This window comes from Alteromonas sp. BZK5 (genome assembly GCF_014349115.1).
Lineage (GTDB): Bacteria > Pseudomonadota > Gammaproteobacteria > Enterobacterales > Alteromonadaceae > Alteromonas > Alteromonas macleodii.
Genome location: NZ_JACSOE010000029.1, coordinates 1 through 48654, shown reverse-complemented (window position 1 = coordinate 48654; position 48654 = coordinate 1). Strand labels below are relative to the sequence as shown.

43 protein-coding genes are annotated in these 48654 nt (G+C 45.4%); 20 read left to right on the top strand and 23 right to left on the bottom strand.

What is annotated here, in order from left to right; all coding sequences use genetic code 11:
- Nucleotides 1–31: 31 nt before the first annotated feature.
- From BIZ39_RS10585 to BIZ39_RS10575, 3 genes are all read left to right on the top strand, one after another.
- Nucleotides 32–553 carry a DUF1566 domain-containing protein gene (locus BIZ39_RS10585; protein ID WP_262385749.1) on the top strand — a complete coding sequence of 174 codons (522 nt, stop codon included), beginning with the start codon at nucleotides 32–34 and terminating at the stop codon, nucleotides 551–553.
- 2 nt (nucleotides 554–555) lie between these two features.
- Nucleotides 556–1128, top strand: a complete 573-nt coding sequence (locus BIZ39_RS10580; protein WP_014948472.1) for a DUF1566 domain-containing protein — start codon at nucleotides 556–558, stop codon at nucleotides 1126–1128.
- A 310-nt stretch (nucleotides 1129–1438) separates the two neighbouring features.
- Nucleotides 1439–2233 carry a YggN family protein gene (locus tag BIZ39_RS10575; protein ID WP_014975812.1) on the top strand — a complete coding sequence of 265 codons (795 nt, stop codon included), beginning with the start codon at nucleotides 1439–1441 and terminating at the stop codon, nucleotides 2231–2233.
- Nucleotides 2234–2344: 111 nt separating this feature from the next.
- Here the strand turns inward: BIZ39_RS10575 and hemW are convergent, their stop codons facing one another.
- From hemW to BIZ39_RS10555, 4 genes are all read right to left on the bottom strand, one after another.
- The gene (gene hemW / locus BIZ39_RS10570; protein WP_168462620.1) at nucleotides 2345–3484 is read right to left on the bottom strand and encodes a radical SAM family heme chaperone HemW; all 1140 of its coding nucleotides are present in this window, start codon (nucleotides 3482–3484) and stop codon (nucleotides 2345–2347) included.
- The gene (locus BIZ39_RS10565) at nucleotides 3477–4079 is read right to left on the bottom strand and encodes an XTP/dITP diphosphatase (RefSeq protein ID WP_168462619.1); all 603 of its coding nucleotides are present in this window, start codon (nucleotides 4077–4079) and stop codon (nucleotides 3477–3479) included. Before BIZ39_RS10565 ends, hemW begins: the two co-directional genes overlap by 8 nt.
- Before the next feature lie 220 nt (nucleotides 4080–4299).
- On the bottom strand, nucleotides 4300–5526 hold the full coding sequence (srmB, locus tag BIZ39_RS10560; protein WP_014948476.1) for an ATP-dependent RNA helicase SrmB: 1227 nt from the start codon (nucleotides 5524–5526) through the stop codon (nucleotides 4300–4302).
- Nucleotides 5527–5675: 149 nt separating this feature from the next.
- Nucleotides 5676–6854, bottom strand: coding sequence for a CCA tRNA nucleotidyltransferase (locus tag BIZ39_RS10555; RefSeq protein ID WP_187446937.1), 1179 nt, complete (start codon nucleotides 6852–6854; stop codon nucleotides 5676–5678).
- Between the two features lie 219 nt (nucleotides 6855–7073).
- On the opposite strand from BIZ39_RS10555, the gene BIZ39_RS10550 reads away from it, so the two are divergent.
- Both BIZ39_RS10550 and BIZ39_RS10545 read left to right on the top strand, forming a co-directional pair.
- Entirely contained in the window at nucleotides 7074–7985 is a 912-nt protein-coding gene (locus tag BIZ39_RS10550; protein ID WP_014948480.1) for an ExeA family protein, read from the top strand.
- Nucleotides 7978–9261 (top strand): general secretion pathway protein GspB, encoded by a 1284-nt coding sequence (locus BIZ39_RS10545; protein ID WP_187446936.1) that lies wholly within the window; start codon nucleotides 7978–7980, stop codon nucleotides 9259–9261. The genes BIZ39_RS10550 and BIZ39_RS10545 overlap by 8 nt, the downstream gene beginning before the upstream one ends.
- Before the next feature lie 90 nt (nucleotides 9262–9351).
- Here the strand turns inward: BIZ39_RS10545 and BIZ39_RS10540 are convergent, their stop codons facing one another.
- The 9 genes from BIZ39_RS10540 to mutS form a co-directional block, all read right to left on the bottom strand.
- Complete coding sequence (locus BIZ39_RS10540; protein ID WP_014975819.1) at nucleotides 9352–10548, bottom strand: HD-GYP domain-containing protein; 1197 nt, start codon at nucleotides 10546–10548, stop codon at nucleotides 9352–9354.
- Nucleotides 10549–10894: 346 nt separating this feature from the next.
- Nucleotides 10895–11500 (bottom strand): 3-isopropylmalate dehydratase small subunit, encoded by a 606-nt coding sequence (gene leuD, locus BIZ39_RS10535; protein ID WP_014948483.1) that lies wholly within the window; start codon nucleotides 11498–11500, stop codon nucleotides 10895–10897.
- 3 nt (nucleotides 11501–11503) lie between these two features.
- Nucleotides 11504–12904 (bottom strand): 3-isopropylmalate dehydratase large subunit, encoded by a 1401-nt coding sequence (gene leuC / locus BIZ39_RS10530; RefSeq protein WP_187446935.1) that lies wholly within the window; start codon nucleotides 12902–12904, stop codon nucleotides 11504–11506.
- Nucleotides 12905–12913: 9 nt separating this feature from the next.
- Complete coding sequence (gene leuB, locus BIZ39_RS10525; RefSeq protein WP_187446934.1) at nucleotides 12914–14011, bottom strand: 3-isopropylmalate dehydrogenase; 1098 nt, start codon at nucleotides 14009–14011, stop codon at nucleotides 12914–12916.
- Nucleotides 14012–15571, bottom strand: a complete 1560-nt coding sequence (leuA, locus tag BIZ39_RS10520; protein WP_187446933.1) for a 2-isopropylmalate synthase — start codon at nucleotides 15569–15571, stop codon at nucleotides 14012–14014.
- A 447-nt stretch (nucleotides 15572–16018) separates the two neighbouring features.
- Nucleotides 16019–16753 carry a hypothetical protein gene (locus BIZ39_RS10515; RefSeq protein ID WP_187446932.1) on the bottom strand — a complete coding sequence of 245 codons (735 nt, stop codon included), beginning with the start codon at nucleotides 16751–16753 and terminating at the stop codon, nucleotides 16019–16021.
- Between the two features lie 145 nt (nucleotides 16754–16898).
- Nucleotides 16899–18191, bottom strand: a complete 1293-nt coding sequence (gene eno / locus BIZ39_RS10510) for a phosphopyruvate hydratase (RefSeq protein ID WP_014975823.1) — start codon at nucleotides 18189–18191, stop codon at nucleotides 16899–16901.
- Between the two features lie 59 nt (nucleotides 18192–18250).
- Nucleotides 18251–19882: a CTP synthase gene (locus tag BIZ39_RS10505; protein WP_061094373.1), complete on the bottom strand. Its 1632-nt coding sequence runs from the start codon at nucleotides 19880–19882 to the stop codon at nucleotides 18251–18253.
- Between the two features lie 156 nt (nucleotides 19883–20038).
- Nucleotides 20039–22660 (bottom strand): DNA mismatch repair protein MutS, encoded by a 2622-nt coding sequence (gene mutS, locus BIZ39_RS10500; protein WP_187446938.1) that lies wholly within the window; start codon nucleotides 22658–22660, stop codon nucleotides 20039–20041.
- 143 nt (nucleotides 22661–22803) lie between these two features.
- On the opposite strand from mutS, the gene BIZ39_RS10495 reads away from it, so the two are divergent.
- The 4 genes from BIZ39_RS10495 (at nucleotide 22804) to BIZ39_RS10480 (ending at nucleotide 26829) form a co-directional block, all read left to right on the top strand.
- Nucleotides 22804–23343, top strand: coding sequence for a CinA family protein (locus BIZ39_RS10495; protein WP_014978518.1), 540 nt, complete (start codon nucleotides 22804–22806; stop codon nucleotides 23341–23343).
- A gap of 120 nt (nucleotides 23344–23463) precedes the next feature.
- Nucleotides 23464–24510, top strand: coding sequence for a recombinase RecA (recA, locus tag BIZ39_RS10490; protein WP_187446931.1), 1047 nt, complete (start codon nucleotides 23464–23466; stop codon nucleotides 24508–24510).
- Nucleotides 24511–24827: 317 nt separating this feature from the next.
- Nucleotides 24828–25649 carry an ABC transporter ATP-binding protein gene (locus tag BIZ39_RS10485; RefSeq protein WP_187446930.1) on the top strand — a complete coding sequence of 274 codons (822 nt, stop codon included), beginning with the start codon at nucleotides 24828–24830 and terminating at the stop codon, nucleotides 25647–25649.
- The gene (locus BIZ39_RS10480) at nucleotides 25633–26829 is read left to right on the top strand and encodes an ABC transporter permease (protein WP_187446929.1); all 1197 of its coding nucleotides are present in this window, start codon (nucleotides 25633–25635) and stop codon (nucleotides 26827–26829) included. The genes BIZ39_RS10485 and BIZ39_RS10480 overlap by 17 nt, the downstream gene beginning before the upstream one ends.
- Nucleotides 26830–26981: 152 nt before the next feature.
- Here BIZ39_RS10480 and BIZ39_RS10475 read toward each other — a convergent pair whose 3' ends face one another.
- Nucleotides 26982–27299, bottom strand: a complete 318-nt coding sequence (locus tag BIZ39_RS10475; RefSeq protein ID WP_187446928.1) for an EscU/YscU/HrcU family type III secretion system export apparatus switch protein — start codon at nucleotides 27297–27299, stop codon at nucleotides 26982–26984.
- A 10-nt stretch (nucleotides 27300–27309) separates the two neighbouring features.
- Complete coding sequence (locus tag BIZ39_RS10470; RefSeq protein WP_187446927.1) at nucleotides 27310–29895, bottom strand: flagellar hook-length control protein FliK; 2586 nt, start codon at nucleotides 29893–29895, stop codon at nucleotides 27310–27312.
- A 323-nt stretch (nucleotides 29896–30218) separates the two neighbouring features.
- On the opposite strand from BIZ39_RS10470, the gene ccmA reads away from it, so the two are divergent.
- The 10 genes from ccmA (at nucleotide 30219) to BIZ39_RS10420 (ending at nucleotide 38579) form a co-directional block, all read left to right on the top strand.
- Nucleotides 30219–30842: a cytochrome c biogenesis heme-transporting ATPase CcmA gene (gene ccmA, locus BIZ39_RS10465; protein ID WP_043959982.1), complete on the top strand. Its 624-nt coding sequence runs from the start codon at nucleotides 30219–30221 to the stop codon at nucleotides 30840–30842.
- Nucleotides 30842–31507 (top strand): heme exporter protein CcmB, encoded by a 666-nt coding sequence (gene ccmB, locus BIZ39_RS10460; RefSeq protein WP_012517453.1) that lies wholly within the window; start codon nucleotides 30842–30844, stop codon nucleotides 31505–31507. Before ccmA ends, ccmB begins: the two co-directional genes overlap by 1 nt.
- A complete protein-coding gene (locus BIZ39_RS10455) occupies nucleotides 31507–32289 on the top strand; it encodes a heme ABC transporter permease (protein WP_020742985.1) in 783 nt (260 codons plus the stop codon). The genes ccmB and BIZ39_RS10455 overlap by 1 nt, the downstream gene beginning before the upstream one ends.
- Nucleotide 32290: 1 nt before the next feature.
- Nucleotides 32291–32500 (top strand): heme exporter protein CcmD, encoded by a 210-nt coding sequence (gene ccmD, locus BIZ39_RS10450; RefSeq protein ID WP_020742986.1) that lies wholly within the window; start codon nucleotides 32291–32293, stop codon nucleotides 32498–32500.
- Nucleotides 32501–32574: 74 nt separating this feature from the next.
- Nucleotides 32575–33069, top strand: a complete 495-nt coding sequence (gene ccmE, locus BIZ39_RS10445; RefSeq protein WP_015066378.1) for a cytochrome c maturation protein CcmE — start codon at nucleotides 32575–32577, stop codon at nucleotides 33067–33069.
- A gap of 3 nt (nucleotides 33070–33072) precedes the next feature.
- On the top strand, nucleotides 33073–35130 hold the full coding sequence (locus BIZ39_RS10440; RefSeq protein WP_061484957.1) for a heme lyase CcmF/NrfE family subunit: 2058 nt from the start codon (nucleotides 33073–33075) through the stop codon (nucleotides 35128–35130).
- Nucleotides 35130–35831, top strand: coding sequence for a redoxin family protein (locus BIZ39_RS10435; RefSeq protein WP_049585963.1), 702 nt, complete (start codon nucleotides 35130–35132; stop codon nucleotides 35829–35831). The genes BIZ39_RS10440 and BIZ39_RS10435 overlap by 1 nt, the downstream gene beginning before the upstream one ends.
- Nucleotides 35828–36325 carry a cytochrome c-type biogenesis protein CcmH gene (locus BIZ39_RS10430; protein ID WP_049585964.1) on the top strand — a complete coding sequence of 166 codons (498 nt, stop codon included), beginning with the start codon at nucleotides 35828–35830 and terminating at the stop codon, nucleotides 36323–36325. Before BIZ39_RS10435 ends, BIZ39_RS10430 begins: the two co-directional genes overlap by 4 nt.
- The gene (gene ccmI, locus BIZ39_RS10425; RefSeq protein WP_187446926.1) at nucleotides 36322–37632 is read left to right on the top strand and encodes a c-type cytochrome biogenesis protein CcmI; all 1311 of its coding nucleotides are present in this window, start codon (nucleotides 36322–36324) and stop codon (nucleotides 37630–37632) included. The genes BIZ39_RS10430 and ccmI overlap by 4 nt, the downstream gene beginning before the upstream one ends.
- A 2-nt stretch (nucleotides 37633–37634) precedes the next feature.
- Entirely contained in the window at nucleotides 37635–38579 is a 945-nt protein-coding gene (locus BIZ39_RS10420) for a VacJ family lipoprotein (protein ID WP_187446925.1), read from the top strand.
- 179 nt (nucleotides 38580–38758) lie between these two features.
- On the opposite strand, the gene galE is transcribed toward BIZ39_RS10420, so the two are convergent.
- The 8 genes from galE to BIZ39_RS10380 form a co-directional block, all read right to left on the bottom strand.
- Entirely contained in the window at nucleotides 38759–39781 is a 1023-nt protein-coding gene (galE, locus tag BIZ39_RS10415; protein ID WP_187446924.1) for a UDP-glucose 4-epimerase GalE, read from the bottom strand.
- Nucleotides 39778–40080: a DUF6170 family protein gene (locus BIZ39_RS10410; protein ID WP_014975838.1), complete on the bottom strand. Its 303-nt coding sequence runs from the start codon at nucleotides 40078–40080 to the stop codon at nucleotides 39778–39780. The genes galE and BIZ39_RS10410 overlap by 4 nt, the downstream gene beginning before the upstream one ends.
- 100 nt (nucleotides 40081–40180) lie before the next feature.
- Entirely contained in the window at nucleotides 40181–41701 is a 1521-nt protein-coding gene (locus BIZ39_RS10405) for a peptide MFS transporter (protein ID WP_061094386.1), read from the bottom strand.
- A 217-nt stretch (nucleotides 41702–41918) separates the two neighbouring features.
- The gene (locus BIZ39_RS10400; RefSeq protein ID WP_061094387.1) at nucleotides 41919–43037 is read right to left on the bottom strand and encodes a hypothetical protein; all 1119 of its coding nucleotides are present in this window, start codon (nucleotides 43035–43037) and stop codon (nucleotides 41919–41921) included.
- A 12-nt stretch (nucleotides 43038–43049) separates the two neighbouring features.
- The gene (locus BIZ39_RS10395) at nucleotides 43050–43724 is read right to left on the bottom strand and encodes an ABC transporter ATP-binding protein (protein ID WP_131135918.1); all 675 of its coding nucleotides are present in this window, start codon (nucleotides 43722–43724) and stop codon (nucleotides 43050–43052) included.
- Complete coding sequence (locus BIZ39_RS10390; protein ID WP_014978534.1) at nucleotides 43721–44500, bottom strand: ABC transporter permease; 780 nt, start codon at nucleotides 44498–44500, stop codon at nucleotides 43721–43723. The genes BIZ39_RS10395 and BIZ39_RS10390 overlap by 4 nt, the downstream gene beginning before the upstream one ends.
- A gap of 2 nt (nucleotides 44501–44502) precedes the next feature.
- Nucleotides 44503–46335 carry a polysaccharide biosynthesis/export family protein gene (locus BIZ39_RS10385; protein WP_014948527.1) on the bottom strand — a complete coding sequence of 611 codons (1833 nt, stop codon included), beginning with the start codon at nucleotides 46333–46335 and terminating at the stop codon, nucleotides 44503–44505.
- A gap of 4 nt (nucleotides 46336–46339) precedes the next feature.
- On the bottom strand, nucleotides 46340–46738 hold the full coding sequence (locus tag BIZ39_RS10380; protein ID WP_187446923.1) for a hypothetical protein: 399 nt from the start codon (nucleotides 46736–46738) through the stop codon (nucleotides 46340–46342).
- Between the two features lie 562 nt (nucleotides 46739–47300).
- Here BIZ39_RS10380 and wecA point away from each other — a divergent pair.
- On the top strand, nucleotides 47301–48362 hold the full coding sequence (gene wecA, locus BIZ39_RS10375; RefSeq protein ID WP_187446922.1) for a UDP-N-acetylglucosamine--undecaprenyl-phosphate N-acetylglucosaminephosphotransferase: 1062 nt from the start codon (nucleotides 47301–47303) through the stop codon (nucleotides 48360–48362).
- Nucleotides 48363–48654 lie beyond the last annotated feature (292 nt).

The following is a 48654-nucleotide window of genomic DNA, read 5'->3' as shown; positions in this document are numbered from 1 at the left end:
AGTCAATTGACTTCACGAAAAAGCCGAATATATGGCAGCAATGAATCACGTTATTAAATCAACACGGTGTCTTGCAATCGGAGAGGGTCCATATATGGTGTGGGAAGTTAAAACTGACGATGGAGCATTTCAAGATAAAGACTACACCTATTCTTGGTACAGCGAAGAGGTAAATGGCGGTTTTGAAGGCGACCAGACAGGCGCGAATGCAACGTGCTTATTAACCAGCTGTAATACCTCTGCATATGTACAGGCGGTTAACGCACAGGGGCTGTGTGGTTTTTACGACTGGCGGCTACCTACTCACCATGAACTCTTTTCGTTAATGCATTTAGGCATTGCCGACGACGTGGCCATTGATGAAGATTACTTTCCTAACACCGGTGCAGTCTCTACCGAGCCCCTATGGTATTGGACCTCAGTGCCAAGTGCTGATGGGGTAAACAGTGATGATGCACAAAATGCATGGGCATTGGATTTTGATTCAGGTGTCGATAACTTTCTTAATAAGTCATCAGAGGCGCGTGTTCGTCTTGTAAGAGCAGGGAGATAGTCATGAGCAATAAAGTTAATAAATCCGCTCAACGCGTACTGAAAAGCGCAGTGCTAACTACACTCAAAATGGTTGCAGCCTCGACGTTGCTTGCTAGTGCATCGCTTTCAGCTTTCGCCCAAGAGTGTCTGTCTGACGGACTAGAAACCACGCCCAACGATAATTTTGAAGCAGTGACTACCAGTACTTTGTTGGATACCACCACAGATTTAGTATGGAGACGATGTTCCGAAGGGCAAACTTGGGACGGCTCAACATGCAGTGGTGAAGCGGTGAAGTATACGTGGCAGCAGGCGCTACAACTTGCGCAGCAGGCGAGTAACGAAGACTTGCTAGGATGGCGCTTGCCCAACGTTAAAGAGTTGGCCACCTTAACGGAACGCGACTGCGTACGCCCGGCGATTAATAGCTCCCTTTTCCCAGCTACGCCTCCGGATGATTTTTGGACTTCTACCCCTTCGGCAGATGATCCAGACAGAGCCTGGGTTGTCGCGTTCTTTAATGCGAGCCATTCGATTAAAGAGAAAGACCGTTTCATTTACGTTCGACTGGTGCGCACCTACACCAACGAATAGGTGTAGATAAAGATCTACACCGCTTCGTATTAGTCTTTCGTCTAGTATCTGACCCTTAGACTTTTTATCAACAAAGCACGCTCTATAATGCGTGCTTTGTTTTTTGGTTTGAACGTCAATTTTAAAGAAAATCGACACTCTTGCTTAGAGCCTGTTGACCTTTGGTGAATAACAAAAGTCTACAGGCCCTAGTATCAAGCTGCGTTTTGAGTAGATTGATAATATCGACATGTTCAACCTGATTTTTAGCACGTTAGACTCATGATGGCTTTTTATTTCCCAGTAAGCTAGCCACAATGTTGGTATGAAAATGATATCGAGCCTTAAGGCTGCCCTTTTTACAATTTGTTTATTCGCTGGACTTAGCACATCGGCGCAGGCTGAATATACCTGTAATATCGATTTTGCTTACGGTATTGCCGTTAATAACGAACAGCTTCGCGTAATGGATAAAACCCGCACCGTAGTTCAGATTAATGACCAAAACCAGCTTTTTGTAGGTGGACGTTGGCAAACCTTGAATGAGCAAGAACGGCAGTGGCTAGAAGAGTATTCTTCAGGGTTACACTATGTAGTACCAAAAATGATTATTTTGGCCACCGAAGGTGTAGATTTAGCTATTGATACCATTGAGCATGTTTACCTAGGCTTAGTAGGCAGTGATCACGACAGCTACGAGCGTTTGAATGCTGCTATGAAGCGTGTTCAAAACCGCGTGAAAGATAAATTCAGGCATGCGAGTAATCATTATTTTATCGGCCCTGGATCACTGGAAAGCGTTGATGAATTCGTGGATAGTGAAATTGAAGCACAGCTTGAGGAAGCAATTTCTACCTCAGTAGGCGGTATATTATCGGCGATCAGTGGTATCAACACTGGAAGTGGCGAAGTAAATCAAGAGAAAGTAGCGGAAATTACTCGTCAGCTTAATAATGTGGGTGAGCATCTTGATGTGGGTGATAAAGCTACGACATTGCGTAAAAAGGCAGAGTGGTTTTGTGAAAAGCTTAAGCGCCTAGACGTAGCGGAAGAAAACCTTCGAGCAAGTGTGCCTGCTTTCAAGCCTTACAATATCATTACGCGACATGATAAGAGTGAGAACTAGTTGAAATAAGTAATACGTGTACTAATTTTGGTTAAAGACAGATTAAGACAGAAAAGCCTGCGTGAGCAGGCTTTTTTGATCTAGCTTTTTGGTTGGCTCAAATGGGCAAGATTATACGAAGCACGACAGCAGAGAGTTGAGATATCTACGTCCTTTAGCAGTTACCTGCCAGTGACTATCTGAAATAGAAAGCAGCCCTTGGTGATGAGCATCAGACAGTGCGCGTTTAACGTCATCCGTTAACTCAGTACCTGTGAAGTCACTAAAATCACTCATCGGGCAAGGCTCAACTAAACGAAACCTATTCATAAAAAACTCAAACGGTAGGTCGTCTGCACTAACCAGCGTTTGCGTATCTAAATACGGGCGGCTCATTTCCATATAGCCTCTTGGATGCTTCACTTTAACGGTACGATGAATTGTGCCGTTAGCGGCATCGGTAATCTTCCCGTGCGCACCGCATCCAATACCTAAGTAATCGCCAAAACGCCAGTAATTCAGGTTATGGCGGCATTGGTGCCCAGCTTTGGCGTAGCCTGAAATTTCGTACTGGTGATAGCCTGCACGCTCTAAGAGGATGTGGCCTTTTTCCTGTATTTCCCACAGGATGTCGTCGTCTGGCAGTTCTGGCGGCTTTGAATAGAAAGGCGTGTTTGGCTCGATGGTAAGCTGGTACCACGACAAGTGGTAAGGCGTGAGCTCAATGCCTTGCTTCAAATCTGCCATAGCATTCTCTACGCTTTGTTCAGGTAGACCATGCATGAGATCTAAATTAAACGTAGGTAGCCCTGCGCTGTGTGCTTGTTTTACCGCATTTTCAGCTTGGCTTTCATCGTGGATACGGCCTAGCACTTTTAAATGCTTCGGCTGAAAGCTTTGAATGCCCACCGATATTCGATTTACGCCTGCCTGATAAAAGCCCGCAAACTTACCTGCCTCGACGGTGCCTGGGTTGGCCTCCATGGTTATTTCAGCAGTGTCGCTTAAGTTAACCCGCTGTTTGACGCCGTTTAAGATGTCAGCCATGGCCTCGCTTGAAAACAAACTGGGCGTGCCACCGCCTATAAAGATTGTCTCGACAGGGCGGTCGCCAATGCGTTTGGCATCAATGGCTAAATCGTCCAGCAGGTGCGCCACATATTCTTTCTCGGGTAAATCAGATTTAAGCCCGTGAGAGTTAAAATCACAGTACGGACACTTTTGAACACACCAAGGAATGTGGATATAAAGGCTAAGCGGTGGATTACGCAAAAGTCGCTCTCATATTATCAAGCAAAATCGCTAAGGCGTTGCCGCGATGGCTAATACGGTTCTTTTCGGCTTTCTCCAATTCTGCAGCTGTGCAGCCATGAGTTGGCACGTGAAATACCGGGTCGTAACCAAAACCGTCGTTACCAGAGCGAGCGGTTAAAATTTCGCCTTGCCATTTACCTTGGCTAACTAATGGTACTGGGTCGTCAGTATGGCGCATAAACACTAATGTACAGAAGAAATGCGCTTTACGCTGGGTTTCGCCATCTAGGGCAGCTAATAGCTTGTCGATATTGGTATCGTCAGTTGCATCAGCGCCAGCATAGCGGGCTGAATAGATACCGGGTGCACCGCCAAGGGCGTCAACCACTAAGCCTGAGTCGTCAGCAATAGCAGGAAGGCCTGTTACTTGTGCCGCATGACGCGCTTTAATAATGGCATTTTCAACGAATGTTGTACCTGTTTCAGGCACATCAGATACACCTAATTCTTTTTGCGCCACAACGTCTACGCCGTAATCTGCAAATAAGGATGCAAACTCTCGCACCTTGCCTTGATTACCTGTGGCTAAAACAATTTTTTCTGGGAATTTCATTGTGCCAGACTCCTCGTTTTTTCTTTGCTCCTGAAATAAGCTCGAGCACATTCATCGGGTTACTTTAGGTTATTCAGGACGAAGGTCGGGAGTGGTTTGAGCAAACCCTCTGCCGCAGGGATGCGGCAGCGGAGCGCACATGGATGTGTTTACCGCGTGTTTGCGAAAGCCACTCCCAACCTTCGGCCATCGCATCGCTCACCCTCTACGTGCTCGAGTTTTACTTTTTCTTTTTAGGCTTAGCTTTTGCCTTGGCTTTGTCTTTGGCCTTTACTTTTTTCTTTTTCGGGCCAATTTTAGGCGTTTTGTTTTTGGGGCGTAGCTCGTCAATAACGCGAGCTTTAAGTGGTTCGCCCATGTAACGTGCGGTTTTGGCTACCATGTCAAAATCGTGGGCCTCAACCAAAGATATTGCAGTACCTTTGGCGCCAGCGCGGCCGGTTCTGCCAATGCGGTGAACATAAACGTCGGCTTTGCGCGGCATGTCGAAGTTAATAACATGGCTCACGTTAGGCACATCAATACCGCGGGCAGCAACATCCGTTGCCAGCAAGATAGGTACTTCACCACTTTTGAAACGGGCTAGCGCTGCAATACGTTTGTCTTGTGGCATTTCACCCTGTAGCCAGCACACTGGAATATCTTTCGAGGCTAAGAAGTCCTTAAGCATTTGCAGGCGTTCGCGGGTTTTCACAAACACAACCGCTGACGTCGTTGTTTCTTGCTTCAAAATATTCACCAGCAATGCTTGCTTGTGATTCATGTCGTCAGCAAGGTGATACCACTGATGAATTTTGTTCTTCTCTTTGCGCGATGGGTTCGCTTCAATCACTTCAGGATTGTTAAGAATATCATGAGCGAAAGTCTTAACGCCTTTGCCTTCAAGCGTGGCAGAGAACAATAGGTTTTGCTTGCGCCAGCGCGCTTCGGCAGCAATTTGGTTAACTACCGTTGAGAAACCCATATCCAACATGCGGTCAGCTTCATCAAGAATTAAACACTCGATATCACGGCAATCTGCGGCTTCTTTTTCGATATGCTCAAGCAAACGACCTGGCGTGGCCACAAGAATATCGAGATTCTTGCTTAAGGTTTCTTTATCGGTACCGTAGTTAATACCACCGGTTATTACCCCGCACACAATTTGTGTATGCTTTGTTATGGCCAGGGCTTGTTCATAAACCTGTAGCGCTAACTCGCGGGTAGGCGTTAGAATCAAAATACGTGTAGCACCAGGCTGTCTGCGCGGATAATCAAGTAAAAACTGGCATGCAGGCAATAAGAAAGCGGCTGTTTTACCCGTACCTGTAGGAGCAGAGGCCAAGATATCTCGTCCATCCAACGCATGCGGGATAACCAGTTCTTGAATGCTAGTTGGGGTTTCAAACCCCATATCGGCAGCTGCGTGACACAGTGCTTCGTCTAATTCGAGTTCTTCGAAAGTCATAGTATAAAATTGCTCTAAATGAATGGTGCGTATTGTAGCATTGCTATACCAAAACATTGAGAAAAACTGGCGTTAAATTCGCACACCGTAGGTAAATATACATTGTGGTTTGAGGTTACCTACAATATCAGGGAAAGAGGACATCTAATCTAATCAGTAATCGAGGCAACAGCGGATAGCTTTGCTCGGTTAAGCGCGTCTTTTATTTCAGGGCCTTTAACGCCGGTGGCAATGATATCTTGCACGTTCACTTGGTTGGCGGCTGCTAATGCATTTTCAATGCGCTTTTGTTGGTGTTGCCAATCTACGCCCTTGTTATGAGCATAAGGCGCAAAAGCGCTAAGTAATAATGTGAAACGTTCCTCTCTACGCCACGCATCACAGCTATTGAACAAGGCAAGTAAATCGGCGGGCGAGTTTTGCGCGTTCAAAAGAAAGCCTTTGAATTTGCAGGCAAGGCTGACGATTTCACTAACTTGGTTTTGCACTTTAAGCCGACTGCATAACTGTTTCGCTTCTTCCTCACTGAGGTGAGTGAGCAGGGCAGTAAACCTTGTTATCAGCCTAGCGGTTTCTGAATCGCTACTTTCAGGTAATGGGGTTTCTGAACCCGTGTATTTAACAACGCTTTCGTTTTCAGCCTTTTCTAGTGCTACCGCCGTTTTTAACGTTTCCAGAGCAGTATCTACGTTTCTTTCAAGCTCAGTAAACCAGTCATTAAGACCGTGGGCTTGGTTTAATACAGTGAAAAAAACATGCGGTGTTTTCTCTAAAAGACTACGCTTTGTTTCTTGCCATACCCGCTCAGCACTTAGCGTGCTTAACTCGCCGCTTTGCGCCATAGACTGCATAAGAGCCATGGTTTCAGTGGCGATAGTAAACCCTAAATAAGCATAGCGGGTTGCAAACCGAGCAACGCGAAATACGCGTAGAGGGTCTTCACTAAAGGCTTCAGATACGTGGCGAAGTAGGCGGTTTTCTAAATCTTTTTTACCACCATAGGGGTCGATGAGTTTTCCATAGTTGTCTTGCGCTATCGCATTAACGGTAAGGTCCCGGCGTAACAAATCTTCTTCTAACGTCACCGAGCTTGACGCATCGCATACAAAACCGGTGTAACCTTTTCCTGACTTACGTTCTGTACGTGCAAGTGCGTATTCTTCCTGTGTTTTAGGGTGTAAAAAAACAGGGAAGTCTTTGCCTACTTGGGTAAAACCCTGGCTGAGCATTTCTTCTGGCGTGGCGCCCACCACGACATAGTCGCGTTCAACAACTTTTCTGTTTAACAGTGCGTCACGTACTGCGCCACCAACGAGATATACTTGCATGCTCTTCCATCGATTTTTTAGTCAGTAATACTTTTTAGATTAGGGATGTGCCGACTTTTGGCGTGTCGCAAAACTCAACACTCCCCACGTCTTAGTGGCGCAGTATAGCAATGTTACAATTAAAATTCGTAGCCACATCGTTATGCGCTTTCACTTCAAGGTTGCGTCTGGTAGTTTATTCGTCGTTAAAAATTAAAACAGATAGGCGCTTCAGCAACCATGTATTTGAACTACTTCGGGTTAAATGACAATCCTTTTTCGATTGCGCCTAACCCCGATTATTTGTATATGAGCCCTAGGCACAAAGAGGCTTTGGCCCATTTGACCTTTGGCCTCAGAGAAAGCGGTGGTTTTGTAATGCTCACCGGAGAAGTGGGCACGGGAAAAACAACGGTATCGAGAAAACTGTTGCAGCAGCTACCCGATAATACTCAGGTAGCCATGATTTTGAATCCTACCTTATCCGCCCTTGAGCTATTAGCAACGGTTTGTGATGAGCTAGGCTTGGCTTATACACCTGAAAAAGCAAGCCTTAAGTATTTCACCGATTTGATTTTGTCTAAGTTAGCAGAGAATCATCAGTCAGGCATGAATACGGTACTAATGGTTGATGAAGCGCAGCATCTGTTGCCCGAAGTACTAGAACAACTTCGTTTATTGACCAACCTAGAAACGAATCGTGAAAAACTGTTAAAGGTTGTATTGATAGGTCAGCCTGAGTTACAGCAGTTGCTAAAGCGTAACGAATTACGTCAGCTGGCTCAACGCATTACCGCTCGTTATCATCTGCTGCCCTTAACTGCGCCTGAAGTTAGTGCTTACATAGCACACCGCTTAAGCGTGGCTGAAGGTGATATCAGTATTTTCAGTAAGTCTACATTGCGCGCGGTGCATCAAATTACTGGTGGGATTCCAAGGGTAATTAATTTGCTGTGCGACCGAGCGTTAACCTTATCTTTTACTAAGCAGCATGCGGTTGTGCAAAAGCCTATATTCTTGGCCGCGGCAGAGCAAATTCTAGGTGAAGATGTTGTCAGTCAGCGCGTGCAAAGCCAGCGTAAATGGTATCTCGCATCGGCGTTTGTTTTGGCCATCATATTCGGCTACGGGTTAGGGAGTTTGTATGTCTAATATCGTCGCCATTGACCATTTAAAACCCGGTATGGTGATTGTTCAAATTACCAAGCAAAATGGGCCAGTTAAAATTAGAAAGTCGGGTTTAGTGACAAGCGATGCTATGGTGCAGGGCTTGTCTGAAATGGGCGTGCAAGAGGTAGAAATAGACCCTGAGCAAACCGTGGAAATAGCGCCGGCAGTTCATCATAGAACACAGACCCAAGCTTTGCTTCGGGGCGAGCACGACACTACCGCCAAATTTGATAAATCCCTCAACGAGCAGTTTAATCGAAGCTTGTTCTTACCCACAGTGGAAGGGCTTCCGTCAGCATGGAAGCTTTACACCAAGCAAGTTGCGCTTTTTGCCGTCGTTATTCTTGGTGGTTTATGCATTGGCTTTTCCGCCGCTACGGCAAAACGCTGGTGGCCAATGCTAACTGCACCCGCTTCTGTACCGGTGGCAGACTCTGAAAGCTCAGTTTCACAGGTTGAAGCAAGCGGAGACGCTTCAGCGCTTACGGCCACGCAAAGTAGTAATGAAGCACCAGGCACTTCAAGCAACAAAAGTGAACAGGTATCTTCTAACACTCAGGAAAGTGGGCAAAGCGCAGGTTCAAATGAAACTGCTAACACGGCGGTAAATGCAAACATGAGTAACGGCGGTGCAGCTCAGCAAGGCACGCAAGCGAACGCTATGGTAAATAACCAGTCTGCTGGAAACTTAGCTGCAACGCAAAATACTGATTTAGGTGCAGTTCCAAATAAAAACCCAATCACAACAGGTACTCAGAATCGTTACAATAACGACGTGTCCCAACGTTCTGGCGCCGAGCCAAGTAGTGGATATGAGCGTAGCTCCTCAACAGATTCAAGACAAACTGATACTTCAGGGAATTATGAAGGGAAAGTATTAAATGAAGCTGCGTCTCAATCTGACGTATCCGTGTCACCAGAGCTTATGGCCCGTTTTAATGCTGCCGTTGAAGCGCTAGACTCAAAGGCACAAGATAATACACCCTCTGAAGAGCAAACAAGGGTGACGGTTAAAGACGAACTACCCCGTGTAGATCAGTTACCCGTTCGCTTGTTAACACGACTTCCTACCATGAACTTTAGCGCGCATATGTATGCGTCTCGTCCTGCCGATAGGTGGGTGAGAGTCAATGGCCGTCAAATAGGTGAGGGCGACTGGATTGCTGATAGAGTGCAAATCGTCAATATTGAAGCGCAACGTGTGGTGCTTGCTTTCGAAGATGAGATTTTTACTATGGCAGCATTAACCGATTGGTAATTACTATCTGTTAGTTACAAAAAACACTAACAAGAAATACAAAAAAGGCCCTTTGAAAAAAGGGCCTTTTCGCTGCTTATACTTTGTGTTCTACAGCGGCATCTGATTGATGAAAACGTCTTTAAAGAATTTTGGTAAGTTCAAACTAAACTCTTCGGGGCGAACGCCTGACACAATCTCATCGTCGTACTGACTTAAATCAACGCGTTTCACTTCATTGAAATGCTGCGACGTCACGCTGTAAAAGGTCATAACGTGAGGGCTTACGGGGTCTTTAGGGTTGATTTTGCTAACAATACCTAATTTACCGCTCTTTAACCTCACCAAGGAGCCAACAGGGTGCACGCCAATACACTGGATAAATTGTTTTACCAATTCTTGGTCTAAGTTCTCTGTCGCAGTTAGTCGCTTTAGCGCCTGAGTAGGCGTGATACTGTTTTTGTGCGTACGATTAGATGTCATGGCATCGTATGCATCCACAATGGCAGCAATACGCGCGAACTCTGAGATTTCGTCACCAACCAATCCTCTCGGGTAGCCGCTTCCATCAACGCGCTCGTGGTGCTCTTCAATGATGCGTAGCGATAGGTCAGAAATATCGCCACACTGTTCAACTAGGTCAGCACCAATTTCAACGTGAGTTTTCATCACTTCCCAATCATCACTGGAAAATTCGCCTGTATTATTGCGAATTTCATCTGGCAGGGAAGACATGCCGATATCCATCAATAGGGCACCTAAACTCACTTGCTCTGTGGTATCTCTGTCATAGCCAAGAAACTCACAGAAAATGCCGCTTAGTACACTGCAATTAATACTGTGCTCAAGAAGGTACTGGTCGGTATCCTTGATCATAGTCAGGCAGCTCAGCGCATCTTTATTATCAAATACACTTTCGATCAGGCTTTGCGACAGCGACTCCATGGGAGACAAATCTTTTACCGCCCCATTTTTAAGCGACTTTAAAAAGCTGCTTTGAATGGCAATTGCGCTGCTGTAAAGCTCGTTGGCTTCGTTAATTGAATCACGACCCACTGGCTTAACAACCGGTTTAGTCACTTCAGGCTCTTTTTCTTTAGCTGGCTCGGGTGGCACAGCGGGCTCGGGCAGCTTAGATTTCGCAAGATCTACTTCGACGCTTAAAATACCTTTCGATTTTAGACTATCAATAATGGCTTGGGTTTTCACAATGCCTTTAGAGCGCATTTTAAGTGAACCTGTTTGTTCAAGTACTTGATTGACGTACATTCCTGGCTGCAAATCATCAATGGGTACCTGTTCTAGCATTATCTCTCCTGTGAGGCACAACGTTGCCATAGCCTTCAATTACAATAGAAACGAATAGTACGATATTCCAGTGAAAAAAGTGAGGAGTTTATTAGTCTTTAGTATAGCTAGAGTCGGCGAATGTAGGATTACCGAATTCGTGAGAAAACGCGTGACGTGTAAATGTGCCGAGAAGTTGCTTATGGCTCAAATCAGGTGAACTGATATTTTTATTGCGGATTGGTATTAGGCGTCTTGATGCGAAGTTAAGGTAGAGGCATAGATGAGAGAAACAAACAGGGTGCCATCTCGCGACAGCACCCATGTGTCATGCTAGGGCGTTGTTAAGCGCTAAAGCCCCACGCTTTCACAACCACGCGGGCTGTTTATCTTCGAAGGCTTCTATAGCACTTGTGAGTTCAAGGGTTTGACCGATAGCATCTAAGCCTTTAATAAGGTTGTTTTTGTGATGCTCAGCAATATCGAAGCTGAAGCTTGTATCGTTAAAACTTACTGTTTGCGCTGGAAGATCAACGGTGATCTTAGTTGCTGGGTCTGCCTTCACTGCAGCAAACAAAGCGTCCATTTGCTCGCTTGATAATGCCACAGGCACTAGCTGATTATTAATGCAGTTGCCGTAAAAAATATCAGCAAAGCTGGTGGCAATAACCGTTTTAAATCCAAAGTCGGCAAGTGCCCACGGCGCGTGTTCTCGGCTTGAGCCACAACCAAAGTTTTCGCGAGCTAGCAACAGACTCGCACCTTTGTGCTCAGGCTTATTCAGCGCGAACGCTGGGTTTGGCTCTTTCTCTTCTAAATCCAAATAACGCCAGTCGTGAAACAAATGTTTGCCGTAGCCAGCACGTGTTACGCCAGTTAGAAACTGTTTTGGAATAATTTGGTCGGTATCGACATTGGCCTGATCAAGCGGCGCAGCAATGCCTGTGTGTTGTGTAAAACCTTGTTCAGACATAAGTTACTCCTGATAATCTCTAACGTCAGCAAAGCGACCGGTAATTGCAGCAGCGGCAGCCATTGCTGGGCTTACCAAGTGAGTGCGCGCCCCACGGCCTTGACGGCCTTCAAAGTTACGGTTACTGGTAGAGGCACATCTATCGCCTGCCACTAGCTTGTCGTCATTCATACCAAGGCACATAGAGCAACCTGGCAAACGCCACTCAAAGCCAGCATCGATAAAGATTTTATCTAAGCCTTCTGCTTCAGCTTGGCGTTTAACGTTACCCGACCCTGGAACGACAATCGCAGTCACTGAATCGGCGACTTTACCGCGCTTGGCGATTTGTGCCGCTGCGCGCATATCTTCAATACGACCGTTGGTACATGAGCCGATAAATACGTGGTTTACTGCAACGTCAGCAAGCTTTTCACCGGGTTTTAACCCCATATACTCAAGCGCTTTTACTGCGCTCTCTTTTTCAATCGGGTCACTGAAGTCTTCAGGGGCAGGTACCGGTGTGTTTACGCCAATAACCTGGCCTGGGTTAGTGCCCCACGTAACCTGAGGAGCGATATCTGCCGCTTCAAGTTCAACCACAGTGTCAAAGGTTGCGCCCTCTTCGGTATAAAGGGTTTTCCAATAAGCGACAGCGTCTTCCCAGTCTTGACCCTTAGGTGCGTATTCGCGGCCTTCAAGGTAGGCGAAGGTTTTCTCGTCTGGTGCAACAAGGCCAGCTTTCGCGCCAGCTTCAATACTCATGTTGCACACCGTCATGCGCTCTTCCATGCTCAAACCGCGGATAGCTTCACCTGCGTATTCGATAACATGGCCAGTAGCGCCAGCGTGGCCAATTTTGCCGATAATGGCAAGAATAATGTCTTTTGCCGTAATACCGACAGGAAGCTTGCCATTTACGTTGATAAGCATGCTTTTCGCGCGGCTTTGTTTCAACGTTTGCGTGGCCAATACATGCTCTACCTGAGAGGTACCAATACCAAATGCCAGCGCACCAAATGCACCGTGGGTTGCAGTGTGTGAGTCACCACACACCACCGTCATGCCTGGCTGAATTAAACCTAATTCCGGGCCCATTACGTGCACAATACCTTGCTTCTGGTGGCCCACTGGAAATAGCTGAATGCCGTGATCTTCACAGTTTTTTGCCAAGGTTTGTAGCTGAAGCGCATTCGCCGGACCACAGGCATCGATTGCCAATGAACGGGTTGAAATGCTGTGATCCATAGTACCAACGGTGCGATCAGGACGTCGTACTTTACGGCCTTTTTCATTAAGGCCTGCAAATGCCTGAGGTGACGTTACTTCATGAATTAAGTGACGGTCGATATAAATTAAGCTGTCTTCACCGATTTGGTCAATAATGTGGGCTTGCCACACTTTGTCATATAAGGTCTTGGCCATGAGGTTGTTTTACTCCTGCGCCATTAATTGTTTAACGATTTCATCGCCTACTTGCGACGTGCTTGCCGCTTGGCTGCGTTTGTCAGAAGGAAGTAACTCGCCTGTAAGTACACCTGCTTCTAGCGTTGCCACTACTGCCTTTTCAATTGCGTCGGCAGCATCATTCAAGTTCATGCTGAAACGCAGCATCATGGCGGCCGATAAAATTTGTGCGATAGGGTTAGCAATGCCTTGGCCTGCAATATCTGGAGCCGAACCGCCTGCTGGCTCATAAAGGCCAAAGCCTTCCTCGTTCATGCTTGCCGATGGCAACAAGCCCATAGAGCCCGTCATCATAGCGCATTCATCAGAAACGATATCGCCAAAAAGGTTTGAACACAGCATCACATCGAACTGCGCTGGGTTCTTCATTATTTGCATAGTGGCATTGTCGATGTAGATATGGTCAAGTTCTACATTTGGATAGTCTTTTGCGACTTCTTCAGCAATTTCACGCCATAAACGACTGGTTACCAGTACGTTAGCTTTGTCTACTGAAGTCACTTTGCCGCGACGCTTCTGTGCTGCTTCAAACGCTGCAATAGCAATACGGCGAATTTCACGTTTACTGTAGCGCATAGTGTCATACGCGAATTCTTCTTCGCCTTCACCTTCTCGGCCCTTCGGCTGACCAAAGTAGATACCGCTGGTTAACTCGCGCACTACCAAAACATCTACGCCTGATTTAGCAATGTCTTCACGAAGGGGAGACAGGCTTTCAAGGCCCGGATAAATTCGAGCTGGGCGCAAGTTGCTGAACAGGTCAAAATGACTGCGAAGGGTAAGTAGTGCGGCACGCTCAGGACGTTGCTCTAACGGCAAGGTGTCCCACTTAGGGCCACCGATACTGCCAAACAAGATCGCATCGGCTTGCTCACAGCCCAAAAGCGTTTTTGAGGGTAGCGCTTCGCCTTCAGTATCAATGGCATAGCCACCTACAGGATATGCAGTACGGTTGAGGGTGACGTTAAACTTCTTTTCAACAGCATCTAAAACCTTATTGGCTTCCTGCATAACTTCTGGGCCGATACCGTCTCCGGCTAATACGGCAATTGAATACTGGCTCATTTATACTCCTGCAACGCGTTCTTGTTGATTTTTTTGCTGATCAATTTGATCGGCTAAATATGTGTTGTTTAATACAAAGATAAGGGCTTTAACGCCGGCTTCCACAATATCTGTAGCCAAGCCGATTCCATGGAAACGACGGCCTTTATATGTAGCGATAACGCTCACTTGCGCCAAAGCGTCGGCACCTTCACCTTTTGAATCTAATTTAAAGTCGACAACTTCTAAATCTTCGTGACCTAGTATAGACATGATGGCCTTATAAGCCGCATCTACCGGGCCGTTTCCAATACTAGACTGGGTAATCTCTTCAGTGCCCACTTTCATTTTAACGGTAGCACTTGGAATGATTTCACGGCCTGAATTAGCTTGAAGATAAAGCAACTGGAAGTGTGCTTGGTCGTGCTTTTGCTTATCGAAGAACAACAAGGCTTCAAGGTCGTAATCGTATACTTGGCCTTTTTTATCCGCTAACTTTAAGAATGCGTCATACACCGCTTCTAAGTCATAGTCTTCGGTTTTATAGCCAAGTTCGGTTAAGCGATGTTTAATCACATGACGGCCAGAGCGAGACGTTAAGTTTAGGTTGTTCTTATTAATACCCACACTTTCTGGGGTCATAATTTCATAGGTATTTTGCGCTTTTAAGACACCGTCTTGGTGAATACCAGATGAATGGCTAAACGCATTCGCGCCAACAATGGCCTTGTTTGATTGAACTGGCATGTTACAAAGCTGGCTGACTAGCTTAGATGTGCGCGATATTTCGGTAGAATTAATGTTAGTTTCAAAGCCCAACATGTTCTTACGGGTTTGTAAGATCATGGCAATTTCTTCAAGTGAAGCATTACCAGCACGCTCGCCAATACCGTTTATAGTACATTCAACCTGTCTGGCACCTTGCTCAACAGCTGCTAATGAATTTGCTACCGCTAAGCCCAAGTCGTTGTGACAATGCACTGAAATGGTTGCTTTATCGATATTAGGAACGCGATTAAACAATTGCTGAATAATAGCGCCAAACTCTGTAGGTGTTGTGTAGCCTACGGTGTCCGGAATATTTACCGTGGTCGCGCCAGCGCTAATAGCGGCTTCAACCATTCGGCATAGGTAATCAATATGGGTACGCCCCGCATCTTCACAGGAAAACTCTACATCGTCAGTATACTTACGTGCATGTTTCACCGCGGCTACGGCCATATCTACAATTTCATCTTGTGATTTGCGAAGCTTGGCACCTACGTGAATCTCTGACGTTGCGATGAAGGTGTGAATTCTGAATTGCTCAGCAACGCTTAATGCTTGTCCGCATGCATCAATATCACCCGGCAATGCGCGAGATAGGCCACAAACGATAGAGTTCTTAACTTCTTTGGCAATCATTTGTACAGAGCGAAAATCGCCGGGTGAAGAGACAGGAAAGCCTGCCTCAATGATATCAACGCCTAACCGTTCGAGCGCCAGGGCGATCTGCAGTTTCTCTTTGGCACTTAGACTTGCAGGTAAAGCCTGCTCGCCGTCTCGCAATGTGGTATCAAAGATCTTCACTTGATTTGTCATGACGCTCTCTCTGTTGAATAGTTAAAAAAAAACCCGTGCTTGGCACGGGTTTCTGTGAAATTAAATCGCTGGTCGCAATCTACCCGTGCAGTCTGGCTGCCATAAGGAGTAGAGATAGAAGAAGGAAACGAATACGCATTTGTTGTTTCTTTGCTAACCAAGTTGATAGCGACAATGTACCCATGTGGCTTGAAGAGGTCAACCATTGTTTACAATAATGAGTATATTTTTCGTGTATAAATGCTTTCTTTTACTTATTTAGGATATGTGTCCTAGCGATCTTGGTCTGAGAGCAACGAAACCAGTAGCTACAACCATTTATGAGGGGGGAATTTACTATAGATGATGTTGGTTAGGATGTTTGTACTAAATTTGGCTGTAGATATGCAAAAGATATTGTGGTTTTTTATGCGGGTATACTGGGTTTTTATTCTTTCCGAGGCTTTGTTACCTATTAAGCAGCGTAAAGTTCTTCCAGTTGATTTGAGTAGATAAGCGCATTTCGCGAAGGGATAAGGCACGTGGTGAACGCTTGGATTTAAAGCTCCATGCGTGGCCACAGCATGCAGCGGTCATTATCGCCTTTGAAGGCCGCAGCAGTATTTTGTTTTGAACTGAAAGTGCCGTGGCCGCTTCCATTTCATCGCGTAGTGGAGTTGAAGAAATGCACTCCCCTGTATTGGCAAACCATCCATTTTTGTTCAGATGGAGCTGGGTATTGTCTTGGTTTACCATATCAATGGAATCAAGCTCAATGTGAGAGCCTTCCATGTTTAAAATTAAAACAGGTACAACAAGACCATACCTAGCGTTTTTTCTATACCACGCTTCTCGCTTTTCTACATCGTCTAAATGATTAATGCCGGGGCACTTTGCAGATTGCTTGGCATACCAACTTCCATTATGGGTATCTGTTTTTAGCGGGGATGGATTGTTTGAGTTGCCATTATTTATCATATATCGAGAAATAGCTTTCACGTGATAAGGAAGCCCGCCCATTCGACGCTTAATCAGCGATAGGTTTTTTATCTCGCTATGAGCTAGAGAGACGATTTCTCTTTCATACAGAGCGGTACATATTTCATTGAATTGAGGGTGGCTTCCGCCGAGTTCACCAGCTTCACTGAAAAAGCCAACTTGGGAGTTGGGTATAGAGTGGGAAAGTTTGTCGCTTGAAGCCATCGGGATTATCAAATTCCTGTCTAAAGTCTTTTAACCCTAGCAAGATTAGGCGCTTGTTGCTACATGGTTTCATTAAACAAGGCGAAAAATAGACATAAAAAAGCCGCTATATAAAGCGGCTTTTCATCATTGTCTCAAGCTTAAATTATTGACCTTTAATTTCGCTGCGGCCTTTGTAAGTTGCAGCGTCACCTAGTGCTTCTTCGATACGAAGTAATTGGTTGTACTTAGCAACGCGGTCAGAACGGCATAGTGAACCCGTCTTGATTTGGCCCGCTGCTGTACCTACTGCTAGGTCGGCAATAGTGGCGTCTTCAGTTTCACCAGAACGATGAGAGATAACTGCCGTAAAGCCTGCATCTTTTGCCATTTTAATAGCGTTAAGGGTTTCAGTTAGTGAACCGATTTGGTTGAACTTGATAAGGATTGAGTTACCAATACCGTTATCAATACCGCGCTTAAGAATTTTAGTGTTAGTTACAAACAAGTCGTCACCAACTAGCTGTACTTTGTCGCCAATCTTCTTAGTTAGGCTTGCCCAGCCGTCCCAGTCGCTTTCGTCTAGGCCGTCTTCAATTGATACAATTGGGTATTGTGAAGAAAGGTCAGCAAGGTAATCGCCAAACGCTTCTGAATCGAAGCTCTTGTCTTCACCAGATAGTACGTATTTGCCTTCTTTATAGAATTCAGACGCCGCGCAGTCTAGTGCAAGGGTGATGTCTTCATTCATTTTATAGCCAGCGTTTTCAACGGCTTCTACGATTACTGCAAGCGCTTCAGCGTTTGAGCTAAGGTTAGGGGCAAAACCACCTTCGTCGCCAACTGCCGTGTTAAGGCCTTTAGCAGAAAGTACTTTCTTAAGTGCGTGGAAGATTTCAGCACCCATACGTAGTGCTTCTTTGAAGCTCTTCGCGCCAACAGGCTGTACCATGAACTCTTGAATGTCTACGTTGTTGTCAGCGTGCTCACCACCGTTGATGATGTTCATCATAGGTACTGGCATAGAGTATTGGCCAGATGTACCGTTTAGGTCTGCAATGTGCTCGTAAAGCGCTACGCCTTTTTCCGCTGCAGCCGCTTTAGCTACAGCAAGAGAAACTGCAAGAATTGCGTTCGCACCAAGGGTTTCTTTGTTTTCTGTGCCATCAAGGTCAATCATGATGCCGTCGATATCAGCTTGCGCTAGTGCGTCTTTGCCGATAAGCGCTGGCGCGATGGTATCGTTAACTGCTGCAACTGCCTTTGTTACACCTTTACCTAGGTAACGAGACTTGTCGCCGTCGCGTAGCTCTAGTGCTTCGCGGCTACCAGTAGAGGCACCAGATGGTGCTGCAGCACGGCCCATTACGCCTGATTCTAAGTATACATCTGCTTCTACGGTAGGGTTTCCGCGTGAATCTAAGATTTCGCGTCCGATAATGCGACTGATTTTCGCCATGTTTTTTCCTCAACAATTGAATGGGGTGCAACGGGAGAGAGCACCCCTTTTATTAGAAATTAGTGATTTTCTTTCTGGTATTTTCCTGCCGCAGCAACGAAACCAGTGAATAATGGGTGTCCATCCCGAGGAGTTGATGTGAATTCAGGGTGGAATTGGCCCGCAATGAACCAAGGATGATCAGGGATTTCCACCACTTCTACAAGTCGCTTGTCAGTGGACAAACCACTTACTTTCAATCCTGCAGCTTCAATTTGGTCACGCAGGTTGTTGTTCACTTCGTAACGGTGACGGTGACGCTCATAAATTTCGGCATTACCATACATCTCATGAACTTTTGTACCTTCAATAAGGTGGCAAAGCTGGCTGCCTAAGCGCATAGTTCCGCCAAGATCTGAGTTTTCTGTGCGAGTTTCAGTTGTTCCTGCAGCATCTAACCACTCAGTGATAAGGCCGACTACAGGATAAGGCGTTTCAGGGTCGAACTCTGTGCTGTTCGCATTTTCCATACCTGCAACATTACGCGCGTACTCGATAAGCGCTACCTGCATACCTAAGCAAATGCCAAGGTAAGGGACTTTGTTTTCACGGGCATAACGCGCAGCAGCAATTTTACCTTCTATACCGCGTTCGCCAAAGCCGCCAGGCACCAAGATAGCATCTAGTTTTTCTAGAATTTGGGTACCTTTACTTTCCACGTCTTGTGAGTCAATGTGGTGGATGTTCACAGTTAGACGGTTTTTAAGGCCAGCATGCTTAAGCGCTTCATTAACAGACTTATAAGCGTCAGGTAATTCAACATACTTGCCTACCATGCCAATGTTAACTTCTGCGGTAGGGTTTGATTCTGCGTAAAGTACTTGTTCCCACTCAGATAAGTCGGCTTCTTCACACTCAAGACCGAAGCGGTCTACAACTAACTGATCCATGCCTTGTGCTTTAAGTGCAGCAGGGATGCGGTAAATGCTGTCTACGTCTTTCAAAGAAATAACGGCTTTGTCAGCAACGTTTGTGAATAGGGCGATTTTCGAGCGCTCACTAGCCGGCAATGCACCTACTGAACGACAAACTAGGATATCTGGTTGAATACCAATAGAGCGAAGCTCTTTTACCGAGTGCTGCGTAGGCTTAGTTTTTACTTCACCTGATGCTGGCATATAAGGTACAAGAGTTAGGTGCATGAACATAGCGCGTTCACGGCCTACTTCGGTACCTAGCTGACGAATTGCTTCCAAGAAAGGTTGTGACTCGATGTCACCTACGGTTCCGCCCACTTCAACAATAGCTACATCGTGACCTTCAGCTCCTTCAATTACGCGGCGCTTAATTTCATTGGTGATATGAGGGATAACCTGAATAGTTGCACCAAGGTAATCACCGCGACGCTCGCGCTTTAACACTTCTTCATATACACGGCCGGTAGTGAAGTTGTTGCGCTTAGTCATGCGGGTGCGAATAAAACGCTCATAGTGACCAAGATCAAGGTCGGTCTCAGCGCCGTCATCGGTAACAAATACTTCACCATGCTGGATAGGGCTCATAGTGCCCGGGTCGACATTGATGTAAGGGTCGAGTTTTAACATGGTTACGGTGAGACCGCGAGCTTCCAGAATTGCGGCCAACGATGCTGCAGCAATACCTTTACCTAGCGATGAAACTACACCACCGGTGACGAAAATATAATTTGTCATGCGAAACCTAGAACGTTTGGGTTGTATGGTAAATATAGGCTGAGTTTAGAACAAAACCAGCTACACTTTGGACGGGGCGATAGTATACGCAAATTCATGTGGGCAGACAATCAATTTGCCCACATGATGCGCAATTTATACGCGCTTTAGCTTGCTTTAAGATTGGCTCAGGCGCTTAAGTGTGTAGATAAGGTCTAGCGCTTGGCGCGGTGATAGCTCATCGGGTGACAAGTTTTCAAGGGCTTCTACTACCGGGTGCGGCTTATCAGGGAACAGCATTTCAGCTTGGCCTTTGGTATTTGATGTAGCTTTAACTGATGCGCTTGTTTTATTTGCACCTTTTACCGAGCTCTTCGCTACAAAAGCCTCATCGTTGGCTTTCTCTGATCCATCTTCCGTGCTGGTCATAAGGTGTGATGATTCCAACACCGCAAGCTTCTGTTGCGCCGCTTTTATTACCGCCTTAGGTACGCCTGCAAGTTGGGCAACTTGTAAACCAAAGCTTTTGCTCGCCGCGCCTTCTGATACCGTATGCATGAAGCGTATAGTATCTTCAAACTCCATCGCGTCTAAGTGCACATTCACTACGCCACTTTGCGTTTCCGGAAGTTCAGTTAGTTCAAAGTAATGAGTGGCAAAAAGCGTATAAGCATTCAGCTGCTTTGCTAAATAACTTGCGCATGCCCAAGCCAGTGACAATCCGTCATAGGTACTGGTACCTCGGCCTATTTCATCCATTAATACCAGAGAGTTTTCTGTAGCATTGTTGAGAATGTTCGCCGTTTCTGTCATCTCAACCATAAAGGTAGAACGGCCTGAGGCTAAGTCATCTGATGCGCCTATACGGGTGAAAATACGATCAAGTTTTCCTATGTGGGCGTTTTCAGCAGGTACAAAGCTACCAATACAGGCTAGTAACGCAATCAACGCTGTTTGGCGCATATAAGTTGATTTACCGCCCATGTTGGGGCCAGTAATAATCAGCATACGGCGCTCGGTGTCTAGCTGAAGCGGGTTGGCAATGAAGGGGTCTTTCATTACATTCTCAACCACAGGGTGGCGACCGGCATCATAAGTAAGCGCACATTCTTGACTCAAATGAGGTCGATACCAATCAAGGGAGACTGCGCGTTCGGCAAAACAGCATAGCACGTCTAATTTGGCTAGCGCCGCGGCGGTTTCAATTAAGTTGTTTAAGTGCGGCGCAAAGTTGTCGAACAAGGCTTCATAAAGCTGCTTTTCAAGAGCAAGCGCAGCGCCCTGACTGCTTAGCACTTTATCTTCGTGCTCTTTAAGTTCTGGCGTTATATAACGTTCAGTGTTTTTAAGGGTTTGTCTTCGAATATATTCAGCGGGCGCCAATGCACTGTTCGCCCGGCTAATTTCAATAAAGAACCCGTGAACTTTGTTATAGCCCACTTTTAGCGTAGAAATGCCGGTGCGCTCGCGTTCACGCTGTTCCATAGCGTCTAAGTAGTCGGTAGCTCCTTGTGATAGCTTGCGCAATTCATCAAGTTCGGCGTTGTAGCCCTCGGCAATCACGCCGCCATCCCGTATTACCACTGGCGGGTTATCGATAATGGCATCATTTAACAGAGCTTGAAGCTCAGGGTAAGTGCCAATGGTTTCGCTGATACTTCTGATTTGGCCTGTGTCGAATCGCGCTAGGGCATCTTGTAAATCAGGCAGCGCATTAAACGCATTTTTTAGGCGAGCAAAGTCCCGTGGCCTGGCTGAACGAAGGGCTAAGCGCGCCATAATACGTTCTATATCACCAATGTGCTTTAACGCGGTGCGAATATCTTCAGGGTCATCATTAATAAACGTTTCAACAGCATCTAAACGGCTGTGCAGCTCATGCTGGTCGGTTAAAGGCGAGTGAACAACGCGCTGTAGCATACGACTACCCATGGCCGTAGTGGTGGTATCCATCACGCTGAACAGCGTATTTTCCTGTCCGCCCGACAAATTATGGGTAAGTTCTAGGTTTCTGCGGGTGGCAGCATCAAGCTGAACGCGGCTGTCTTGCTGTTCGGTCTGAATGCGGCGAATGTGAGGCAGAGCAGTACGCTGGGTATCCTTTACATATTGTAAAACGCAGCCCGCTGCGCCTAAGCCTTTAGTGACGCCTTTTATTCCAAAGCCATCTAATGTTTTGGTTTCAAACTGTGCGTTTAGTTGCTCTGTGGCGGTATCAATGTCGAATTCCCATTCAGGACGGCGTCTAAGTCCTTTGCGGTTTTCAACCAATGCTAAGCTTTCAAATCCTTCAGGATAGAGTAGTTCAGCTGGGTTAATGCGCTGAACTTCAGCAAGTAGGCTTTCATCGCTGTCACATTCAAACACAACAAAACGACCGCTTGTAACATCTAGGGTTGCCAGCCCATAGTGCATACTGTGACCACAAACGGCGGCCAGAATATTGTCGCGACGTTCTTCTAACAGCGCTTCGTCGGTGACTGTACCGGGCGTAACAATGCGTTGTACTGCGCGTTCAACAGGGCCTTTACTGGTGGCTGGGTCGCCTACCTGTTCACAAATGGCTACTGACTCGCCCATTTTCACTAAGCGTGACAGATAACTTTCTACCGCATGATAAGGCACACCAGCCATAGGAATAGGTTCACCACCAGATTTTCCTCTGGCTGTTAATGAAATATCCAGTAATTCAGCAGCTTTTTTGGCATCGTCGTAAAACAACTCATAAAAGTCGCCCATGCGATAAAACAGTAAAATATTCGGATGCTGCGCCTTAATAGTCAGGTATTGGCGCATCATAGGAGTATGTGATTCCAAAAAATGCCTCTGCGAATTTGTTGCTGGGTTTAATGCCTGTTGAGGGGAATAAATGATAAACTCACGCCCACTAAGATCAAGCGAAGATCTGATAAAGCACAACAGGTGTAATTAGGTATATCCAAATGAGCACAACATTTTCAACTGATTCGACAGCAAACGCCACCCCTTTAACGCTTGATAGCGCATTATCTGCGCAAGTTCAGGTGTTAGGCGACGCACTAAGGGAAAAAGGTTGGACTGTATCAAGCGCTGAGTCGTGTACAGGCGGAGGAGTCGCTTTTGCTTTTACCAGTGTGGCTGGCAGCTCTGATTGGTTTAACCAATCCTGGGTGACGTACTCAAACGACGCAAAGCAAAGCATACTGGGCGTAACAGAGCAGACACTAAAAGAGTACGGCGCGGTGTCGAAGCAAACGGTAATTGAAATGGCAGACGGCGTGCGCCGTAATAGCGGAGCGCAACTTGTTGTAACGGTGAGTGGCATTGCCGGTCCTGGCGGTGGTAGCGAAGAAAAACCAGTGGGCACGGTATGGTTCGGCTTTTTATGTGGAGAACACGAAGCGCAAATTAAACAGGTGTTTAGCGGCAATCGCGACGAAGTACGTCAACACGCTATTAGCTTTGCGATTACTCACTTAGTTAAAATGTTGAGTGAAAATTAAAAACACTGGTTGAAACTGTATGCTTGTACAGTATAGAATGTGATCATTATTTGGTAATTTCATACAAGATATGGAAAACACCAATACAGAATTTAACCGCAAATCCTAGAGGATACATACGTGGACGATAACAAATCAAAAGCTTTAACCGCCGCAGTTGGCCAAATTGAAAAGCAATTTGGTAAAGGCGCAATCATGCGCTTAGGCGATAACCAAGCCATGGATATTGAAGCGATTTCTACTGGCTCACTTACCATTGATATCGCTCTAGGTATAGGCGGTTTGCCATGTGGACGTGTTGTTGAAATCTACGGGCCAGAATCATCAGGTAAAACCACGCTAACACTTCAAGTCATAGCTGAAGCTCAGAAGAAGGGTAAAACCTGTGCCTTCGTTGATGCGGAGCACGCCCTTGACCCGGTATATGCTGAAAAGCTTGGCGTAAACATTGACGAGCTATTGGTATCTCAGCCGGATACTGGTGAGCAAGCGCTAGAAATTTGCGACATGCTAGTACGCTCGGGTGCGGTAGATGTTGTTATTGTTGACTCGGTAGCGGCGCTTACACCTAAAGCTGAAATTGAAGGTGACATGGGTGATTCTCACGTTGGTCTTCAGGCGCGTCTAATGTCGCAAGCGTTGCGTAAGCTTACTGCAAACATCAAGCGTTCAAATACACTGTGTATCTTCATTAACCAAATTCGTATGAAGATTGGTGTTATGTTTGGTAACCCAGAAACTACAACCGGTGGTAACGCGCTTAAGTTCTATTCTTCTGTTCGTCTAGATATTCGCCGTATTGGAGCAGTGAAAGAAGGCGATGAGGTAGTAGGTAACGAAACTCGCGTTAAAGTAGTGAAGAACAAAGTTGCACCTCCGTTTAAGCAAGCTGAATTTATGATCCGCTACGGCGAAGGTATCAGCAAAGAAGCTGAGCTTATTGACCTTGGTGTTAAGCAAAAGCTAGTTGATAAAGCGGGTGCTTGGTACAGCTACAAGGGTGACCGCATTGGTCAAGGTAAAGCGAACGTGATGAAGTTCTTAAAAGAGAACCCTGAGATCGCAAATGAGATCGAAACTAAGATCCGCCAAGAGCTTTTGCTTTCTAAAACAATGAAAGCAGAGGAAGCGGTACCTCAGCAAGAAGACGATGTGCTTCCTGAGTAAAATTAGCGCTTAACCGCATATTAAGAACCCACCGCTAGGTGGGTTTTTTTATGGCTTCATCAAAGAGTATATTAAGAAATATTTACTAACACTTAATGCAAGGCTGAAACTTGTACAACAAATAAAAACAAGGAATGCTGTAATAAATATTTGTAAGTACAGACTACTAGGATGAAATAGCTATCGCAGCCTAAGCTGGTTAAGTACGCTAAAACAATTTTAAACAAATAGAACGGCATAATTTGCGGCTACAGCAAAGCAAGCCTACAACAATAATGAACGGTGCTACTGTTCACACGTGAGAAGAGGGAAGGGAAATGATTGAAATATCAGGCCTTGCTAAGCGTTTTGAGGTGGAGAACCCGAAAAAGCTTAGCGAACAGGAAAAAAAGGACCCGCGATTAAAAGGGCGCTATTTCCAGTCGGTAAGGGATGTGTCGTTTACTTGCGAAAAAGGACAGGTGCTTGGGCTGTTAGGGCCAAATGGAGCTGGCAAAACAACCACACTTCGCATGCTTTCAACAGCACTAAAGCCTGATAGCGGAAAAGTTATCATTGGTGGTGAGGATGTGCTTTCTAACCCTAATATTGCCCGTAAAAAAATTGGCTTTTTATCTAGTTCCACAGGCCTTTACGGTCGTTTGAGTGGCCGGGAGAATATTAGCTACTTCGGTGAGTTGCACGGTATTCCAAAAAATGTGATTAACGCGCGTATTGAAGAATTAGCTGACTTACTCGATATGCAAACCTTTCTTGATAGACGTGCCGAGAATTTCTCATCAGGGATGAAGCAAAAAGTTTCTATTGCTCGCGCTGTTATACACGAGCCTGAACTAGTGGTACTGGATGAACCCACTACCGGCCTTGATATTATGGCAACCAGTACCGTGATGGAATTCATTCAACGCCTTAAAGATAAAGGTACCCCGGTTATTTTCTCTACTCACCACCTTGATGAGGTGCAAACCCTTTGCGATAAGGTGACCGTGATTAACCAAGGTGAAACAGTATTTAAAGATTCGCTAGCTGCCTTTAGCGCTTTGTCGGGTAATGACGGGGCTGGCGGGCAAATGCATAAGAGCTTCCTAAAAACACTATCAATGGATTCTGAGGAGATGGGTAATGTGGTTAATCTTTAAAAAGGAATTCAAAGAACTATTACGGGATAAGAAAACCATTATATTCATGATTGGTTTACCGCTTTTGCTATTCCCAGCTATTTTCGGTGTCGCGTTCTTTTTCATGAGTTCAGCGGCGGATAAAGCGGAAAATAAAGTACTGAAATACGCGATAGTTGGTGAAGCTTACGCGCCAGCAATTGTTCAGTCTTTTAACGACGCATCAGATAAATTCGAATCGGTTGCGATTGGCGACGAGACTGACTACGCCAAACTCATCAAAAACGAAACGTTGGATTTTGTTTTGGTTATTCCTGAAACCTTTGATAGCGACGTTTTGCGTTCAGGTCAGCATAAGATTGAGCTTTATCTCAACGATGCTGGTCTTAATAAGGTGATGGGGCGTGTATCCGACATCATTGATGAATATACCGATGCATTCCAACAAACCGCTTTTGCGCAGCTTAATTTAGATGAAACTCAGCAAGAGGCCTTGCTAAAGCCAATCAAGATAGAAAAGCAAAATGTCGCCGACGATCGCGAAGTGTGGGGTGAACGCTTAGGCGGTATGCTGCCATATTTCATCTTCATCTTGTGCCTTCAAGGCGCTATGGCCCCAGCGGCTGACTTAGGTGCCGGTGAGAAAGAGCGGGGTACATTAGAAACACTACTTATATCGCCGATGAACCGTCATAAGCTGGTACTGGGTAAATTCTTTACTATCGCTACTGCGGGGATAATTACTGCGCTTATTACCGTTTCTTCCATGGCTATATGGGGACTGGTGTTATCGCAAGGCATGGCCGTTGAGTTTGTGGTTAAGATCATGTCGATGATTGGTCTTGTGGACTTCCTGCTGATCTTTCTAATGTTGGTGCCAGTGGTGGCAGTTTTCGCCGCTATTCTACTATCACTTTCAATTTATGCTCGCTCGTTTAAAGAGGCGCAAAGCTACATGGGGTCGTTAATTATGGTGGTTATTTTCCCTGTAATTATAGCCATGATGCCGGGTGTAGAGCTTAAAGGCGGCTGGGTTTGGGTACCGCTGACTAACGTTGCCCTAGCGATGAAAGAGCTGTTCAAAGGTACCATGGACTACTTTGCACTCTTTGGCATATTCACGTCTACCGCAGTTATTGCAACCGGACTGATTTTCTTCTGTATCCATTGGTTTAACAAGGAAAAGGTCCTGTTTAGATAACAAAACTGCTTACCTAGCACCATGTGGATGTTTAGCATCTTTGTAATAAGCCTGCTAAAAGTGGGCTTATTCTTTGTGGCATCAAGGTTTTTTACAAGGTGGACAATTCAACACTCGAAGTGCAGGTTCAATACGCTTTAGTTTTGTGTTTACTACACTTCAAAGTCGATACGCTTGATAATTCCCTCCCAACCAGGAGGGATTTTTCCTTGAAGGACATAAGAATAGGCCAGCAACTCGGCAATTACATAATACAGCGATTCAGGGATATCTTGCCCCACATCAAGGGTAGCAAGGACTTCGCTTAAGTATGGGTCTTCGTGAATTAATATCCCGGTTTCTTCAGCCATGGCTATGATGGCTTCCGCCAAATCTCCATAGCCTTTGGCAACCACTTTAGGTGCGTTTTTCTTATCGCCGCCGTCATATTTTAGGCCGATGGCGAGTTTTGTCTTTTGCGAATCAGTCATAACGCTTTACCTAAACCCTAGTTTCAAAGATTTGATGAGGGCGCGAATTTAATGTGTCCGGTATGTGGCCTCGCTGGTAGCTGGTGTTTTCAACAACCAGACCGAGCGACGTAAGACGTTTATGTAAATAGGGTAGGGTGTCTCCGATACGTTTAAGTACCTCATCACTTGAGGCATACAAATCTAAAGTAATGGTGCTTTTATCAATTTTAGATTTTGCCAACACTTGTCCGCTGTCACCAATATCCAGTTTCATCGTGATATTCCAAAGAGAACGCTGGCCTGCTTGTGCGTGCTTATTGTTCTGGCCACCCTGCTCTCGTTTTATCAAGAGTTCTGGTGGACTTTGATGTTGTGAAAGTGATGGCAATATGTAATAGAAACTATCTTGCCCTTGAATACGGCTATCTACATTAGCAATTTTGTTTTGCTGGTGGCTACTTAGCAGCGTTTTAAGTTGAGAAAGCAGCTGTTGTCGGCCGTCTAGCTGGTTCATGTCTTGGCTAACGCGACTTGGTTGAGCCGTTACCCCCATATTCGCTAACGTTTTTGAAACGATAGAGTCAGGCGCATCTATTTGCGTTTTTAAGCCAGGCTGACGCTGCATGGCACGCCCCGATAGTGCTAATTGAATCAAAGCAACCAATCCTTGAACAAAGCTGGAAGCGTTTACGGGCGAGGTTAAGTTTATTGGTGTGGTAACGAGCGCCTGTGTAGATATAAGCTGCTGCAAGCGTTGCGACAATCCTTGTTCATTCATATCTAGCGCTAGTTTCTTTGTTCCGCTTTTTACCACCTCGATAGCACTTTCATTCTCGCCAGCTACGCTCTCATTTGATTTTGAACCCGCTATAGTGGCGTGACTATCTGAAACCACTGGCGCTATTTCTGCCCCTTTACCTTGTGTAGCCGCCAGTTGTGCAGCGATATTGCTCAGTAAACTATTTGATAAGCCTTTGGCCTGTGAGCTTAACGCTTGTGCGAGAGAGGCAAGTGATACAAGCGAGGGTTTACGCCCACTGTCTTTTCCTTGCAGGCCATTATTCTCTGCTGAAGCGGCATCTTTCCCTTCAGTTAATATAGCTTTTGCCGATGCTAGCAGTTGTTCCTTGGGTGGCTTTGGAGGGCCGATAAATTCCCCATTGGATACCTTGGCTTGAGAAGCCTTCGCGTTGAGCGCATCAAGGCCTTTAAGTTGCTGCAAAATTTTATCAAAATGCTGAGCTTCATGTGCTTGAGGAGCGCCGCTGCCTGGCGGTGACTTTCCATTCTCAACAATAGCAACGAGTTGGCTTAATGCTTGGCTGGTACTGCCTGTTTGGCTCAATAATACCCGAGAAAGTGTACTAATTGCGTTGTGTACATCCGTTCCTTTAAGCGATGTGGGAGCCGCTGCCTTTAGGTTTGTAATGGATGAAGAGTCTTCAAGCGAGCTATTTCCCGTGACTGCTTCGAGCCCTTTCGCTGTCGCTTTTGGTAATTGCGAAAGGTTAAGTTTATTTACCTGCTCCTGCGTCAGAGTCGGGGCCGAGAGGGAAGACCCCTTGCTCTGAGGTACAACAATTTGTAATACCGCATTTTGTTGTGATGTACGAATCGAGAGCTTGTTGTCAGTTAAGGTCAACGCAGAAAGCACTTTTAACGCGTTAGTGTCGGCACCAGAACCTTTTAAAAGCGCGTTAAGTCGAGGCGGGTTACTCAAGTTATGCTCAACAGCTACGCCACCTTGCTTAAGTGCGCTGGAAATGAACTGTTGTTGTAAGTTGGTACTTACATTTTTATGAGTCATGGCAGCGAAATTATTGTCGTTGGTTGTTGGGCGAGCGCTTTCATTGGACAAACCTTGAGAGATTTGCAGCGCGATTCCACCGTTGCTAGCTCGGCTTAGTCCTATGACGACCTGTTGTCCAACTAGCTTTTGAAGCGCTGCTTTAGCCGTGCTATCAAGCTTTTCAGTATTAATGTCCGATAGGGGAATAACCTCATTTTTAGCGGTGGTGAGCATGAGTTGCCCAAAATTTTCACTCTTTGTAGAAATAGAAAGTTGACCTTTAAGCGTAACGGCGGCGTTATTTGCAGCAAGAGCTTGTGCCACGGCTTTCAGTAATTCAGCTTTTTCGGGCGCAGACAATGACACGCCTTGTTGAGACAAGCGTGTAGAAAGCAGCACTGCAGACTGAGTGTCTACCTGACTTTGAGAAGTATTTTGAGCACTTTTCGCTTCTGGGCCTGAGATATGATCAGGGGAGGTAGGCAAAAGTGCAAGCTGCGCATTATTAATTGCTTGGTTAGAAAGCTTAGCGCTGACTTCTGCGGGTAAGGCAACGTTGAGTACTTGAGCTGCTGACGATACATTATTTGGTGTCACCGTTATCGATAGCACTCGTTCAGGTAAGCGTTCAACTATTACTTTCGCGGCATTATCTAAGGTGGCTGCCTGCGACAGCGCAGCGTTGGCAATAGCGGGAGAAGTACTTCGACTCGCCCCTTGAGTAGCGGCATCAACATTTACCTGTGACGGTAAAGATGTAGGGGAAGTCGTGCCCTTTGACTGATTCAGAGTCGCTGCCAATAGTGATGATAATGGTGTTGTCATAATTAAGATATCGGCACAGTCGCGCTTTTCCTTACTTATTTGAGTATAGCAAATTTGACTATAGCAAAGTGCTTTGAGGCTGTTTCATCATTAATAAGTGCTCATCGATAACGTACAGCGAAACCATTCGTTCTTAAGGCAGATGAACAATTTATTTTTGCGCAGAAAGACAACTCACCCTTGTTCTACTGGCTCTGTGGAAAAATGCCTTTGTCTTTGAAGTAAATCATATTTAATTGGAATTCGCGACTGCGAAAAAGCGTTCATGTGGTAGACTAGCGCCATTTTTTAAAACCTCTTTTTTAGGTTGGAGTAGCCAAGTAGTGTTAGAGGCGTGCGGATTAACGTGCAGCAAACGAGATAGAACCCTTTTTGAGGGGCTTTCACTGGTTGTTAATACTGGTGAGTTGCTGTACTTGCGCGGCCCTAACGGTGCAGGAAAAACCAGCTTACTTCGCATATTAACTGGGTTGAGTGCACCTGAGTCGGGCGCCGTTTTATATAACGGTGTAAACATTTCCGAAGACAAGACCGGCTATTATCGCGATCTTTTCTATTTAGGACATAAGAGCGGTACTAACGGCAGCCTTTCAGCCTTGGATAACTTATCATTTTGGTTAGCCCAGCACAGTATATCGGTACAAGAAAATACGCTGTATGACGTCTTGGCAAAAGTAGGGTTAGTTGGGCTTGAAGATGTGCCTGTTAGGTATTTGTCGGCAGGTCAACAGCGTCGTGTGGCGCTATCAAGACTATGGCTTAAGCCAGCAAAGGTGTGGATATTAGACGAACCGTTTACAGCGCTTGATGTAAAAGGGGTTCACTTACTTGAAACAAGTATGAAAGAGCACGTTAGACGCGGTGGTCTTATTATTACCACTTCGCATCAAACACTGTCAGAAAATGCTGGGGAACACCGCGTATTTGACCTGGAGTACCGCTTTTAATGTCACTTTACCAAGGTATTTTTAAACGCGACATGCACATTGCGTTCAATCAAAAAGCGGAATTGGTGCAACCACTGATGTTTTTACTCATGGTGGTAACCTTATTCCCTTTAGGTGTAAGCCCTTCTCCTGATACCCTTCAGCGCATTGGACCGGGGGTAATTTGGATTGCGGCAATTTTGTCATCACTTATGGCAATGGAAAGACTGTTTCGCGATGACTTCCAAGACGGTTCGCTAGAACAGTATATGCTCTCTGGTCTGGCATTGCCGGCGGTGAGCGCGGTGAAGGTAGCTGCCCATTGGCTGGTCAGTTTTGTGCCTTTATTATTGCTTTCTCCACTGCTAGCGATGTTTTTGAATCTAACGGTCGATATGTATATCGCCCTCGTTTTAACATTGTTGCTGGGAACGCCATTACTTTCTTTAATTGGCGCCATTGCGGTAGGACTTACCGTTGGATTGCAAAAAGGTGGGGTGCTGTTGGCATTGCTACTTATCCCTGTCTTTATTCCGTTACTGATATTTGCCACGTCGGCTGTGGATTCTGCCGCACTGCAATTACCTTATCATGCGCAACTTGCTATTATTGCCGCCATGCTTTTATTGGCTGCGGCATTGGCACCGTTTGCCATCGCGTATTCTTTAAAAGTGAGTCAAAACTAATGTGGAAGTGGTTACACCCCTACGCGAAGACAGAGCGCGCGTATCAGCTCTGCCTAACTTTACAGCCTTGGTTTTGGGTTGGTGCTTTAGTGTGTCTGAGCATTGGCACTGTATGGGGGCTGGCATTTGCGCCTCAAGATTATCAGCAAGGTGATTCGTTTAGAATTATCTATATCCATGTACCTAGTGCAATCTTGTCTATGGGTACTTATGTCGCCATGGCAATTGCAGCCTTGGTGGGTATGGTGTGGCAGTGGCGCACTGCCTATATGAGCATGATTGCTATGGCGCCTATCGGCGCAGTAATGACGTTTATCGCTCTATTCACGGGCGCCGCCTGGGGCAAGCCAATGTGGGGCGCTTGGTGGGTGTGGGATGCACGCCTAACTTCAGAGCTTATTCTGCTTTTCTTGTACGTAGGCGTGATTGCGCTTTACGGTGCTTTTGAAGACAAACAGCAGGCAGGTAAAGCCGCAGGCGTGATGGCGCTGGTGGGTGTAGTAAATATCCCCATTATTCACTACTCGGTAGAGTGGTGGAACACGTTGCATCAAGGGGCGACCATTAGTAAGTTCGATAATCCTTCGATTGCTCCTGAAATGCTGTGGCCACTGTTAATTAATTTGCTGGGTTTCGCGTTTTTTATTGGCGCGGTAACGACAGTGCGTTTACGTAATGAGATTGTGCTTAGAGAGTTGCACAGACCTTGGGTGCAAGCCTTGGCTATCAGTCAGTTAGCTTCTAAACAGCAAGTTAACCACAGCGTGAAAGGGGGCAACTAATATGCAGTTTGAATCGTTGGCCGACTTTATCAACATGGGGGGCTATGCATTTTATGTATGGCTGTCGTTTGGTGTGACATTTGCGGCCATGGCTATCATCGCCATCCAAAGTTTTATTAAACACCGTAACCTTTTAAGACAGGTTGTGGTGGAACAAGAGCGCAAAGCGCGGATTAAACAAGCGCGACAGCAACAGCAAGACAGCATGTAGTATTAATGCGAAAAGTGAACTTAGTATTCATTTGCGTTTTTATCGTTTATTAGTTTTTTCGAAGTGAGAGTTGCATGAACCCGAGACGAAAGCAGCGACTAGCCGTAGTGGGAATTATCGGTTTTTTAATAGTAAGTGCAATTGGATTAATGCTTTACGCCCTAAATGACAGTATTGACCTTTTCTATACGCCAAGCGAGATCATTGAAGGTAAAAATGGTCAGAAGCCACAGATAGGCCAGCGCCTTCGCATAGGCGGAATGGTAGTGCCGGGTAGCGTTAGCCGCGACAGTGAAAGCTTAGCCGTCAGTTTCGACCTTATCGATACCGGTCCTACCGTTACCGTAACCTACACGGGGATCCTTCCTGATTTATTCCGCGAAGGTCAGGGCATTGTCGCTACCGGCGTACTCACCGATGTTGGGGCGATTAAAGCGCAAGAAGTATTAGCTAAGCATGACGAAGAGTACATGCCGCCAGAACTTGCTGAAAAAATGAAAGGCATTAAGCATGTAAAACCTGAAAATATGCCAACGTATGAGTCGTCAAACGGCGCCGGGAGCAAATAATCTATGGTACCTGAAATTGGAAATATTGCGCTGACGCTTGCGCTAGTGCTCTCTATATTATTGGCCGTTTATCCGCTATGGGGGGCTCACCGTCAGCACGAAGCGTTAATGGCAACCGCCAAACCACTGGCAATCGGCTTATTTACCTTCACGCTTATCGCCTATGTATGCTTAACCTACGCCTTCGTTACTGACGATTTCAGTGTGGCGTATGTTGCCCAGCATTCAAATAGTCGACTTCCTATTTATTATAAAATTACCGCCGTGTGGGGCGGCCACGAAGGCTCATTTCTTCTGTGGGTGTTGATGCTTTCCATATGGACAGTAGCAGTGGCGATATTCAGCAAGGGTATTCCTCTTGCTATGGTTGCAAGGGTGCTGTCGGTGTTGGGAATGGTGGGCATCGGTTTTTACTTATTCATGCTGCTTACCTCAAACCCGTTTAACAGCATGCTGCCGTTTTTCCCGGTAGATGGACGAGATCTTAATCCACTGCTGCAAGATTTTGGCATGATCATTCACCCGCCTATGCTTTATATGGGCTATGTTGGCTTTTCTGTCGCGTTTGCTTTTGCAATTTCAGCACTAATTTCAGGTCAGCTAGACTCAACCTGGGCACGCTGGTCAAGGCCCTGGGTCATTTCTGCTTGGGCGTTTCTCACCGTGGGCATTGCGCTAGGTAGCTGGTGGGCGTATTACGAACTTGGCTGGGGTGGCTGGTGGTTCTGGGACCCAGTAGAGAACGCCTCTTTCATGCCTTGGCTGGTCGGTACTGCGCTAATGCACTCGCTAGCCGTAACCGAAAAGCGAAAGGCGTTTAAGTCGTGGACCGTACTGCTGGCTATTGCCGCATTTAGTTTGAGTTTACTTGGCACCTTCTTAGTACGTTCTGGAGTGATTGTTTCGGTACACTCGTTTGCAAGCGATCCTACCCGAGGCTTATTTATACTGGGAATATTGATTGTTCTTAGTGGCTTTGGCTTGCTGCTTTACGCTATGCGTGCAGCTTCACTTAAAAGCCCAGGCCGCTATCAAGCGTTTTCCCGTGAAGTGTTGTTAATGGGTAATAACGTCTTCTTGTGCGCAGCAACACTGGTTGTATTGTTGGGTACACTACTGCCTCTTGTACATAAAGAGTTAGGTCTAGGCAGTATTTCGGTAGGCGCTCCGTTCTTCAATCAAATGTTCACGTTATTGATTGTGCCATTCGTACTAATGCTAGGTCTTGGCCCGCTTACGCGCTGGAAACAGCAAAAAGCTAGTGAATTACAAAAACAGCTATTAATTGCTGGCGGTATTGCGCTAAGTGCAGGTGTGTTAGTGAACTTTGCCTATGATGAACCAACCTATATGGGCGTTTTAGGTATGATGTTAGTGTTTTGGATCCTAGTCACTACGGTGCAAGAGGTGATGCAGCGTCTATCGGCAATGCCATCAAGTAACAGTGACAATACATCGGTGCTATCTAAACTTCGCAAGCTTACGCCAAGTCACTGGGGAATGGTGCTGGGCCATGTGGGTTTTGCTATCTGCATTATCGGTATTACGCTGGTTTCAAACTACGAAATGGAGCGGGATGTTCGCATGGACATTGGCGATACCGTTTCTCTTGGCGGTTATGACTTTAGCTTTAGAGATGTCGTCAAAGTTCAAGGTCCGAACTTTGAGGCGGACAAAGGCGTATTCGACGTTTATCAAGACGGTGAATTAATCGCGCATCTAGAGCCAGAAAAGCGTTTGTATATCGTACAGCGTATGCCGATGACTGAAGCCGCTATTCACTCAAATCTCGCAAGGGATTTGTTTATCGCTATGGGTGAGCCTTTGGACAATGGCGCATGGGCCATCCGTATTTACATTAAACCGTTTGTTATCTGGCTATGGGCTGGCGCGGTAGTAATGGCGATAGGCGGTATCTTTTCTATTAGCGACAAACGTTACCGCATGGCTAAGGTTAAGAAGATAAAACGTGTATTTGGTGGGAAAAGTGAGAACGACGCAGAGCAATCTCATGGTCAAGTATCCACTCCATCAAATACGTCAGTGAAAGGAGGCGCATAATGAAAAAAGCACCACTCGTTGCTATTCCGTTAGTGTTGTTTTCTTTGCTGGTCATTTTTCTGTTTAAAGGGCTTTTTTCTGACCCCAGAGAGTTAGATTCTCAGGTTCAGGATAAGACATTACCTGCATTCTCACTGCCAGACCTGATGAAACCAGAGGTGACCTATAAACCTGAAGATTTAAAAGGCAAGGTAACCATATTAAATGTATGGGGTGTATGGTGCGTGACCTGCGCTGTTGAGATGCCGTACCTTACTCAGCTAAAGAACGAACAAAACGTTCACATTGTGGGTTTGTATTTTGATCAGGACTTAGACCCAGACTTTGGCACAAAAACACTGAGCCGTGTTCAGCAAGAAGTTACCGACATGCTCAGCCGATACGGTAACCCGTATGCATATAATATTTTTGATGTCTATCGCGATACGTCCCTCGACCTTGGAGTCACAGGAGCGCCAGAACACTTTGTTATTGACGCTGAAGGCATTATTCGTATGCACCACATAGGCGATATTAACGAGCGTGTTTGGAACTCGAAAGTTGGCCCGCTTTATAACAAACTGGTGGCAGAAGCGTCTGGTAAAACAGGCAATGACAAAAAGGTAGATGTGGATGCAGTTATGGCCTCAGAGCCTACATTGTCGAACACGCTTAATGAAAAGAATAATCAGAGCTCCGCAAGTGCACAGGGAGGGAAATGATTATGTTATTGACGACCTCTATCCACAGATTCGCAAACGCTAGAGCCATAGCGCTGAACGTTTTCGCAATGCTGTTTGTGTTTAGCGCTTTTTCAGTAAGTGCGGCTGAAGATAAGTTTTCTTTCGACACGCCAGCTCAGCGTGAAAGCTTTTTAAAGCTTACCGCCGAATTACGTTGCCCTATGTGTCAAAACCAGAATATTGCTGATAGCGACGCCATGATTGCTCACGACATGCGCCGAAAAGTGTACGCATTACTAAAGCAAGGCAAAACAGAGCAAGAAGTGATTGATTTTATGAAGTCGCGCTATGGCGATTTTGTGCACTATCAACCGCCGATTACAGCTGCGACCTTGTGGCTTTGGGCTGGCCCTGTTTTGTTTATTTTTATTGCCCTAATTGTGGTGATTCGACGAAAATCGGTAACACCACCAGAAGATATGGCCGCTAAGTTAGCTAAAGCAGATGAAATGTTGGAGCGAGAGAAAGAATGAGTTGGTCTGAGTTTTATATTATCGTTTCAGGCTTAATTACGCTTGTTCTTTTAATTGTCGCTTTCCCGTGGCTGCGTAATAAAAATCACGCGAAACAAGACAGTTTAAGCAATACGCAAATTGTTAAGCAGCGCCTTGCCGAACTTGATCGTGAAGTGCAAGAAGGGCTCATTAGTGAGCATGACAAACGACAAGCCGTTGACGAACTAAAACTAGCGCTTGTAGATGAAAGCGCATTTCAATCTCATAAAACGGGTAATGCAAAACTTCCGCTCGCGATTGGCGCCGTGCTTGCGATAGCCTGCGGAGTGATTGTATATGCGCAGGTAAACCAAATGGGTCGAGTTACCCAGGCAAGCCAAGCCATTGAAGCGTTGCCCGAATTGAGTCAACAGCTTGCCAGCGGTAATGCGAACAACCTGACCCAACAAGACATTGCTAGCCTTGCTCTTGCTATACGCCAGCGTTTGAGAGAAGAGCCCGAAGACGACACGGGATGGATGTATTTTGGCAGATTGATGCTGAGTATCGGTCAAGAAGTGCAGGCCATTGAAGCTATTGATAAAGCGGTAAGTTTGGCACCGTCTAACTCTGCTAATCGCATTACGCTTGCTCAAGCCTTGATGACCACAGGGGATGTCAATAATCTTGAACGAGCGCAATCTATCTTGTTGGGCTTGCTTAACGACAATCCAGCGAATGATAATCTTGCGCTGATGATGGCGGTGGTCTCTGCTCAACTTGGCGATCTTGAAAATACTCAGCGTTTTTATAAGCAAGTTGAAGGTAAGTTACCAGTAGATAGCGATATGGCGCAGCGTTTAGTTGCGCGTATAAAAGAGCTACAAGGGAATACCAGTGAAATGGCAGCGCTACAAAATACAGCCGCTGAAATTACTGATACATCAATAGCGCAAGATGCCAGTAGCGAAGCGAAAAATACTAATAGCGAAGCACAAACTGGCTTTAATATCACGGTGAATTTATCTGACGACGCTAGCATAGAAGCGCCTAAAGACGGTTTCTTGATAGTGTTCGCTCAAGATGCGAACTCTGACAACAAAATGCCTGCCGCTGTGGTTAAACTGCCGATAGAAGACTTCCCTGTTTCCGTTACTCTAACCACAGAAAACGCAATGATGCCACAATTCACGCTAGCAACACTTTCTGATGTGGTGGTTACCGCAAGACTATCTAAAGATGGTAATGTGGCAGTTTCAAAAGGCGAATGGCAAGGCAGTGTGAGCGCAAGCGTTACTGCCAACGAAACATCTTCACTAAGCGTTATTATTGATAAGGAATTATAAGTATGGAACTGTCTAAATCACTCGCAACCGGGTTGATTATTGCCGCAAGTCTTTTAGGTGGCTGTGCGAGTAACCATACGCAAGATCAGGCTCAAGCGTATTCTCAAGACGCTGGGTCGAACCAGGCTGTAGTGGATACTTCAGACCCCCGTGACCCGTTCGAGCCAGTTAACCGTGAAATCTGGGATTTTAACTGGGATGTGTTGGATGCCTACATCTTACGCCCAATAACCGTTACTTACGTGACTGTGATGCCTCAGCCTGCGCGAACTGGTTTGGTGAACATCACGGACAACCTACAAGAGCCTGCGAACTTTTTGAATAATATGTTTCAAGGCAAGGTTGATGATGGCTTAGATAGCTTGGCTCGTTTTTTAATTAACACCACGGTAGGGTTAGTTGGCACGTTTGATGTCGCGTCAAAAATTGGCATTGAGCGTAAACGCGAGCAGTTTGCTGAAACTCTGGCTGTGTGGGGATTAGATACTGGGCCTTTCTTAATGCTGCCCTTTTTAGGCCCAAGCGATCCGCGAAGCTTCACCGGTGATTATGTTGACGGTTTTGCGTTTCCAATGTCGTTACTCGAAGGGTCTGTAAACTTAGCGCGTATCGGTATTTCGGTACTTGAAACACGAGCGCAATTACTTGATCAAGAGGCGCAGCTTGAGCAGTCTGTTGATGACTATGCTTTTGTGAAAAATGCTTACTTTGAAAACTTGGAGTTTCGCGTTACCGACGGTAAAAGCGGCGATAAAGCAATTGATGATGAGCAGCTAGATGACTTTGCTGATTTTGAAGCAATGCTGGAAGGCAATGACTTTGATAGCTATGAAGAAACGTCGGAAGAAGGTGTCGATGAGTCTACAGATTCAGAAGATGCATCAGCTGATGACAGTGAAAAAGCTAACCTAAAAGGAAAAGATTCGAAGTCGAAAGACGGCAAATAGAGAAAAAGTAATAAATAAAACGATGTTGGATAAAGTTCGGGGGCAGGGTTTAGTTATTTAACCTCAACTTTAACGTTTCTCTAGCTGTAAATGCCCGCATAAAAAAAGCCATGCTCAACAGCATGGCTTTTTAGTTCTGGGAATTTGAACAGGCCTATTGGCAGCGTTCAAACGACAAGCTAATCCTTTGGATAGCCCATCGGGTTTTGTGACTGCCAGTTCCATGTGTCGGCACACATGTCTTCCAAGCCTTTTTCTGCATGCCAGTTAAGCTCTGTAGCAGCTTTTGTTGGGTCGGCATAACAGGCTGCCACATCGCCGCTTCTACGCGGTGCAATCTTATAGGATACGGTTTTACCCGAGCCTTTTTCGAAAGCTTTGATCATTTCGATGACTGAATAGCCCTGACCTGTACCCAGATTGTATTTGTCTAAGCCCATGTTAAGGTTTAAACGATCAAGTGCTTTCAAGTGACCATTGGCAAGGTCAACAACATGGATATAGTCGCGAACGCCTGTGCCATCAACGGTATCGTAGTCGTCACCGAACACGCTTAGCTGCTCTAGCTTACCGGTAGCAACCTGAGAGATATAAGGCATTAAGTTGTTCGGAATACCGTTCGGATCTTCACCGATCTGGCCAGATTCGTGTGCGCCAACGGGATTGAAGTAGCGAAGCAATACAATGTTCCACTCGTTGTCCGATACGTAAAGATCGCTAAGCATGTGCTCAACTATAAGCTTCGACATACCATAAGGGTTTGTCGGGTGGCCTGTGGCCATATCTTCACGTAGCGGTAGCGATGCTGGATCGCCGTAAACCGTTGCAGATGAGCTAAACACAATATTCTTCACATTGTGCTTCTGCATAGCTTTACATAGCGTTAGCGTGCCGTACACGTTGTTTTCATAGTATGAAAGTGGCTTCTGCACAGACTCGCCGACGGCTTTTAAACCGGCAAAGTGAATAACGGCATAAATGTTATGCTCGCTGAATATGTCATCTAACACGGCGGTATCGCGAATGTCACCTTGAACAAAAGTAACCGACTTGCCTGTTAATGCTTCTACGCGACGAAGTGATTCAGCACTTGCGTTTGCAAGGTTATCCAGCACTACAACACCGTAGTTTTGTTCAAGTAACTGTAAAACGGTGTGACTACCTATATAGCCTGCACCACCAGTGACTAAGATGGTCTTCATGCATTCTCCTTGCTAGACGGTTGCGCAATGTATTTAGCGCAGATGGAATATTGAATAGGTTTTACAACCAATGGATAAATTAAAAATACCACAAAAGCCCACAGTAACGAGGTCCAATTTGACGCGGTTTGAAGAATAAATGCGAATACGGGGACAATGACGAGTAACTTTAGCACATTCAGTAAAGTCTTCTCAGGGACAGATAGCCGCTTTGCGGCCTGATCAAGCAACTTAACGCGCTCTGTCAGTGGAAGACCTTTTAAGGCAGGAATGTCTCTGGTAGAAAAATAAAACTTCATAGGTTTATGCAAATGCTCTTAATAAAAAACCGCCGGAACGTTACGTTGCGGCGGTTATTGTAGGGTAATTGGTCAGCACTTAAAACATGCTAACAATAAATTACGCTTTTTGTTCAATACCTGCTTTTTCCCAGAAACGAGATTTAAAGCTCATTAAACCAATCACGATGGCAATGGCGATGCTAAATAGGGCAATTTGAAGGTACAGGTCCGGCATTTGCTCTACGTTTTCTGGGTCGAAGTTACCTGAAAGTAAGCCAGCAATAATGTTACCAATAGAGTAAGTCAGTACGAATACCCCCATCATTTGCCCTGCGAAACGCTTAGGCGATAGCTTACTTACTGCACTTAGTGCAACAGGGCTTAGGCACAGCTCACCAACAGTGTGTAAGAAGTAGGTAGTAACCAACCACATAGGCGCAACTTTAAGGCCTTGTGCAGCATATTGAGACGCCATAAACATTACCAAGAAGCCCGACGCCATAATAACGATACCTACGGCACACTTAATCGTGTACGACGGGTCAATCATTCTTTTAGCAAGGTTAATCCAAAGGGCAGCGAAGAAAGGCGACAGGATGATGATAAATAGCGAGTTCGAAAGCTGGAACCATACTGTTGGGATAGCGTCCATCCCGAACCAAGAGGTAAGTAGCGAGCCGCTTTCAAGTACGCGGTCGGTATAGTTCTGTGCGAATAGGTTTAGTGAAGAACCAGCCTGTTCGAAACCAGACCAGAAACATGCTGAAGCAACACACACTAAGAACAGCGCCCACATGCGCTTTTTCTCATTGTCGCTTAGCTGGCCTTTGAAATAAATAAAACCAAAGTAAAGGAAGAAGATGACCGTAAAAGCAACGGCAACTTGCTGAGCAAGGGCAACTGGCTCAATAACGATAGTGCCCATGTGTGCAAGCACAATTACCAAAACAGCAAGTGCAATCACTGCCCATACGCACATCCATGCACGCTGTTTGGCCGCACCTTGATAAGGGTTTGCTGGCGCCACAGAATCCGCCGATAACGAACGGTTGCTGAAGTAATATTGAATTAGGCCGATTGCCATACCGACGGCAGCTGCACCAAATGCATAGTGCCAGCCCCAATTTTCCTGTAAATAACCAGTCACTAGGTAGGCGATCAGAGAGCCAATGTTAATACCCATGTAATACAGCGCATAGCCACTGTCACGACGGCCATCATCCTCGCCATATTGTTGACCAACCATGGCTGAAATATTGGGTTTAAGTAAGCCTGTGCCCGAAGCAACAAGAATAAGACCCACGAAAAATAAGTTTTGTAAGTCTATAGCAAGTACTACGTGACCTGCGAAAATGATAATGCCGCCATACCATACGGCGTTTTTACCACCAATTAAGCGGTCCGCTAACCATCCGCCCGGTAAACCTAGGAAATATACCGCACCTGTGTATAGGCCGTAGATTGCTCCAGCGGTTGCAACAGTAAAGCCCAAGCCCTGCGTTTGTAAGCTCGCGGTCATGAAAAGAACAAGTAGCGCGCGCATACCGTAGTAACTCATGCGCTCCCACATTTCTGTAAAAAATAGCGTTCTTAGGCCCCCTGGATGGCCGAAAAAGCTAGTATCGTTAGATGGTTTCATAATTATATTTTAATTCCATATTGCTTATGGTTGTTATTGTAGAGCACTTATAGGATAGGCTCTTTGATAGTAGTCCGTAAGGCGGATAGCTTCTTATACTAGAGCTTGCTTAAAGACACAAGATTTGGACGATAAACTTCATTAAAGCGGTGTCAATCGGCTAAGTCTTGTACGACTTAGCCGATTAAACTGTTGGCTTGCTAAACAGATGGAGGCACTAAAGCTCGCGGATAGTAGCTACTACAATTCGTACTATTCCGTAAATAAGCAGCAATGACACACCAAAAAGAACAAGGTTATAGATAACCGTGGGGTAAGAATTATCATCTGGAAGGGTAGGTGATTCTACGGTTACCAAATGTTGCAGTTTTTGGTATGCCTCTACGCGCGCGTTTTCTAGTGTAATAAGCGATGAAGAGAACGCTTGAATAGCCAATTGAAGCTGCACCTGAAGGTTACTGTATTGCGCCATTAATTCACTGACTGACAGGGCTTCACTTTCTCCTTCAGCGGTACTGATACGCTCTTTTTGCTTTTCTACTTCTTTTTGTAGTGCAGCTATTTCACGCTTAATGTTAATCACTTCAGGTGCGACATTAGACATCATAGTAGACATCGTGCTTAGTTCAGCTTTTTTCTGGGCAAGGGTCGCTTCTAATGAAAAAGCGATTTGCTGAAACGCTGCACCTTCAGCAGTAGGGTCGAGCACGTTGTACTTGGATTGGAAGCCTAAAATTTCAGTCTTTGCTTGTTGAAGTTTTTGTTCAACAATCTCGTGTTCACCCTTAGCAAACGTAAGCTTTGATTTAGCTAAGTTGTTATTGATGTTATTGATAAACTCTTCCGCTTTATCAACTATAGCTTGGTTTATTATTTGGGCATATTCAGCGTCAAAAGCGCGGGTTCGCAAACTGATGACAGAAGATGCCGAGTCCACGCTAACTTCAATATGGTTCAGATAAAACTGATAAAAGTCCTCTTGCTTGTGTGAAGATGACAGGCCGCTAAACAAATCGGCTTTGTCTGACATGTAATGATCTCGAAGGCCAATAGTCTCATCGAGATACTTAATCATATCTGCAGACTGAATATACGCTTCTACAAGCTGACTTTCAGTACCGCCTGATGCACCAGAAACACCAGCTGCCATCAAGAGAGATGAGGGGTCGAAGCTACTGCCGCCGTCACTTGATTTTACAATAAGTTGGCTTTTACTTTCGTATTGAGGTGCAGCCCATAAAACAAGATATAGGGCGTACAGCACCCATGGAAGAACAAGCAACAGCATTTTGTGTTTGCTGAGAAGGGCATTGAGCTGTGTAAGAGATTTTTCCACTGTGATTTGAACCTATTTAAGTGATTTCTTATTGTCTGCATCCTGCGTATAAACGTCGATGCCTTCTTCGAGATCGTGATAATAAGTAAGTTTGCCTTCATCTATGATAACGGCAGACGTACAGAACTCGCGGATTTGGTCAAGTTCATGGCTAACCATAATAACGCCCGCTTGTTCACTTTTTTCTTTTAGCGATAAACGCGCTTTTTTTCTAAAAAGCGGATCGCCTACAGACGTCGCTTCATCGATAAGGTAAATATCAAAATTAATATTCATGCAGCATGCAAATACGAGTTTGGCGCGCATACCTGAGGAGTATGTGCGCACGGGAAGATCGAAGCGTTTACCTAACTCGGCAAACTCTTGCACTTTTTCTTCGTACTCTGGAAGCGATTTAACGTTGTTTATTCGGCCCACAAAACGCGTATTTTCACGCCCCGTCATTTGCGGGTGAACACCTGTTTGAAGGGCAACCGGCCACGACATGGATTTATTCGTCAAAACTCGGCCTCTGTCAGGATATTCACTTTTGGCTAGCATTCGAAAAAGGGTCGACTTACCCGCGCCATTTTTACCTAAAATTGCGACGTTATTTTCCGTAGGAAAATCAAAATTTAAATTTTTGAAGATATATTGAGGTCCCATTTTACTGGGGTAACTCTTTGTTAAATTCTCAATTCTTATCATCGAGACAACACCTTCTTCCATGTGATGTGATACATCGAAAGGCTTAGGAAGAGAAAAATAATGGTAATCTCAATTAGAAAGCCAAGGGATACGCCCTTTGTTCCATAGGATTCGAAACAAGCGTAACGGGCGAGTTCATTGAAATGAACAAGAGGATTCCACGTTAAGTAAGGCCAATACTCTTCAGGCAGATCTTGAAGACTGAAAAAAACGCATGAAATAAACATTAATGGGCGGGTAAGCATTGATTTTATCTTATCCACTTCCGGCACGAATGCGGCAGCGATAGCAAAAATCATCCCTATGGATATTGAAAATACCCACAAAAGAAGAAACAGAGATATCAGCAGCAACGGGTCATTTACCGTAAAGGTCTCGCCCATCAGGTAAAGCGCAAGACATAGTAATGCGACAACCACTACCTTTACTGAAAACTCGAGGAAGCCCGCTGTGAGTATCGCTGAAATAGGTTGAACCTGTCTGAACGCATAGAGCGGCTTATTTCTGCGCACAGAAGTTGATACTGACTGGAGGCATGTAGTCAAAGACTGCAGCCCGACCATACCGATCATCATAAACAGAAAAAGAGGAATAGAGTGGATATCATCGCCGCTGATCAGTCCACGAAGGTATGACAGCGCGAAGATAAAGGCAAAAGGCTCTAAAAATGCCCAGCCTAAGCCAAATTTATCGTTAAATTTACTTTGAAGCTCGCGCAGGAAAAGCGCGAATATCACGCCTCTCCATGCGTAGAGCTGGTCTTTAAACGTTACCATGTTTAGTTAGTAGCTACGTTGGCTGCAATAGCAATCTGATAAACAATCTGAGTAATGTCTTTAACCGCTTGCAATAGCTTGGTATCGATAGCAGGCAAGACGATGATCTGATCACCTGGTTCTAACTTACTATCGTTGCTAGCTAGGAATGAGCTGTTGATGCTAGTAAAGGTAACATTACCATTTTTACGAACAATAAGGATTCGTTCGTCTTCAGCACGTTCAGTGAATCCGCCGGCCCAAGCAACATAATCTTCAGTCGTGGCTTCTGGGTTAAAGACTACTGACTGAGGAAGTAACACTTCACCACCTACGTGCACTAAGTCAGTTACCTCTGGGATGACAATAGTGTCATTCGGTTCTAGCAGAATATTTGCGATATCACCATTTTCAGAAACTACGACTCTGCCTTGAGGCTCAATCTGGCGAGCACGTGCGATAAAGTCAGCGACAAGCTGAGCTTCTTGGGCACGGATGGCTCCTTCACCCGTCGAGCTAATGGGAGCGGTATACATGCTCCGCTCAAGACGCTGAAGACCTTCTTCGATGATTTCTTTTTGCTTTACAGCAACGCTTTCTCTTAACAGATAAATATTCTGGGTATCAGAAAGGGCTGTATCTGCTTCGATGTGATCTAGTACATCGATAAGGCGTGTGCCTTTATCAACCATAATCTGAGATGCGCCAGCAAATGCGCCAGCCACATTAATGCGATAGATTTGGGGCTCGTGGTCAGCAAGGTATTCAACCGTGTCACCTGCACTTAGTTCAAGTGAAGCAAATTCATCCAAACTCAAGTAGCGAGCAAACTGTTTGTTATTTCGAATACCAGATACCGAAGCATGGGAGGAAAACTCACCTGGTCGCGCAAAGTAATTCACCACGCCGCCGTTCAATTCTTCGTTAAGAAACTCAAAGGTGAAGCTATTTCGAGCGCCTGTTTCAACGACAATAGTGTTGCCAATTGGGTGCACTAATATGGTATCGCCATCTTTAAACGACATCTGAGGCAACTTACCATTTCTGAAAAATGCATATAAATCGGCAGTAGCGACTACTTTACCATTGCGCACTACGTCTATCTGCCTAAAACTTCCGCGCTGAAAATCAATACCACCAGCGCGTTTTAGGTAATACAGCACGCTATCTGAGGCGAGGCCTGCATATTGACCAGGTCTTAGCACCGGGCCAGAAACGAAAATTGACACGGGCGTTGATGTAAGAAGGTTAACGTAAACATTTACATCGTTTGTATAAACCTGTCTGATTTTTGCAGTAACGGTTTGATTTACACTGCCAGCAGGTGTATTTGCAACACGGATAGGACCAATGTTAGGAATAAAAATATTGCCTTGATTATCAACGGTTACTACGTCAGAAAAGTTAACCGCCCCCCACAGCCATATTGAAATTTTATCGCCCGGTGCAACGAGATAGTTATCATTAAGACCTGTGCTGCGTTCTGACTCAAATCCACCAATAAATAAGTTGGCTGCAAAAGGTGGGTTTTCCATAGGCGCTTGCGCAGGAAAAACAGTATCAATAGTTGGCTCGCCAGGTAAGTTTACGCCATTACGAGGCTGGGTTGAAAACTGTCCCATGGTATTCGCAGAACTGCTAGCGCCTGGAAGCGTTCGCTGGGTTGAAATACTCAATGGCGATACGGACTGATTAGCAATGCCGCTACTCTGGCTCTGCTGAGCTCTTTCTCTTAATTGCTGCAATTGTTCCACGCTTTGCGCGCTTGCAGTGCCCACATAAGCGAAAAGAAGTGACGTTGCACAAGCCGCTAGCGTCAGGCGCTTTAAAGTTTTTTTGATGCTGGTTGACTGCATTTATCTATTCACCTTGCACTGTTGCCGAAGCTACTAAGGGAGTAATAACTCGCCATTGACCGTTTCGCTGACATGTCGTCATTTTACGCTGAATATTAGAAGACGCTGTTTCACCGTCTTGTAAAGAAAATCGGATACATTTATTGCCTGTGGCGGATATATAGTGCTTCAAGGACTCGTATTGGTGGCCATTGAAGCGTATTGAAAATGATTCCTGCGTATCATGATAAATGTTGGCTTTTGGAATATTTATTGCAAGCTCTTTGTCCGGTGCAAGGGAATAAGCAAGAGAAGAATGCACCAAAGGAATGTCAGCCTTAGTGGCGGTAGGAGTGTTAGAACACCCAGCTACGCCTACCGTAACTACGATAGGTAAAATTAGACGAGATAATTGTTTGAACATTAGCTTTCATATCCATATAGCAATTTCGCGCTAGGATAACATAAGTTTTAAAAAAAGCATGTTCGCTATCGCAGTTGCTGAATTGTCTGAGTCTTCACCAAGACTGCAATATAGAAGACAAGTTCATATCAATAGTGTAACTCGATATGTTTTTGGCATTGCAAAGACTGGAAATAGACGAGTAAGTTAACAGGTTAAAGGAATAAAGAAGTTATTCAATCGTTACAACAGAAGCTGAGATAGTTCGAGAGAGGCGGCGAGAAGACGCACAACAGGTTCTCTTTTTAGCGGTGATTAAGGTTATTCTCGCAACAAATGAGTTTTTGACACGTTTTGATAGGTTATTTATGCATGAAGGGTGGTTACTTAGACAAATGTTTTATATTATATCGAAGTTTTCTATCCGCATACTCATAACAAGATGCCCTCATCGCGCTGGAAGAAATGGAAGTTGTAAATAAATGGAAGCAACATTTAGTTTTTTATCAAAATTTGCATGTGTATTGACAGAAACTACTACAAATAGCTGTGTTTTTGTCGGTAACGCGAGGTTGTGTGTTTTATGCTAGCTTATTTGCAGTTTGTCCCGCTTTTTACTGCATTTTTCGTCGCCCTTATCCTTTTGGTGGTCATGACGCCTTTAGCGCATCAATTTGGCTTAGTTGACCAACCATCAGCGCGAAAACGTCACGCCGGAATTGTACCTCTAACAGGTGGTGTGGCTATTTTTATGGCCGTGCTTGTTGCCAGCGTCGCGACAGATGTGTGGATGAAAAACAACCCTCTGTTTTTCACCGCATCAGCATTTGTTGTCTTGCTTGGTATGTTGGATGACCGTTTTGACCTGAGTGCCAAAGGCCGCCTTATGTGCCAATTTGGTGTTGCAGCGATCATGGCATGGAGCGCGCAAAACTATATTACATCTTTGGGTAATATCTTCGGAACAGGTGAGGTATTTCTCGACCTAGGTGGGTATTTCTTTACGATCATTTGTGTGGTCGGTGTCATCAATGCGTTTAACATGATAGACGGTATTGATGGATTAGCCGGCGGTATGAGCCTTGTTATTCTATTAACAGTTGCGGGCTTTTTGATCTTTACTGGTAACGGAGCCTCCATCATGGAGCCGCTTATCATCGTTGCAGCTATTGTTCCTTTTCTTGCTTTTAATTTGAGTTGGAAAGGGTTTAAAGGCAATAAGATATTTATGGGTGATGCTGGCAGTATGTTCGTTGGGCTCACTATCGTATGGTTGCTTGTTGATCACACTCAAGGTGAAGCTGCTGCATTTAGGCCCATTACTGCGGTGTGGTTAGTCGGCCTTCCATTAATGGACATGGCCGCGATCATGTATCGCCGTGCGCGGAAGGGGCAATCAATGCTCAAACCTGACCGTCAGCACCTTCACAATATCTTTATGCGTGCAGGGCTTAGCAGTAGAAAGTCACTTGTTGCTATCCTTTTGCTCGGAGCATGTTATTGCTTAATCGGTATATTAGGAGAAGTCTATCATGTAGCTGAAGCCGTCATGTTCTGGGGCTTTATTGGGCTACTCGTTGTGTACAGTCTTGTTATCCAACATATTTGGAGTGTACTGCGCTTTGTGAAGCGATTAACCGCATAGTTTGAGTAAAATCGTGGCAGGCTTAGTAAAATCTCTGTAACATGCCAACAAATAAAAGCGCACAGTTAAGGCGCTTTTATTTTCTCTGTTACTTTTTTACGTTGGTAAAATTTCTTGATAAATCAATTCTCTATTCTTCAAAATAACAATAAAAAACAGCATGTCGAATCGATAATTGCTATGGCGGTTTACCAAGCTGACAATGCGAAGTGGCTTCGCGAAGCCATTGAAAGCATGACTGAGCAGTCTTACACAGATTTTCTTTTCGTTATTGTCGCCGACGGACCTGTAC

Coding starts and splice junctions, on each gene's coding strand:
- BIZ39_RS10585 (WP_262385749.1), top strand. CDS start 32: ATGGCAGCAATGAATCACGTTATTAAATCAACACGGTGTCTTGCAATC.
- BIZ39_RS10580 (WP_014948472.1), top strand. CDS start 556: ATGAGCAATAAAGTTAATAAATCCGCTCAACGCGTACTGAAAAGCGCA.
- BIZ39_RS10575 (WP_014975812.1), top strand. CDS start 1,439: ATGATATCGAGCCTTAAGGCTGCCCTTTTTACAATTTGTTTATTCGCT.
- BIZ39_RS10565 (WP_168462619.1), bottom strand. CDS start 4,079: ATGAAATTCCCAGAAAAAATTGTTTTAGCCACAGGTAATCAAGGCAAG.
- srmB (WP_014948476.1), bottom strand. CDS start 5,526: ATGACTTTCGAAGAACTCGAATTAGACGAAGCACTGTGTCACGCAGCT.
- BIZ39_RS10555 (WP_187446937.1), bottom strand. CDS start 6,854: ATGCAAGTATATCTCGTTGGTGGCGCAGTACGTGACGCACTGTTAAAC.
- BIZ39_RS10550 (WP_014948480.1), top strand. CDS start 7,074: ATGTATTTGAACTACTTCGGGTTAAATGACAATCCTTTTTCGATTGCG.
- BIZ39_RS10545 (WP_187446936.1), top strand. CDS start 7,978: ATGTCTAATATCGTCGCCATTGACCATTTAAAACCCGGTATGGTGATT.
- BIZ39_RS10540 (WP_014975819.1), bottom strand. CDS start 10,548: ATGCTAGAACAGGTACCCATTGATGATTTGCAGCCAGGAATGTACGTC.
- leuD (WP_014948483.1), bottom strand. CDS start 11,500: ATGTCTGAACAAGGTTTTACACAACACACAGGCATTGCTGCGCCGCTT.
- leuC (WP_187446935.1), bottom strand. CDS start 12,904: ATGGCCAAGACCTTATATGACAAAGTGTGGCAAGCCCACATTATTGAC.
- leuB (WP_187446934.1), bottom strand. CDS start 14,011: ATGAGCCAGTATTCAATTGCCGTATTAGCCGGAGACGGTATCGGCCCA.
- leuA (WP_187446933.1), bottom strand. CDS start 15,571: ATGACAAATCAAGTGAAGATCTTTGATACCACATTGCGAGACGGCGAG.
- BIZ39_RS10515 (WP_187446932.1), bottom strand. CDS start 16,753: ATGGCTTCAAGCGACAAACTTTCCCACTCTATACCCAACTCCCAAGTT.
- eno (WP_014975823.1), bottom strand. CDS start 18,191: ATGGCGAAAATCAGTCGCATTATCGGACGCGAAATCTTAGATTCACGC.
- BIZ39_RS10505 (WP_061094373.1), bottom strand. CDS start 19,882: ATGACAAATTATATTTTCGTCACCGGTGGTGTAGTTTCATCGCTAGGT.
- mutS (WP_187446938.1), bottom strand. CDS start 22,660: ATGATGCGCCAATACCTGACTATTAAGGCGCAGCATCCGAATATTTTA.
- BIZ39_RS10495 (WP_014978518.1), top strand. CDS start 22,804: ATGAGCACAACATTTTCAACTGATTCGACAGCAAACGCCACCCCTTTA.
- BIZ39_RS10485 (WP_187446930.1), top strand. CDS start 24,828: ATGATTGAAATATCAGGCCTTGCTAAGCGTTTTGAGGTGGAGAACCCG.
- BIZ39_RS10480 (WP_187446929.1), top strand. CDS start 25,633: ATGTGGTTAATCTTTAAAAAGGAATTCAAAGAACTATTACGGGATAAG.
- BIZ39_RS10475 (WP_187446928.1), bottom strand. CDS start 27,299: ATGACTGATTCGCAAAAGACAAAACTCGCCATCGGCCTAAAATATGAC.
- BIZ39_RS10470 (WP_187446927.1), bottom strand. CDS start 29,895: ATGACAACACCATTATCATCACTATTGGCAGCGACTCTGAATCAGTCA.
- ccmB (WP_012517453.1), top strand. CDS start 30,842: ATGTCACTTTACCAAGGTATTTTTAAACGCGACATGCACATTGCGTTC.
- BIZ39_RS10455 (WP_020742985.1), top strand. CDS start 31,507: ATGTGGAAGTGGTTACACCCCTACGCGAAGACAGAGCGCGCGTATCAG.
- ccmD (WP_020742986.1), top strand. CDS start 32,291: ATGCAGTTTGAATCGTTGGCCGACTTTATCAACATGGGGGGCTATGCA.
- ccmE (WP_015066378.1), top strand. CDS start 32,575: ATGAACCCGAGACGAAAGCAGCGACTAGCCGTAGTGGGAATTATCGGT.
- BIZ39_RS10440 (WP_061484957.1), top strand. CDS start 33,073: ATGGTACCTGAAATTGGAAATATTGCGCTGACGCTTGCGCTAGTGCTC.
- BIZ39_RS10435 (WP_049585963.1), top strand. CDS start 35,130: ATGAAAAAAGCACCACTCGTTGCTATTCCGTTAGTGTTGTTTTCTTTG.
- BIZ39_RS10430 (WP_049585964.1), top strand. CDS start 35,828: ATGATTATGTTATTGACGACCTCTATCCACAGATTCGCAAACGCTAGA.
- ccmI (WP_187446926.1), top strand. CDS start 36,322: ATGAGTTGGTCTGAGTTTTATATTATCGTTTCAGGCTTAATTACGCTT.
- BIZ39_RS10420 (WP_187446925.1), top strand. CDS start 37,635: ATGGAACTGTCTAAATCACTCGCAACCGGGTTGATTATTGCCGCAAGT.
- galE (WP_187446924.1), bottom strand. CDS start 39,781: ATGAAGACCATCTTAGTCACTGGTGGTGCAGGCTATATAGGTAGTCAC.
- BIZ39_RS10410 (WP_014975838.1), bottom strand. CDS start 40,080: ATGAAGTTTTATTTTTCTACCAGAGACATTCCTGCCTTAAAAGGTCTT.
- BIZ39_RS10405 (WP_061094386.1), bottom strand. CDS start 41,701: ATGAAACCATCTAACGATACTAGCTTTTTCGGCCATCCAGGGGGCCTA.
- BIZ39_RS10395 (WP_131135918.1), bottom strand. CDS start 43,724: ATGATAAGAATTGAGAATTTAACAAAGAGTTACCCCAGTAAAATGGGA.
- BIZ39_RS10390 (WP_014978534.1), bottom strand. CDS start 44,500: ATGGTAACGTTTAAAGACCAGCTCTACGCATGGAGAGGCGTGATATTC.
- BIZ39_RS10385 (WP_014948527.1), bottom strand. CDS start 46,335: ATGCAGTCAACCAGCATCAAAAAAACTTTAAAGCGCCTGACGCTAGCG.
- BIZ39_RS10380 (WP_187446923.1), bottom strand. CDS start 46,738: ATGTTCAAACAATTATCTCGTCTAATTTTACCTATCGTAGTTACGGTA.
- wecA (WP_187446922.1), top strand. CDS start 47,301: ATGCTAGCTTATTTGCAGTTTGTCCCGCTTTTTACTGCATTTTTCGTC.